This window comes from Guptibacillus hwajinpoensis (assembly GCF_005144865.1).
Lineage (GTDB): Bacteria > Bacillota > Bacilli > Bacillales > Guptibacillaceae > Guptibacillus > Guptibacillus hwajinpoensis_A.
This window is the reverse complement of record NZ_SWFM01000008.1, coordinates 1-57,671: the sequence shown is the minus strand read 5'-3', so window position 1 is coordinate 57,671 and position 57,671 is coordinate 1. Positions and strand designations below refer to the sequence as shown.

The 57,671-nt window shown below is 39.4% G+C and carries 50 protein-coding genes, 4 tRNA genes and 2 pseudogenes (1 of these 56 running past the window's edge); 14 read left to right on the top strand and 42 right to left on the bottom strand.

Going from position 1 to position 57,671, the window contains the following annotated elements; translation table 11 throughout:
• Positions 1-2,628, bottom strand: partial view of a type I restriction endonuclease subunit R gene (locus tag FBF83_RS18665; protein ID WP_136948665.1) — the 5' portion only. The gene continues 525 nt to the left of window position 1, outside the view; 2,628 of the gene's 3,153 nt are visible here — the first part of the coding sequence; it begins with the start codon at positions 2,626-2,628; the stop codon falls past the left edge of the window.
• Positions 2,629-3,261: 633 nt separating this feature from the next.
• Positions 3,262-4,806, bottom strand: a pseudogene (locus tag FBF83_RS18660) (N-6 DNA methylase); the annotation flags it as partial.
• A gap of 446 nt (positions 4,807-5,252) precedes the next feature.
• Here FBF83_RS18660 and FBF83_RS18655 point away from each other — a divergent pair.
• The 6 genes from FBF83_RS18655 (at position 5,253) to FBF83_RS18635 (ending at position 11,069) form a co-directional block, all read left to right on the top strand.
• Positions 5,253-5,981: a hypothetical protein gene (locus FBF83_RS18655; RefSeq protein WP_136948663.1), complete on the top strand. Its 729-nt coding sequence runs from the start codon at positions 5,253-5,255 to the stop codon at positions 5,979-5,981.
• 180 nt (positions 5,982-6,161) lie between these two features.
• Complete coding sequence (radC, locus tag FBF83_RS18650; protein ID WP_240688150.1) at positions 6,162-6,770, top strand: RadC family protein; 609 nt, start codon at positions 6,162-6,164, stop codon at positions 6,768-6,770.
• A 1,336-nt stretch (positions 6,771-8,106) separates the two neighbouring features.
• Complete coding sequence (locus FBF83_RS18645) at positions 8,107-8,688, top strand: helix-turn-helix domain-containing protein (protein ID WP_136948661.1); 582 nt, start codon at positions 8,107-8,109, stop codon at positions 8,686-8,688.
• A complete protein-coding gene (locus FBF83_RS21010; protein WP_169525633.1) occupies positions 8,681-8,845 on the top strand; it encodes a hypothetical protein in 165 nt (54 codons plus the stop codon). The genes FBF83_RS18645 and FBF83_RS21010 overlap by 8 nt, the downstream gene beginning before the upstream one ends.
• 61 nt (positions 8,846-8,906) lie before the next feature.
• Positions 8,907-9,281 carry a hypothetical protein gene (locus tag FBF83_RS18640; protein WP_136948660.1) on the top strand — a complete coding sequence of 125 codons (375 nt, stop codon included), beginning with the start codon at positions 8,907-8,909 and terminating at the stop codon, positions 9,279-9,281.
• A gap of 57 nt (positions 9,282-9,338) precedes the next feature.
• Positions 9,339-11,069, top strand: coding sequence for a recombinase family protein (locus tag FBF83_RS18635; RefSeq protein ID WP_136948659.1), 1,731 nt, complete (start codon positions 9,339-9,341; stop codon positions 11,067-11,069).
• Here the strand turns inward: FBF83_RS18635 and rlmH are convergent.
• From rlmH to FBF83_RS18490, 27 genes are all read right to left on the bottom strand, one after another.
• Positions 11,004-11,483 (bottom strand): 23S rRNA (pseudouridine(1915)-N(3))-methyltransferase RlmH, encoded by a 480-nt coding sequence (gene rlmH / locus FBF83_RS18630; RefSeq protein WP_136948658.1) that lies wholly within the window; start codon positions 11,481-11,483, stop codon positions 11,004-11,006. The genes FBF83_RS18635 and rlmH overlap by 66 nt on opposite strands.
• 109 nt (positions 11,484-11,592) lie before the next feature.
• Complete coding sequence (locus FBF83_RS18625) at positions 11,593-11,757, bottom strand: CxxH/CxxC protein (protein ID WP_136948657.1); 165 nt, start codon at positions 11,755-11,757, stop codon at positions 11,593-11,595.
• Positions 11,758-11,840: 83 nt separating this feature from the next.
• A complete protein-coding gene (locus tag FBF83_RS18620) occupies positions 11,841-13,049 on the bottom strand; it encodes a S1C family serine protease (RefSeq protein ID WP_136948656.1) in 1,209 nt (402 codons plus the stop codon).
• Positions 13,050-13,143: 94 nt separating this feature from the next.
• Positions 13,144-13,938: an MBL fold metallo-hydrolase gene (locus tag FBF83_RS18615; protein ID WP_136948655.1), complete on the bottom strand. Its 795-nt coding sequence runs from the start codon at positions 13,936-13,938 to the stop codon at positions 13,144-13,146.
• 24 nt (positions 13,939-13,962) lie between these two features.
• Entirely contained in the window at positions 13,963-14,862 is a 900-nt protein-coding gene (locus FBF83_RS18610) for a two-component system regulatory protein YycI (RefSeq protein ID WP_136948654.1), read from the bottom strand.
• Positions 14,849-16,231, bottom strand: a complete 1,383-nt coding sequence (locus FBF83_RS18605) for a YycH family regulatory protein (protein WP_136948653.1) — start codon at positions 16,229-16,231, stop codon at positions 14,849-14,851. Before FBF83_RS18605 ends, FBF83_RS18610 begins: the two co-directional genes overlap by 14 nt.
• Positions 16,228-18,030 carry a cell wall metabolism sensor histidine kinase WalK gene (gene walK, locus FBF83_RS18600; protein WP_136948652.1) on the bottom strand — a complete coding sequence of 601 codons (1,803 nt, stop codon included), beginning with the start codon at positions 18,028-18,030 and terminating at the stop codon, positions 16,228-16,230. Before walK ends, FBF83_RS18605 begins: the two co-directional genes overlap by 4 nt.
• Before the next feature lie 7 nt (positions 18,031-18,037).
• Positions 18,038-18,745, bottom strand: coding sequence for a response regulator YycF (gene yycF, locus FBF83_RS18595; protein ID WP_136948651.1), 708 nt, complete (start codon positions 18,743-18,745; stop codon positions 18,038-18,040).
• 659 nt (positions 18,746-19,404) lie between these two features.
• Complete coding sequence (locus FBF83_RS18585) at positions 19,405-20,805, bottom strand: M23 family metallopeptidase (protein ID WP_136948649.1); 1,401 nt, start codon at positions 20,803-20,805, stop codon at positions 19,405-19,407.
• 226 nt (positions 20,806-21,031) lie between these two features.
• Positions 21,032-21,104: transfer RNA gene (locus FBF83_RS18580), tRNA-Phe, on the bottom strand.
• A gap of 4 nt (positions 21,105-21,108) precedes the next feature.
• Positions 21,109-21,184 (bottom strand) — tRNA-Asp (locus FBF83_RS18575).
• A 132-nt stretch (positions 21,185-21,316) separates the two neighbouring features.
• Positions 21,317-21,393 (bottom strand) — tRNA-Met (locus tag FBF83_RS18570).
• 180 nt (positions 21,394-21,573) lie between these two features.
• Positions 21,574-21,649, bottom strand: a tRNA-Lys gene (locus tag FBF83_RS18565).
• Positions 21,650-21,767: 118 nt separating this feature from the next.
• A complete protein-coding gene (locus FBF83_RS18560; protein ID WP_136948648.1) occupies positions 21,768-22,205 on the bottom strand; it encodes a PilZ domain-containing protein in 438 nt (145 codons plus the stop codon).
• Positions 22,206-22,329: 124 nt separating this feature from the next.
• The gene (locus tag FBF83_RS18555; protein ID WP_136948647.1) at positions 22,330-23,616 is read right to left on the bottom strand and encodes an adenylosuccinate synthase; all 1,287 of its coding nucleotides are present in this window, start codon (positions 23,614-23,616) and stop codon (positions 22,330-22,332) included.
• A 473-nt stretch (positions 23,617-24,089) separates the two neighbouring features.
• Positions 24,090-25,451, bottom strand: a complete 1,362-nt coding sequence (dnaB, locus tag FBF83_RS18550) for a replicative DNA helicase (RefSeq protein WP_136948646.1) — start codon at positions 25,449-25,451, stop codon at positions 24,090-24,092.
• 48 nt (positions 25,452-25,499) lie between these two features.
• Positions 25,500-25,943: a 50S ribosomal protein L9 gene (gene rplI, locus FBF83_RS18545; protein WP_136948645.1), complete on the bottom strand. Its 444-nt coding sequence runs from the start codon at positions 25,941-25,943 to the stop codon at positions 25,500-25,502.
• A complete protein-coding gene (locus FBF83_RS18540; RefSeq protein WP_136948644.1) occupies positions 25,940-27,916 on the bottom strand; it encodes a DHH family phosphoesterase in 1,977 nt (658 codons plus the stop codon). The genes rplI and FBF83_RS18540 overlap by 4 nt, the downstream gene beginning before the upstream one ends.
• Before the next feature lie 15 nt (positions 27,917-27,931).
• Positions 27,932-28,858, bottom strand: coding sequence for a YybS family protein (locus FBF83_RS18535; RefSeq protein ID WP_136948643.1), 927 nt, complete (start codon positions 28,856-28,858; stop codon positions 27,932-27,934).
• A gap of 580 nt (positions 28,859-29,438) precedes the next feature.
• The gene (locus FBF83_RS18530) at positions 29,439-29,738 is read right to left on the bottom strand and encodes an HPr family phosphocarrier protein (RefSeq protein WP_136948642.1); all 300 of its coding nucleotides are present in this window, start codon (positions 29,736-29,738) and stop codon (positions 29,439-29,441) included.
• Positions 29,739-29,909: 171 nt separating this feature from the next.
• On the bottom strand, positions 29,910-30,146 hold the full coding sequence (gene rpsR, locus FBF83_RS18525) for a 30S ribosomal protein S18 (RefSeq protein WP_048311135.1): 237 nt from the start codon (positions 30,144-30,146) through the stop codon (positions 29,910-29,912).
• A gap of 63 nt (positions 30,147-30,209) precedes the next feature.
• The gene (gene ssb / locus FBF83_RS18520; RefSeq protein ID WP_048311134.1) at positions 30,210-30,722 is read right to left on the bottom strand and encodes a single-stranded DNA-binding protein; all 513 of its coding nucleotides are present in this window, start codon (positions 30,720-30,722) and stop codon (positions 30,210-30,212) included.
• A gap of 26 nt (positions 30,723-30,748) precedes the next feature.
• On the bottom strand, positions 30,749-31,045 hold the full coding sequence (gene rpsF, locus FBF83_RS18515) for a 30S ribosomal protein S6 (protein WP_136948641.1): 297 nt from the start codon (positions 31,043-31,045) through the stop codon (positions 30,749-30,751).
• A gap of 372 nt (positions 31,046-31,417) precedes the next feature.
• Positions 31,418-32,518, bottom strand: coding sequence for a redox-regulated ATPase YchF (gene ychF, locus FBF83_RS18505; protein WP_136948639.1), 1,101 nt, complete (start codon positions 32,516-32,518; stop codon positions 31,418-31,420).
• Positions 32,519-32,712: 194 nt separating this feature from the next.
• Positions 32,713-32,910: a DUF951 domain-containing protein gene (locus FBF83_RS18500; protein ID WP_136948638.1), complete on the bottom strand. Its 198-nt coding sequence runs from the start codon at positions 32,908-32,910 to the stop codon at positions 32,713-32,715.
• A gap of 13 nt (positions 32,911-32,923) precedes the next feature.
• Entirely contained in the window at positions 32,924-33,802 is an 879-nt protein-coding gene (locus FBF83_RS18495; RefSeq protein WP_136948637.1) for a mechanosensitive ion channel family protein, read from the bottom strand.
• A 25-nt stretch (positions 33,803-33,827) separates the two neighbouring features.
• The gene (locus FBF83_RS18490; protein ID WP_136948636.1) at positions 33,828-34,850 is read right to left on the bottom strand and encodes a hypothetical protein; all 1,023 of its coding nucleotides are present in this window, start codon (positions 34,848-34,850) and stop codon (positions 33,828-33,830) included.
• 130 nt (positions 34,851-34,980) lie between these two features.
• Here FBF83_RS18490 and yyaC point away from each other — a divergent pair, with 130 nt between their 5' ends.
• A complete protein-coding gene (gene yyaC / locus FBF83_RS18485; protein ID WP_136948635.1) occupies positions 34,981-35,610 on the top strand; it encodes a spore protease YyaC in 630 nt (209 codons plus the stop codon).
• 60 nt (positions 35,611-35,670) lie between these two features.
• Here the strand turns inward: yyaC and FBF83_RS18480 are convergent, their stop codons facing one another.
• The 13 genes and pseudogenes from FBF83_RS18480 to rpmH all read right to left on the bottom strand — a co-directional run bounded on the left by FBF83_RS18480 (position 35,671) and on the right by rpmH (position 47,119).
• Positions 35,671-36,384 carry a DUF554 domain-containing protein gene (locus FBF83_RS18480; RefSeq protein WP_136948634.1) on the bottom strand — a complete coding sequence of 238 codons (714 nt, stop codon included), beginning with the start codon at positions 36,382-36,384 and terminating at the stop codon, positions 35,671-35,673.
• Positions 36,385-36,395: 11 nt separating this feature from the next.
• Positions 36,396-37,550 (bottom strand): annotated as a pseudogene (locus FBF83_RS18475) (aminotransferase class V-fold PLP-dependent enzyme); the annotation flags it as partial.
• A 53-nt stretch (positions 37,551-37,603) separates the two neighbouring features.
• Complete coding sequence (locus FBF83_RS18470; RefSeq protein WP_136948632.1) at positions 37,604-38,449, bottom strand: ParB/RepB/Spo0J family partition protein; 846 nt, start codon at positions 38,447-38,449, stop codon at positions 37,604-37,606.
• Positions 38,442-39,203 (bottom strand): ParA family protein, encoded by a 762-nt coding sequence (locus tag FBF83_RS18465; protein ID WP_136948631.1) that lies wholly within the window; start codon positions 39,201-39,203, stop codon positions 38,442-38,444. Before FBF83_RS18465 ends, FBF83_RS18470 begins: the two co-directional genes overlap by 8 nt.
• A gap of 162 nt (positions 39,204-39,365) precedes the next feature.
• The gene (gene noc / locus FBF83_RS18460) at positions 39,366-40,205 is read right to left on the bottom strand and encodes a nucleoid occlusion protein (RefSeq protein ID WP_136948630.1); all 840 of its coding nucleotides are present in this window, start codon (positions 40,203-40,205) and stop codon (positions 39,366-39,368) included.
• Positions 40,206-40,324: 119 nt separating this feature from the next.
• On the bottom strand, positions 40,325-41,038 hold the full coding sequence (rsmG, locus tag FBF83_RS18455) for a 16S rRNA (guanine(527)-N(7))-methyltransferase RsmG (RefSeq protein WP_136948629.1): 714 nt from the start codon (positions 41,036-41,038) through the stop codon (positions 40,325-40,327).
• Positions 41,039-41,057: 19 nt separating this feature from the next.
• Positions 41,058-42,941 carry a tRNA uridine-5-carboxymethylaminomethyl(34) synthesis enzyme MnmG gene (mnmG, locus tag FBF83_RS18450; protein ID WP_136948628.1) on the bottom strand — a complete coding sequence of 628 codons (1,884 nt, stop codon included), beginning with the start codon at positions 42,939-42,941 and terminating at the stop codon, positions 41,058-41,060.
• Positions 42,942-42,965: 24 nt separating this feature from the next.
• Positions 42,966-44,342, bottom strand: a complete 1,377-nt coding sequence (gene mnmE, locus FBF83_RS18445; RefSeq protein WP_136948627.1) for a tRNA uridine-5-carboxymethylaminomethyl(34) synthesis GTPase MnmE — start codon at positions 44,340-44,342, stop codon at positions 42,966-42,968.
• A 528-nt stretch (positions 44,343-44,870) separates the two neighbouring features.
• Positions 44,871-45,491, bottom strand: coding sequence for an RNA-binding cell elongation regulator Jag/EloR (jag, locus tag FBF83_RS18440; RefSeq protein ID WP_136948626.1), 621 nt, complete (start codon positions 45,489-45,491; stop codon positions 44,871-44,873).
• Entirely contained in the window at positions 45,488-46,255 is a 768-nt protein-coding gene (gene spoIIIJ / locus FBF83_RS18435) for a YidC family membrane integrase SpoIIIJ (protein ID WP_136948625.1), read from the bottom strand. The genes jag and spoIIIJ overlap by 4 nt, the downstream gene beginning before the upstream one ends.
• A gap of 59 nt (positions 46,256-46,314) precedes the next feature.
• Complete coding sequence (gene yidD / locus FBF83_RS18430) at positions 46,315-46,536, bottom strand: membrane protein insertion efficiency factor YidD (protein ID WP_136948624.1); 222 nt, start codon at positions 46,534-46,536, stop codon at positions 46,315-46,317.
• A complete protein-coding gene (gene rnpA, locus FBF83_RS18425) occupies positions 46,533-46,907 on the bottom strand; it encodes a ribonuclease P protein component (RefSeq protein ID WP_136948623.1) in 375 nt (124 codons plus the stop codon). The genes yidD and rnpA overlap by 4 nt, the downstream gene beginning before the upstream one ends.
• Before the next feature lie 77 nt (positions 46,908-46,984).
• Positions 46,985-47,119 carry a 50S ribosomal protein L34 gene (rpmH, locus tag FBF83_RS18420; RefSeq protein WP_048311109.1) on the bottom strand — a complete coding sequence of 45 codons (135 nt, stop codon included), beginning with the start codon at positions 47,117-47,119 and terminating at the stop codon, positions 46,985-46,987.
• 639 nt (positions 47,120-47,758) lie between these two features.
• Here rpmH and dnaA point away from each other — a divergent pair.
• The 7 genes from dnaA to gyrA all read left to right on the top strand — a co-directional run bounded on the left by dnaA (position 47,759) and on the right by gyrA (position 57,243).
• Complete coding sequence (gene dnaA / locus FBF83_RS18415; RefSeq protein WP_136948622.1) at positions 47,759-49,111, top strand: chromosomal replication initiator protein DnaA; 1,353 nt, start codon at positions 47,759-47,761, stop codon at positions 49,109-49,111.
• A 196-nt stretch (positions 49,112-49,307) separates the two neighbouring features.
• Positions 49,308-50,450 carry a DNA polymerase III subunit beta gene (gene dnaN / locus FBF83_RS18410; protein WP_136948621.1) on the top strand — a complete coding sequence of 381 codons (1,143 nt, stop codon included), beginning with the start codon at positions 49,308-49,310 and terminating at the stop codon, positions 50,448-50,450.
• A gap of 438 nt (positions 50,451-50,888) precedes the next feature.
• Complete coding sequence (gene yaaA / locus FBF83_RS18405; RefSeq protein WP_136948620.1) at positions 50,889-51,101, top strand: S4 domain-containing protein YaaA; 213 nt, start codon at positions 50,889-50,891, stop codon at positions 51,099-51,101.
• A gap of 14 nt (positions 51,102-51,115) precedes the next feature.
• Entirely contained in the window at positions 51,116-52,234 is a 1,119-nt protein-coding gene (gene recF, locus FBF83_RS18400) for a DNA replication/repair protein RecF (protein WP_136948619.1), read from the top strand.
• A 9-nt stretch (positions 52,235-52,243) separates the two neighbouring features.
• Complete coding sequence (gene remB / locus FBF83_RS18395) at positions 52,244-52,522, top strand: extracellular matrix regulator RemB (RefSeq protein ID WP_136948618.1); 279 nt, start codon at positions 52,244-52,246, stop codon at positions 52,520-52,522.
• Between the two features lie 70 nt (positions 52,523-52,592).
• A complete protein-coding gene (gyrB, locus tag FBF83_RS18390; protein ID WP_136948617.1) occupies positions 52,593-54,527 on the top strand; it encodes a DNA topoisomerase (ATP-hydrolyzing) subunit B in 1,935 nt (644 codons plus the stop codon).
• Between the two features lie 157 nt (positions 54,528-54,684).
• Positions 54,685-57,243 carry a DNA gyrase subunit A gene (gene gyrA / locus FBF83_RS18385; protein ID WP_136948616.1) on the top strand — a complete coding sequence of 853 codons (2,559 nt, stop codon included), beginning with the start codon at positions 54,685-54,687 and terminating at the stop codon, positions 57,241-57,243.
• Positions 57,244-57,671 lie beyond the last annotated feature (428 nt).

The window sequence follows — 57,671 nt, the reverse complement described above, 5'->3', positions numbered from 1 at the left end:
TATTTCTTTTAAAAATTCTTCTGAAAGTACAGAGAGATCGGGCTTTTCTATGCCAGACGCCTCAAAAATATCTACTACCTTATCCGAATAGAGTGCACTATCAACGATGTTTTTAATGACAGAATCATAATTTGTTTCGCTTCCATCATCTACAAGATTAAACTTTGTAAGTCTAGCTTTTACGGTTTGAAAAAATGCTATTTCCTCTGCATTATCTAAAGTAACTTTATGCGGTTTAGATAGTGCATACGCCTTACTAAGTAAAGTAACTTCCTTGATGAATCGGGTCTTTCCATTTTCAAGACCAATAATAAAGTCTTCAGCTCGTAGAATCGTAGATAATTTATCTTTGGTTTGCGAAGAAAAGAAAACTTGATAATCAAAACCAAAAAACATTTGACGTACTACTTCAAGCTTCTCAATGAGGAAATCAACCGCTTTTTGTTGAGTTTCAGCAGGCATTCCTTTTCCGCCACTTTCGGCATAGAATCCTAATGCGTTCTTCAGGCTAGTTCCTATACCTATATAGTCAACAATTAGCCCTCCTGGTTTATCTTTAAACACTCTATTCACACGTGCAATAGCCTGCATTAAATTGTGATCTCTCATAGGCTTATCGACATACATCGTATGCAATGAAGGAGCATCAAAACCTGTCAACCACATATCTCTAACGATTACAATCTTTAAAGGATCATTTTCATCTCTCATACGTTGAGCTAGTGATTTTCGTTGCTGTTTTGTGGTACGGTGCTTTTGCATACTGACATCTTCTGAGCTAGAAACTGTCATAACAACTTTAATAACACCTTTATCTAAATCTTCATTATGCCATTCTGGCCTTAGTTTAATAATTTCTGAGTATAATTTAACTGCAATTTTTCTACTCATAGCAACTACCATAGCTTTGCCATCAAATACTTTCTGCCTACTTTCATAGTGATCAATAATATCCTTTGCAAGGTTTGCAAGACGGTCTTTGTTTCCAACAATTGCTTCTAATTTTGCCCACTTTAACTTAGCTTTCTGAGCTTCATCTAAACCGCTATTAGTAGACAGTTTATCATCAAATTGTTCAATTAATTTTTTTCCTTCATCTGTGAGATTAACCTTTGCAAGTCTACTTTCATAAAATATAGGCACAGTAATCTTGTCCTCAACTGCCTGAGCTATATCATAGATATCAATATAATTTCCGAAAACAGCAGGTGTATTGACATCATTTTTCTCTACTGGCGTTCCAGTGAACCCAATATACGTTGCATTAGGCAACGCATCTCGCATATATTTAGCGAAACCATATGCAAGACGGTGACCTATTATATTTTTGTTTTCATCTTTAATTTCTCTCAACTTTGCATCAAATCCATATTGTGTTCGATGTGCTTCGTCAGCTATTACTACAATGTTGTTTCTAGTTGAGAGAGTTTCATAATCAGATAAACCATCCTCTGGCATGAATTTATGAATTGTGGTAAAGATAATTCCACCTGATGAAACCTTAAGTAGTTCTTTGAGATGTTCACAATCCTCAGCTTGCTGAGGTGGTTGTCTCAAGATATCAGAGTTCCCTACAAAAGTGTCAAAAAGCTGTTCATCAAGATCGTTTCGATCTGTAATCACCACAATAGTGGGGTTGTTAAGTTTCTGTACAAGCTTTCCCGTATAAAAAACCATTGATAAAGATTTTCCAGCCCCTTGAGTATGCCAAACAACCCCAGCCTTTTTGCTTCCATCAATATCTGCTGCTTCTAATGTTGTTTTCACTCCTTTATTCACAGCATAATACTGATGATAAGCTGCAACCTTCTTGATCGTTTCAGTTCTCGTTTCTTTTGTATCCTTATTCTCACTCTTCGATCTCTCAAAAGTAATAAAATTCTTAATATAGTCCAATAGTGTTTCCTTATTTAACATCCCACGTATGAGCGTAGTTAATTCATCATCATACTTTGATGCTTCATTTAATCCATCCTTTGTTTTCCAAGCGGAAAAACGAGAAAACGTAGCAGTAAGAGATCCTACTTTAGCCTCTAGTCCGTCAGAAATAATACAAACTGTGTTGTAAGTAAATAAAGATGGAATAGTAGACTTGTAAGTTTGAATTTGGTCATATGCCTTTCTAACAGTTGCATTTTGATCTGAAGGATTCTTTAATTCAATTAATACAAGGGGTATTCCGTTTATAAATAAAATTACATCAGGACGTTTATTAATATTGTTTTCAATAATTGTAAATTGATTAGCTACTAAGAAATCATTGTTTAAGGGGTCATCAAAGTCACATACCTTTATACTATCACCAACAATTTCATCTTCTTTCCGATATTCAACTGGTATACCATTAACAAGCAAGTTATGGAAATTTTCATTGTCTGAGATTAATTTCAAATTATTATATCGATGTAGCTTGGTAACAGCTTCGTCGATAACATAAGAAGGTATGTTAGGATTCAAACTATACAAAGCGTTATGAACTCTGCCCAAAAGTAACACATCTGAATAACTTCTTCGCTCGGCATCTATTGAGTCAGGGCCGATATCTGGCCCCGACAAATAGTTATAACCTATATCAATTAATTCATCTATTGCCATTACTTCTATCTCGGATTCACACAGCTTTGGCATAACTTATATCCCCTCTTTCAAAAAATATTATCTTCCTGTGAAATATTCGTTTAATTTAACTGAAGTACCTCGTATCGAATCCTGTAATTCTTTTAATAAGGTAATCTGTATCATCATCTCATCATATATTGAGGAAATCCTTTTTTGCACATGGAAATCTGGAATTTCTACTTCTAATTTCAGAAAATCATTAGGTGGTGCTGTTCGTCTACGCTCATGTGTTCCAATAGATATATTCCAATACCATTTCTTCATATAACTGCTCTTTAGTATGTGACCAATAGTCATCGGTTCAAACTCTGGTTTTATATTGAACACAGAGTATGCAGGAGATGTTATACCTTCATCAACAATCCAGCATTGATCAATTGCACCAGCCCATAATAAATAAGGGTTATATACGATATCCGATTTTTTCACAATTTTGTATTTACTAGTATCCTCTGTGGCAACGCGTTTAGAAAAGCGTTCTCTTTGCAATACAAGCCCTGCATTTTCAGTACAAGTCAAAATTTCAGGCTCTTCTCTTTCACCTAACACACTGGATGATTCGACCAATATATCATTTAATGTCAATTTAATTGTATTATTTTTATCAACCTTTGATAATTCATTTGTAACCATAAGTTTAAACTCTCTTGAGGCATCCTCGATTTGACTAACTTTGTTTTGAATTTCCTGTATTCCTGAATGTGCCATATTAATTGATTCGACCTTATCTTTACGGTCAGTATCCTCTTCACTAACTCCAATGTAATGGCCTGGGTAAAGGGAATAATCATTATCTCTTATAGTTTCAGTGTTGACAGACTTACAATACCCAGGGATATCTTGATATTCATCTGTATTTCTTAACCAATTCTTAAAAGTGTTGCTTATTTCATTTATATTTTCAGAGGTTAATTTCCTATGAGTCCTACTAGTATCAGTGTATATTCTAGAAGCATCAATGAATAAAGTTTCATTATTTCGTTCACTTTTATCTTTTGAAAGAATCCATAGGCTGACAGGAGCAGGTGTAGAGTAGAATAGTTTCCCTGGCAGTAATACAATACACTCTACGAGACCATCTTCTACCATACCTTTACGAATATTTTTTTCAGCATTTAATTGAGAAGCTAGTGACTTAGTAGCCAGTAAAAAACCAGCTTTACCTCTTGGAGATAGATGCTGAATAAAGTGTTGAATCCAAGCATAATTCGCATTTGAAGTAGGAGGTTTTCCATAAATCCATCTACTATCATTTGATAGTAATTCACCAGACCAATCCTTATCATTAAAAGGTGGGTTTGTAATTATGAAATCAGCCTTGAGGTCTGGATGAGCATCTTTAACGAAAGACCCCTCATTATTCCATTTAACATTAGAGCTATCTATTCCACGTATTGCCAGATTCATCTTACATAACCGCCAAGTTGTTTGGTTACTTTCTTGTCCATGGATTGATATAAGATCCGTCGGATTGAATGGTACTTTTTTATCATTAAATTTATAATAGCGGTCACTATGAGCAAGAATAAACTTCTCACTCTGTACAAACATTCCTCCACTACCACAACAAGGATCAAACACTCTACCTTCATAAGGTTCTAGCATTTCAACTAAAAGACGTACCAGGTTTGAAGGAGTGTAGAATTGTCCACCCTTTTTCCCTTCTGCTAAGGCAAATTGACCTAAGAAATATTCATAAACAGAACCTAATACATCTTTAGTTTTTGAAATACTATCTCCCAGTGCAATAGTACCTATAAGATCAATTAATCCTCCAAGAGATTGTTTATCTAATTTTTCTTTGGCATATTCTTTTGGAAGAACTCCTTTTAATGAAGGGTTATCTTTTTCAATTGCTTCCATTGCTTCATCGACATCTTTACCAATTGATGAGAGTTTAGCTCTACCTTGTAAATACTCCCACCGTGCTTGAGGAGGAACGTAAAATACATTTTCTGCTCTATATTCATTCATGTCTTCAGGATCTGCGCCTTCATATTCTCCTTGTCCTTCTTTTAACTTGTTATATAGTTCTGTAAAGCTATCAGAGATGTACTTCAAAAATATTAGTCCAAGTGCAATATGTTTATACTCTGCAGCATCCATGTTTTTTCTAAGTTTATTTGCAGAACTAAAAAGGATTTGTTCGACTGGTTCGTTTTGTTTTTGATTAATCTTTTTTGCCATTTATTTCTCTCCCAACAGTTTGTTCTCTCAGTATTTAAATCAGTGGAACCACATAATAATGGACGGGATTAACTCCAAGCTAAATATGCATTCAACTGACAAGAAAAACCCTATTACTATAATACTATTATTTCTACTTTAATGCAGGAAGACCTCTCATCTCACAAAAATATCCAGGTCCTGACCACCTTAAATTTTAACCACAACCCTCAATTGTAATATTATGTAAATTCATTGCAAAATCCAAAAAAATCAATTTTATCAACCCTTAATATTAAACTAGATTGAATGTTTTCTCAACGTTCCGAGCCCACCCCCTCATTTAATACATAGCTGAAAGGAAGTGAGATGAATGAAAGGAAAAATGCAGTGGAAATTTTCTGTTCAGGAGAAAAGGTGAGAGACGATTTGCGGTTAAGATTAAATTAATAGGGAGGATTTATACAATGATTGTTAAGCCAGATGTACGCTCCTTAAGAAGCAGAGATCGTAAAGTAAATATTCTTTCCATTCTAAATTCATCAATACTTGGAACTAAAGAAAGAATGAATTTGTTACAGCAATTTTTTAGAGAAATGATGGTAGAGAATCAGGATTACGGAATTGTTGAGGGCTACCAAAAACCCACGTTACTGAAGCCAGGTGCAGAAAAACTGTGTGACATCTTCGGCTTTTCTAAACAAGTTGACATAATTAACCGTATTGAAATCTGGGATAAGGGAATCTTTGCTTATGAAGTGAAGGTGACTCTTCTCAGCAAAGAAAGTGGGTTTATGGAAGCAGAAGGATTAGGAAGTTGCAACAACAAGGAAAAAGCATACGTTGACCAAGACCCATTCACACTAGTTAATACAATTCTAAAGACGGCGACGAAAAGAGCACTAATTGATGCTGTACTTTCAGCGACAAGAACTAGTGGGGTATTTACACAAGATATTGAAGAGTTCCCTAAGTGCACTTCTCAAAATAAAGGAGGTGATGAGCCAGTTACGGATAAGCAGCTGAAAATGATATTCAAAACAGTATATCAGTTGAAAATGCATCCAGAAGTCGCAAAAGAAATGATGCAAATGATGTTTCATGTAGATCACAGCACCAAGCTCACAAAACACCAAGCATCTTCTTTCATCCAAGACTTATTACTGTTGAAATCTACGAATAGCTTAAACAAATGAGGCTCTTTGAGTGCACTAAGCATTCTAAGGGCTATTTTTATGCACAAAAAAAGATGAGCTCAATGAACGAACTCATCAACAATCGACGTTAATTACATTATACAGATTAAATTAATATCCAACAAATCGGAGAGACACTCGTCTCTCCTTTTTTATTTCAATTAAATGGAGGAATTAATTATGATAAACCAATTTGATAAGCTTACCTTTAAATTGTTGCTTGCTACTAGTATTCGTGAAAAAGAAGACAGCTATATTGTCAGTGAGATTTTCAAACGCTTCCCGTCTATTCAGGAAATATTGGATGTTACTGAGGAAGAACTTCTTTCCATTAAAGGAATTGGCAGAGTAAAAGCTCATCAAATTATTGCTGCCTTAAAGTTAGCAAGGTTGAATCCAAGTACAACTGAAGAACGATTTACTATCAGGAGTCCACAAGATGCCTTCACCTATTTGAAAGACATGCAGTACCTAACACGTGAAGAATTTGTTTGCCTTGGCCTGAACACAAAGAATGAAATATTATTTAGACAAACAATCTTTGCAGGCTCCCTTAACGCATCTATCGTGCATCCTCGTGAAACCTTCTTGCCCTTAATACGAAGAAGCTGTGCTAGTGCCATCGTTGCACACAATCATCCATCGGGGCAGCCTGAGCCATCTAAAGAAGACATAGAAGTTACAAAACGCCTTAGGGAGGTAGGAAAGGTTGTGGGTATTGAGGTCCTTGATCACATCATAATTGGCCATGAGAAGTTCATCAGCCTAAAGGAAAAAGGATATTTGTAAGACTAAATGGGGGCTAGCCAGTTGCGGTTAGCCCTTTATTAAACAGAACTAAAGGTTCTGGTATTTTGATATATTACACCTACATACCTGAAATTAATTTTAAAATGGCTCTTGAACCCTTATCCTATAGGGTTTCCGCCTTTCAAGCCACTTTATTACCAAACATCTTATGTGAGCCTCTCGCGGTGTGTGATACACTCTAAAACAAAGAAACTACCATTATTAAGAGACTTTGAGTGATCTCGTCTACAAATACTCACGGACGAAACCACTGTTCTTTTACATCGTGTACAGTCTAGTAGAAGAACAATCACATCTACCCTTACTTCTTCTGTTAAGTACCCATGTACTTCCAAATCCTTCTTCTCTTCTCCACATACACTCAACTTTGCACTGTAGACTACCTTGCCTTCCCCACTGGTGTTCAGCTCCTCATTTGCTACTCTTGCTGATTTAACTCCATGTTGTATTTGAAGAAATTAGGAATTGTGTAGTCTTCCTTCTATGTTTTGAAATCTTACTGCTTAACCGATTCACACTAGTTAGTAAGATTGTAAAGGAGGCGCCGAAACCTACTTTGTGTTAGAGAGCTTGTACTTAGATGCAGAAAAGCAAGTTCACAGTTCCGTAGTAGATATCGGGTGCGGCATCAGCTTTTCTTTAGTAGTCGGCAGTTGGTGACTGATAGTAGTTAGGCTGCTTAAGTGAGTTACTTTAGAGTTATATTTCCTGTTTCATGGGAAACGGCTCTGAGTGCACACTTCTCCCTGTGCAAATGTATAGACTACTCTACTTCTACACAAGGAGAAGCCATTGATGAGTATTCCCCGTTCCCTTTTGATTGGGTATCCGTATCATCGTGTTCATACTGACCATCTTTCTTTAATTCCCCATACAAAGGAGGAAATAAGAAAGATAAACGCTTTCCAGGTACTTCAGGCGCCCCACCTGCTTAGCCAACAATGTTGGATCTATGCGTTTCTCCGCTCGCTTAATTTTTCCACTATTAATGGAAAACTGAACCCCCACAACTTCTTTTTGTACGTAGAGTACAGAGGCATCGTTGCATTTATCCTCCTGACGTTTCAGACACAAGTATGAATTCATGTCTGCACCGAATGAACTTTATGACGTTGGCTTCATCTCACCTTACCAGTTTTTTGAATACGCTGGTGTCAGGCCGTTCCAGCTACACAATATTCACTTAATATATTTTTATCCTTCTAGAATGCCAAAGTCAACAACTTTTTATCTATTTATATAATTTATGAGCAAATAATTTTTCTAATTAGAAAATACATGCTATATTTAACTTATCGAAAGGAGAGTGCAAACTATGTACAACAGACAAGCCTATCAAACCAGCGAACAAGATCTAGAAGAACTAGCTGGAAAAGAAAGCGTAAATGAACGGATTGAGTGGATACGAAAAACAGCTTCAGTAATGAACGGAGGAGTTTACACTATTTCCAAAGTAGCAAACGACATCGGGGTAGGTCCTTCAGTTCTTACCAAACTAGAGTCTGGTTTTACTAAAAATCCAAATCTTGATTTACTCCAGAATTTGAGCAAATACTTCAATGTACCTATTAATGTTTTCTTTAATGAATACTATAGTTCTCCTACTCCATTCACAATATTTGGACAGAATCATTCGAGTTTAGATGCGGGTCCACTTTTCAGGGAGGCTTATCAAGTTAATCTGGCTTACACCATTTCTTCCTTAAATAGTGAGAATCCTGAACCCTTGGAAGACGTGGCAACAACCCTCCACTTAACACCATTGGAAATAGAGGAGTTTATGAAAGAGATTGAGTTTTTCGTTGATAAATTAAAAGCAAGAAAAGAGAAATGGGATTCCCAGCTAACAGCTTTGAAAAAGTTATCAAATAATGAGGAGGAAATCCCTTATGATTAACAATAATTCAACCTTAAAAGGTATTAATTGTAACGAAAGGAGACAGGGGAACCTACCAAATAATGAAGAGGCTTTTTTGGATAGAGTTGCGCTTTTGATGTCAAAAGCATTGTATGACTGGGAACATTCGAAGGTAGCAAAGGAAAAGGACGGATAGCTATTTCCTATTATCCCCAGGTTGTGCTTTGTCAAAAAAACAAAATACAGGAGGAATTAAAGTGGATATAACACTACAATTACCCAATTGGAGAACTTACGATTTAGGTTGTTGGGATACTTTGGAGGATTACCTTTGCTTTATGGTTAAAGCGATGCAGTATGCTCAAGGTAACGATAAAGAAATATTGTTACAGAAAATTGATGAACTCCATCATTACCTTGAAAGAACTTTAGGAAGAAGAGATCACACCTTGGTGATGCTTCAACTGAATTACTCTGATGTTTACCGCCAGCTCGTCCAAAAGCGATGGAGAATGTCATATCTTGATGATAAAGTACCGTATGATGTTGACGGTACTCTTACAGAAGAAGAACTTCCAAATGGATCCAAAGCACTTTACAGAAAGTTAGAGAATCGTCCTGCACCATTTTAAAAGATTACGAAGAGGCATTTTTGCCTCTTCCATTTTTATATACGAGGAGGAATTCAGATGGAAAAGTTATTGCAAGCAGTAATGTATGCCCGTGTTAGTACAGAAGAACAGGCTACAGAAGGTTATAGTATTAAAGCGCAGAAGGACTTATTAAACACTTTTGCAGAGAAACATAACCTAACGATCATATCGGAGTATATTGATGAAGGAAAAAGTGGGAAAAGCATAAATGGCCGCCCTCAAATGATTCAGTTATTAGAGGATGCCAAACAAAAAAAGTTTGAAGCAGTAATTGTATATAAGCTGGACAGATTAGCTAGGAAAACACGGGATTCACTCGAAATTGTGGAAACCTTAGGAATTCATGGGGTGCAGCTCATTAGCTTGTCAGAAAACATAGACACCACGACTCCACATGGAAAGATGTTTTATACTGTATTAAGCTCATTGGCTGAAATGGAGAGAGAACAGATTGTGGGTAGGGTGAAAATGGGGATGACTCAAAGAGCTAAAGAAGGAAAATGGAATGGCGGACAATGTTTTGGATATGACGCTAAAGAAAAGAAGCTAATGGTAAATGAAGATGAAGCCAAAATTGTAAAAGAAATATTTGCTTACGCTGATCAAGGGTTCGGTTACAAAAAGATTGTTGGTATTCTGAATCGTAAAGGGTACAACACTAAGAGAGGAAATGTGTTCTCTATAGGAACATTGAAAGGGATATTGGATAATCCAGTATATATTGGAAAAGTGCGCTTTAACCAATATGAGAACTGGGCTGAGAAAAGACGTTCGGGTAAAAATAATGCTGCCATAATAGTTGATGGGGAACACGATCCAATCATCCCACAAGATCTATGGGAGAGAGTACAGCAAAAGCGCTCTGTTCGTTCTTATAAACCTGTCCAATCAGACCATCCTTATATTCTGACAAAACTAATCCGCTGTCCCCAATGTGGTGCAGGGATGGTGGCTGGAAAATCCAAGGGACCAAATAAAACTTATCGATATTATAAATGTGGTACATTTCATAATAAAGGAGCGTCAGAATGCTCTGCTAATAGCATTAATGCAGATGTTGCAGAACGCCAGGTTCTTCAAGAGTTCAAACGTATTGTGACAGAGTCACAAACCCTCCAGCGACTAGTTCAAAAAATGAATAAGGAAAGAGAGCACGCAAAAGCACCTCTATTGGAAGAAAAGAAACGCCTGGAAGCATCTATAAATAAAAGCGAAAAGTATATTGCTAATATAACTGACAGCTTAATGAAAGACCCTGAACTACTGCCTATGTTCACTGAAAAATTAAAAGAACAGCAACAAGCTAAACTTTCCTACCAACATCACCTAGAAGACATCGAAGAAAAGCTAACAAATACATCAAGTAAACCAATAGACTTGATGGCGTTGCTTTACTTTGTAAGAAATCTCGATAGCATTTTAGAGCAGGCTGACAGTGAAGAAAAGAAAGAACTCCTTCGGATGATCATAAAAGAGATAGAGATCACACCTACGGCTGCCTCTCGAAGAGAAGGGAGACAAATAAACAAGATACATCTTCACTTCGATTTCACGCCAGCTGGTGTAAAAAAAAAGACAAAAGACCTTGTAAGGAAGCTCGGAAGCTATGCTCCTGATAAGAAGGTTGATTTATCAATCTTAGACAAAAATCCAACGGACAAAGAGATAAGGGACACATTGAAGTCCCTTTCTATTTTACCCTCACTTATGATACGGTTCACCTCTATTAATTTTAAAAGCCCTATAAACTTGCTCAACAAGCACTAAGCGCATTAATTGATGAGGAAAAGTCATTTTAGAAAAAGAGAGTGTATCATTTGCTCTTTTAAGTACATCTTCACTTAATCCAAGCGAGCCACCAATTACAAATGCCACTTTGCTTTTTCCATAGGTAGCAAGCTGATCCAAATCGTGAGCAAGCTGTTCAGATGTTTTCATCTTTCCATTAATTGCGAGAGCGATCACATGTGCATCAGATGAGATTTTACTTAGAATGCGATCTCCCTCCGCCTTTTTAACTTGAGTCATTTCAGTTTCACTTAAATTCTCGGGCGCCTTTTCATCTGCTACTTCGATTACTTCGATCTTGGCAAACGGACCTAATCGTTTTGTGTACTCAGCAATACCTTGTTTTAAATATTTCTCTTTCAGTTTTCCTACCGTTACGATACTTATGTTCATTACTTATCCCCACTTGTTCGCTTTTTCGTAAATCCACAGAAAATAAACAGGTTATCCACAGATTTTATCCACATATACACAATTTTCATCCACATGTCGTGACCGAATATTAGTTCGACACTATATATGTTGCAGGATTATTGCAGTATTCACAGGTTGTGGACAAACCGTTCATATCTTCTTGTACCTTTTCTAGTACTGGAAAATGACCTGTTTCATCGACGGCTACATCGAGCGCTAGCTCAACATGATCTTCACAACAAAGTAATTTCATATGATCCCTCCTTGTTCACTAGTTATCCACTGTGCATAAGTTTTTATCAAAAGGAAACAGGAGAGTTCCCCCTCCTGTTGTTTTTAAGAGCTCTGTTGTTCTGCAAGTGTTAGATCCACTTCTTGTTTTGTTCCTTCGCGATAAATTGTAAGTTTAACTTTAGCTCCAATTTTCTTCTTGGTATAAAGAAATTTTCGAAGTTCAATCGAGTTTTTAATTTGCTTACCATCCATTGCAGTAATAACATCAAGTTCTTTCAAACCAGCTTGATCTGCAGATGAAGTTGGAAAAACGCTCATCACTACAACGCCATAATCAACATCCTTTGGAAGCTTAAGCGATTCACTCCAATGATAGGTCGGTATTTCAGACAGTGATTTAGTGCCAATGCCAATCTCTGGTCTTCTTACTTCGCCATAGGACTCTAGGTCATTTATGATGGGGGCAGCCATATTAATTGGGATTGAAAAACCAATACCTTCAACACTGGATTGCGCAATTTTCATTGAGTTAATACCAATTAACTGTCCGGAAATATTAATCAGTGCTCCACCGCTATTTCCTGGATTAATTGATGCATCTGTCTGAATTACGTCAGCATTCCAATCAATCGTTCCATTTTGATCAGTATCAACAGGGAATGAACGCTCCGGATTACTGATAATTCCCTGTGTGACTGTTCCTTCAAGGAAACCAAGTGGATTTCCGATTGCAATCGCAGGTTCACCAGGCTTCAACGTATCCGAATCACCAAACTCTGCAACCGTTGTAACCGATTCTGAGGGGATTTTAAGTACGGCAAGGTCCATAAGAGGGTCAGTGCCTACAAGCTCCGCAGGAACGCGTTTCTCGGCGTTTAAACTAACCTCAATCTGTCCAGCACCTTCGACAACGTGATTATTTGTAACAACGAAGGCTTGCTTACCTTCTTTTTTATAAATAACACCCGAACCAGCACCGGCCTCACCATAATCTTCAGCCCAGAAATCTGTCTTTTGTAAATTAATAACCCCAACGACAGCTTTACCTACATTCTCAACAGCAGATGTAATATCATTCGTCACATCAATACTTATGTCTTGCGTCGTAGCACCCTGGTTCCCTACACCGCTCTCTTCCTCAGGTTCAGGAGCAACTTCAGGAACGACTCCAAAGTCTGATAGAGCTGGAACTGTGAAAAGAATTAACAATGCGCCAAGAACAGCCCCTAAAAGCCCAGCTGTAAACGCACCACCACGATTACCTTTCTGCTTCTTTGGTTGATTATAATCGTCGCCATCATAATAGCCCAATTTCTTCACCTTTCCTTTCAAATAAAAAGGAGACCTGTGCGACAGCTGAAAAGTTGCTTGAAAAAAATAGACACAAAGAGCCTAACAATAGCAGTTATAACGTTGTGACGAGCGTTGGATTCATAGGATCAGTATCGTATAAATCAATTTTATCTCCTATCAAAAACCCATTTTGTTCAAGCGTTTGTTGGACAGACAGTCTTGCCAGGTCTTTCATGTTATTATCTTTACTTAAATGGGCTAAATAAATACGCTTCGTTTGATCACCTATAACATCTGCTAACGCAGCTCCAGCATCTTCATTTGAAACATGACCCATGTCTCCAAGAATTCTTCGTTTCACATTCCATGGATAACGGCCCATCATAAGCATATTAATATCGTGATTGGACTCAAAAACCATCATGTCAGAATCACGAATTGTACCTTTTATTCGATCACTAACATAGCCTAGATCTGTTGCAATGCTCAGCTTCTTTCCTTCGTGATGAAACACATAGAACATTGGCTCTGCAGCATCGTGTGAGACACCAAAAGATTCAACATCAAGATCCGAAAATGTTTTAACGGTTTCCATATCGAAATGAAATTTCTGATCAACAGGAATTTCACCAATAAGACCACTCATTGCATCCCAAGTCTTTGCATTTGCATAGATCGGTAGCTTATATCGCCTCGCAAATATACCTAAACCCTTAATATGATCACTATGTTCATGGGTCACAAGCAACCCATCTAGATCTTTAGGATCTAGATGGGCTTTTGCAAACAATTCTTCTAATTTCTTACCACTTAAGCCAGCATCAATAAGAAGCTTATGCTTCTTTGTACCGACGTAAATAGCATTACCAGTGCTTCCGCTTGCAAGCACGCTAAATTCAAGAGACATACTACATTCCTCTCCTACTAACTACTAATCGCCTTTGGTTGACTGAGGTGATGAAGAATCCGGGTCAAACGTTTTGTCGTTACTTTCATCTTCCTCTTCGTTATCACTCTCAGTATTTTCTTCCGAGTCACTAAAAACAGTTTTCTCGATCGCATTTACATAATAATACCGCTCAGGTTTATCATTCTTTTTATTCTCCACAACAACTCGCCAAGTTGGCACGAATACAAAAGTATCCCTCTCGTCTTCACTTGTCACTGTATAATAGCCAATAGAGACATCTTGGACTTTATCATAAGCGACAATATCTTGTTGACTAACTAAGAGACCAATCGTTTCAGAGACGGGATCAATCTTACGCTCTTTCACTATTTCCTTCAAGTTCAAGTAAGTCTGAGTGTAGGATACGATTTTATCATCTTCTAACGTCACAACGACCATACCAGAATCTTGACTGTAGAGTGGTTTATCTTCATGAGTTTCTACAAAGTAAACAATATTAGGATCATTGGAATCTTTTCTAAAATATTGATACTTTCCACCTTCGTATACATACGTTTCTAGAAAAATAGAATATGCTGAAGGTGCATCTGGATCACTAATTAGATATGGCTTTTTAAGCGTGGAAATGAGCTTTCGACCATTAATCGTAATATCCTGACTTGTATTCTCTTCGAGTGTTTTTTCCTCTTTGTCTGTAAAGTAATGAACATTCCCACTAATAAAAGCCATTTTCTTAGACTGAAGAGAAGGATCATTATCATACGTTACATTTAAGTCTTTTAGCTGTTCATCAAGCGTAACTTGATTCTGCATCTCAAGACCACTTATATCTGTCTGCTTTTTATATAAGTCACTTGCAAGAAAGATATTAAACACAAGGAAGGTTAGAATTAGTATCGTTTTCGTTCTATTCCAGTCCAAATGCTACCCCTCCTTGTTCATTGCTTAGTGATTGAATAGGAGTCCACGCTTGGTTTAATTTAATATACCACTGTGGAACGAGAGAGAATTCTTGGGATTGGTTAAGAGAACGATCAATTGTAAAACCGATTGTGATGTTTGTAATTTCACTCTGCTTAAAACTCTCCTCACTCAAGAGAGATAGCACCTCATCATAACCTGGTAACGGACGCTCATCTATTGGATTAGCGTATTGAATATTCTTTAGCATTCGCGTATACGTACTCACTTCGTTGTTCTTAACAACCACATTAATTTCATCAAGATCTTCAGAAGAAGAACTGAAAACAGGGTAACCTTCTGTATTTAAGCGAAATGTCATTTGATCTGTTTCAGTCTTAGAGGAGGAAGCCCATTCACTTAGTAAATAATCCTCTTCGCTAAAATCATTGATGCGAAAACCGAAGTGTTTATTAATAAACCCATAAGCATTTAAAATCGGCGCCTCATTATCAACATAGCGTCCAGTCGTAGACGGTAGGTTTTTGAAAACCATGTACTTATTTTCAAGAAATGTTAAATCACGACTACCATCTGTGTAGACAGTCTTAATATTAAACGAGCTCTTTTCAACACGATCTTGCTCTGGGAAGAGAGCTTCTATAAAGTTCTGTTCATTCGCTAATTCGTCCGTGCTTACCTCATAGGTTGGTATCACTTGTGTCTGAATAGGGATGTAGAAAACAGGCAAATCTTCTTTCACTTGAAAAGCCTTTGCTCTTATGACTTGTTCTTCAGTTAACGCATTCTTTATATCAGAAGTAGCAAAGTTATCTTCGTACCACTTCTCCATTCCACTAGATACTTCAACTGCTGCACGCATACCAAGCTCTCTTGACGTATTCAAGAATATAATCTCATTGTTTTTACCTGTTGCAACTGAAGGGATAATAATCCGATCAAACTTCTCAAGTGGGATATCGGCTTTTGGAACACTAATTAGCTTCTTCAAGACATTATTCGATAGTAGAGTTGGAAAAATAAGCTCCACACTATTATCCATTTCACGTACACTCTTAAGATTGTTTTCCATCGTTAAGGATTTGATTTTTGTTCCAGAGATGAAAGTTGTGTAGAATGGGCTAATCGTTTCAGAATTGAAAGAAGTAAAATGTTGATTGTTCTTATGATATACGATTTGGTTCGGCTTAACGACTTGATTAATGTCAACGTCTTCCACACCTACTGGACTTGCTTCCTTTGGATCGGTTTCTTTCTGATAGTCTGGTTCAAACGTCCAAATTTGCCACGTTAGGAACAAACTCGTAACCACCAGAATATTTAACAAAACCGCTTTAAAATTCTCTATTCGCTTCTTCGTAATTCTCATTTGTCCCCGACCTCCCTTATGCGTTTATAAGGGAGCGTAAAGTAGATTGTCGTACCTTGTCCCCATTTACTCTCTGCCCATATATCACCGTGGTGAGCGTGAATCATCTCTTTTGCAATGGCTAGGCCTAGCCCAGTGCCTCCGAGCTCTCTAGAACGGGCTTTATCCACGCGATAAAAGCGATCAAATATTTTTGAAAGATTGTTTTTAGGAATTCCAACACCTTGATCACTAATGCTAATCCTAATCTTCTTCCCGATCGTCCAACATCTGGCCGTGATTGTACCTCCTTCTGGAGAATACTTGATTGCATTAGAAATAATGTTATCTAGCACCTGTGTCATTTTGTCTTGATCTACTTTTGTATAGATCGCAACACGAGGAAGCTGTCTAACAATCTCAATATTTTCACGTTTAGACATTTCAAAACGATCAAGGACATGATCGAACATCTCTACAAAATCCACCTCAGTAAACTGTAAGCGATATTCTTTTTTGTCCATTTTTGATAGCTGCAATAAGTCATTGACCAAGCGAATCATTCGCTCCGTCTCGTTCTGAGCAACACCAAGGAAACGAGGAGCAATCTCTGGGTCTTGAAGCGCTCCCTCTTGAAGAGCCTCAAGATAGCTTCTCATCGTCGTAAGAGGTGTACGTAGCTCATGCGATACATTCACAACGAACTCGCGACGCTCTTGTTCAAGCTGCTCCTGCTCAGTAATATCATGTAGCACGGCTATTAAACCATTAATAGGCCCGTCCTCTTTATGGATGATCGAAAAGTTAACACGCATGATAAATGTTTGATGATCATTGCTTAAATCTAGAATCATAGAATCAGGTCCATTATAAACATCATCCCACGTCTTATCTTCAGAGAATTGTAGGATTTGATTTAAAGAAGTACCAAGAACCGTTTCACGTGAAACGCTCATCATTTCTTCAGCACGATCGTTCATTAGGATGATCATACCTTCTCGATCCGTTGCTATAACACCATCTGTCATATAAGCAAGTACAGAAGTTAGCTTGCGCCGCTCTCCTTCAGTAATCGAATTTGCTTCCTGTAGCCTTCGGGTTAAATCATTAAAAGCAAGGGCAAGCTGACCTATTTCATCCTCACCGTACACTTTTACTTTACGTGTGAAGTCTCCACGTGCCATAACAAGAGCTTGTTTTCTCATGTCTGATATTGGACGTGTAATCGTACGCGATATGATTATGCCAAGCAATCCAGTTAGTACTAGCGCAATAAGAGCAGATTGCGCTAAAAGATTGTTCACTTGATTAGCCTGTTCAAATACCTGTTTCATGTCGGCTTGAATGTAAACAGCACCTACAATCGAATTTGTTTCCCCTTTAATTGGGAGGCTATAGGCAAAAAAGCGATCTCCGTCTTTATCGATAAAAATATTATTTTCTGATACTCCGTTAAGAGCACTATTAACAAACGTATTTGTAGAGCGAGACCCCTCAACGCCTTCATCATTAAGGGTTCCAACAATTTGACCTAAGGAGTTCACTACGTGAATTTGACGAATTTCATCTTGTCTAAAATTCTCAATTAAATCATTGATTGTATTTTCTTCTTCATCACTTTTACTATTCACTTGACCGGAAGCACTATCAGCAAGTAGCTCAGCTCGATCCATAACGGATGTGATGTAATTCGTTTGAAACTGCTCTTCAAGCTTTTCATTAAAATAAACTGAGATAAACTGAATAGCAATAAGAATCAGTAAAACGTATACGATGGCAAACTTAAAATGAATGGACTTAAAAAAACCAACCTTCCCCATTTAAGCCTTACTGCTCCTGTTCCGGTTCACGCATGTAATAACCTACACCACGTCTTGTAATAATCCACGTCGGATGGCTTGGGTTATCCTCAACCTTCTCGCGCAGTCTACGAACCGTCACATCTACCGTTCTCACGTCACCAAAGTAGTCATATCCCCAGACCGTTTGAAGAAGGTGTTCGCGTGTCATTACCTGACCTATGTGTTTGGATAAGTAATGAAGTAATTCAAACTCTCTATGTGTAAGCTCAATTGATTCTTCTCTCTTCGTAACTAAATACGCATCCGGATGAATCGTCAATGCTCCTACTTTAATCAATGAATTCGTTGTTGATTCCTTCTCAGGCTCTTGCTGGCGACGTCTTAAATTTGCCTTAACGCGTGCAATAAGCTCACGCGTGCTAAAAGGTTTAGTTACATAATCATCTGCACCAAGTTCAAGTCCAAGAACTTTATCGATTTCAGAATCCTTTGCTGTTAGCATAATAATAGGCATCTCATACTTCTTTCGAACTTCACGGCAAACCTCCATACCATCACGCTGAGGAAGCATAATATCAAGAAGAATCATATCGGGTTTCTCTTCTTCTACTTTCGCAATCGCTTCATCACCATCATAAGCACAAACAACCGTAAAGCCTTCCTTCTCAAGATTAAATTGCAGTATATCTGCAATTGGTTTTTCATCATCTACAACAAGGATTTTCTTGTCCATTTAAAACGCTCCTTCTTTGATATGACAATATCAGTTAAACGTTGAAATTAATCATGCATCTTTCAGTCTATTTTATCATATTATGTAGGTTTTATTTATGATCTTCCCATACAGTCGTTCCCTTAACTTATAAAGCAAAAACTTTTTGGTTGAGATTGTCTCAATAAGTGCAGTGGTTGATTTCCGCTTCAATCAGCAAAGTTTGGCTTCTGTCCAAAACCTTTTTCAACACAAAAAGGATCTTTTTTATAAGAGTGAGTGAATTTCCGCTCCAGGATGCTCGCTTTCCGCGGGGCGGGCGGTGAGCCTCCTCGTCGCTAACGCTCCTGTGGGGTCTCACCTGTCCCGCTAGTCCCGCAGGAGTCGATCATCCTTACGCTCCAATTAGCTAAGTCTGGTTATTAAAACAAAATTCTTTCAAAGTAAAATTTTTTAGAAAAACCTAAAAGTGAAGCTACATTTTTTACTAACAATAAGGTTATGTTAGATCATATTGTTTATTTCTCGATTTTTGGCTCATTCGAGTGAAACCTCAGTTTCACTCGCCTTTCAGCTCGCTGAAAGGGTCACCACGGCGCGTAAATGAACCAAAAATCAACACTGTTCTTTAACATAGCCAAAATAAAAGAAAACCTTCAGTGTGAACTGAAGGTTATGTGCTATAGGTATTTCATTGGGTTTTGGAGTTTTCCATTTTTATAAACTTCGAAGTGAAGGTGAATACCTGTTGAATTACCTGTTGTACCCATTACTCCGATTTTATCTCCTTTTTGGACTGTATCTCCAACCGAAACAGACATGGATGAAAGGTGCGAATACGTCGTCTTAAGACCATTGTTATGGCTTATTGTAATTTGATTACCATAACCACTTCTTGTTCCTGCAGCTGTGACCGTTCCATTGTCTACTGTACGGATCGTTTTGTTAGATACTCCTGCAATATCAATCCCTTTATGGAAAGAGCCCCAGCGCTCGCCCTGCTTACTTGTAATTGTTCCGCCAACAGCAGGCCATCCAAAAAATCCTGAACCTTTAGAAGTAACTTCCTTCGTACCAACTAATACCACTTCAGTAATAGGTTCGTTCATTACTTCTTCCTCAATGACGTCCTTATCAACAACTTTTCCATTCTCACGTTTCACTTCGTACGTAACAGACTTCGTTCCCACTTCTCCTTGCTGTGTTACTTTCTTCTTCCCTTTTTCAAGGGAATCGCTTTTCTTGGTTTTCGTCTCATAATCAATCTCTTCATCTTCATCTAATTCGATTATTTCAGTTACCGTTACAAAGTCTTGCTCTTTCAATACTTGAAGCTGATCACCTTGTGTTATATCTTCTTCTTTCGAAAGATCATTTCTTTTCAACAGATCTTCCTCTTCCATATCGTACTTATGAGCTAGATCTTTCAAAGACTCGTCCTCTTCTACTTCATGTTCCACTTCTTCTTCAAATCCATTAACAAGTCTAGAGACACCATTATCCTCCGTGATCACATCCTCAGGACTTGAATCTACCTTCTCAATCTTTAAGTTTTCCTCGTATTCTAATGAATCCGCAGGGTGACGCTCTTCACCTGTCGCCAACAAGTTTTTCGTCGTTCTTTCGATTTCTTGAACTGTTTTCTCAGATAGAAATGGCTTTGCATAACTCCATAAAGCATCTTTTGCTTGTTTCTCGCTAGCAAAAATGCCAACCTTCTTATCATCAAATGATAGCTCATATCCTTCAGCAACGAACGTTAATTCTTCGTCTAAACGATCAAGAGCTTCCTCATTATCATAGGAGGATTGAAATTGGGTGGTTGCTACGACTTCCACATCATTTTCAACGGTTAGCGCTATCCCTTTAACGTTCTGATCTTTCTTTAATTTATCTATATTTTCATTTAACGTTTCTTCCTGATCGACTGTACCAATATCTTCACCATCTATATAAACGTGATAAACAGGCTTCATTAAATTATGCACCGAAGCCCCAGCTGGTTCTATCCATAAAAGCGTGCTAACGCTCGTTAAGATAATTGATAGTTGAAAGAGACGACGGACTTTAAATCTTCGCATACTGCTTCCTCCTGAAATAGCTAAAACGCACTTTTTAAACTCACTTTTTGCACTTTATCATAGAACCAAAGCTACACGGGTACAAATACTCAACTTGTAACAAAAATGTAGTCTTTTTGTCACGATCATGGCAGACCATGGTAAGAAATTGGAATGTTCTTCATCCCGTGGTATTCTGATACAACAAAAAAGCATATTTCCCGAAGGAAATATGCTTTATCGTAAGTGGCTCCGGACGGAATCGAACCGCCGACACGTGGATTTTCAGTCCACTGCTCTACCGACTGAGCTACAGAGCCAATATGGCGGTCTCGACGGGAATCGAACCCGCGATCTCCTGCGTGACAGGCAGGCATGTTAACCGCTACACCACGAGACCAGTATGTAAGTGTATTTCGCTCACTAACGTTAGAAAGGAATGATATCTAGCTGTGAGTTTAGGTTGCCCCTAAAGGGACCCCGATTAAAATTTAACGAAGAAGATTATTCGACGTAGCTAAATTTTTTAAATTGGTTGCGGGGGCAGGATTTGAACCTGCGACCTTTGGGTTATGAGCCCAACGAGCTACCGAACTGCTCCACCCCGCGACAATGTGAATGAATTCATGCTGTGCCTGCTTCTTTAATGCAGTGCACTGTTTCTTCCTCTACAAGGTTATGCTTTGATGCGTATCCGTCGAAACAACTCGTTGTTGTTTCAATGATGTAACGCTCGTTGCTCCACCCCGCGACAATGTGAATGAATTCATCTTCTTCTTTGAAAGAAAATGGTGAGCCATGAAGGACTCGAACCTTCGACCCTCTGATTAAAAGTCAGATGCTCTACCAACTGAGCTAATGGCTCGTCATATATGTCTTGTAACGACGACAAGACTTATCTTATCACTGCTTTTCGGAAAAAGCAAGGTTTGTTTTAAATAAAATAAAAAAACAAGTGAGAGATAAACGAAGCTGATGTTAATTTACCCCTCTGCCTGTTTTTTTAGCCGCTCTTTCATCATTTCTCGAATTTCTTGCTTGCGTCGATGACGTTTAATTGCAAAGCGATTTACTTCTTGAAAGATAAGGGAAGATTCTTTATCTGTTTTAAGATAAAATTTCACACCGAAAAAATGGCTAGCTCTTGTATTAGGATCATTAGGATCGTTTGGCTTCCCCCAAACAACTTCACCCTTAATGTGAAAGGGCTCGTCGTTCAGTTTTATCGCAAATTCCATATCTGTATGCATCGGTACTTCCAGGTCAACAGAAAATCCAAGGCCTTCTAGTCCAATATCATGAATATAAATTTTGTGATTGAATTCCAATTCAACTGGTGACGATTTTTCTACGACTCTCATCCTTGCAGCAAGTGGCACATCGAGCTGTTGACGAAAGACCTGTCTTTTATTCCGACTCATACAAACACCTCATCAAAGCATAACATTTTGATAGTCCAAGTTTACCACAAACCGTACTTTTCTGCAGAATTTTCCAACATCAATTCAATAAAAAAAACGGCAGGTAATTACCTGCCGTTTCGTATTAAGCAAATACGCCACGAATCATATTTGTTTGGTTGCGGTCTGGTCCAACTGAGAAGATGGATAATGGAATTCCAGACAGTTGTGACACACGCTCGATGTAATGACGAGCGTTCGGAGGGAGATCTCCTAAATTCTTAACCCCAGTAATATCTTCTTTCCAGCCTGGCATTTCTTCATAAACAGGCTCACACTGTGCGAGGACTTTCAGACTTGCTGGGAACTCCTCAATGATTTCACCTTTGTATTTGTACGCAGTACAAATCTTAAGGGTTTCAATGCCTGTTAGAACGTCAATTGAATTCAGGGAAAGATCAGTAATCCCACTCACGCGACGAGCATGACGTACAACTACACTGTCAAACCAGCCTACGCGACGTGGACGTCCAGTCGTTGTTCCATATTCGTTACCAACTTCACGGATTTGATCTCCAACTTCATCGTGAAGCTCTGTAGGAAATGGACCATCACCAACACGTGTTGTATAAGCCTTAGAAACGCCTACCACGTGATTGATTTTACTTGGACCAACTCCAGATCCAATTGTAACGCCACCTGCGATAGGATTAGACGAAGTAACATAAGGATATGTTCCTTGATCGATATCAAGCATAACACCTTGTGCGCCTTCAAAGAGTACACGACGCCCTTCATCAATTGCATCATTTAGTACAACAGATGTATCCACCACATACTTTGCGATCTGTTGGCCGTACTCGAAGTATTCCTCAAGAATATCTTCTTTCTTGAAACCTTCTACTTCGTACATCTTCTCAAGTAGACGGTTTTTATCAGCAAGGTTACGCTCAAGTTTTTCTTCAAATACTTCTCGATCAAGTAAATCACAAATACGGATACCGACTCTAGCTGCTTTATCCATATAAGCAGGGCCGATTCCTTTTTTCGTTGTACCGATTTTGTTAGCGCCTTTGTATTCTTCTTCAACAATATCTAGTTTTAAGTGATAAGGAAGAATAACGTGAGCACGATTGCTAATTCTCAAGTTATCTGTGCTTACATTGCGTTCATGTAAATAAGCCAATTCTTCGAGAACGGCTTTTGGATCAACGACCATTCCGTTTCCAATTACACAAATTTTATCATCATAGAAAATTCCAGACGGAATCAAGTGAAGTTTGTATTTAGTGTCATTAAAGACAATTGTATGTCCAGCATTATTTCCACCTTGGTAACGAGCAACAACTTCTGCATTTTCAGAAAGATAATCAGTAATCTTACCTTTACCTTCATCGCCCCACTGTGTACCTACCACAACTACTGATGGCATTTGAGCACCTCCAGATGCTTCCTTCGAATAAATTCGGTGAAGCACGCTTGTTTTTTAAAAAACCCAGAGTAAGTGTACCAATTCGATCCCCTTAAGTCAACAAACCCGAACAATAATATATATAAATATAAATACGTTCGTTATTTTGGGGGTCGTTTTATTAAAATAGTGCATTAATACCTTTTTTAAAAGGCTCTTTTTGTATAATTTGTTGCTATAAGAGTAGAGGTTGATTTGCGCTCCAAGATGCTTGCTTTCCTTGGTGCGGGCGGTGAGCCTCCTCGTCGCTTACGCGCTCCTGTGGGGTCTCACCTGTCCCGCTAGTTCCGCAGGAGTAAAGGACCTTCCGCTCCAATCAGCTAAGTGGTGTTCTCTCTGGAAAAATCTTTTAAAAAAGAGCATTTAGAAAAGAGCATTCTAAAATGGGCTCTTCTCAGTATAGCCAACAAAAAAAGCCTCAAACTGAGGCTTTTTTAAGCACCTGGAGGCATGTCACTTTCGTCATGACGCCTCTCCAAATTAACAAACTTATTATATTCCTTAACGAAGGCAAGCTCAACCGTCCCTACTGGACCATTACGCTGCTTCGCAATAATTATTTCAATAATGTTTTTATTCTCTGATTCTTTATCGTAATAATCATCTCGGTACAAGAATGCCACGATATCAGCATCCTGCTCGATACTTCCAGATTCACGTATGTCAGACATCATCGGCCGTTTGTCCTGTCTTGACTCAACCCCACGCGAGAGCTGTGAAAGAGAAATGAGAGGTACTTCAAGCTCACGTGCAATCCCTTTTAAAGACCTTGATATTTCGGAAACTTCCTGTTGTCTGTTCTCCCCAGATCCGTTTCCTCGGATAAGTTGCATATAGTCAATAAGAATCATGCCAAGACCTTTTTCTTGCTTTAAACGTCTACACTTAGCACGAATATCACCCACTCGAATACCAGGTGTATCATCAATATAAATACCTGCATTCGAGAGACTACCCATAGCCATCGTTAGCTTCTGCCAGTCATCTCCTGTCAATCCACCTGTACGTAGACGTTGGGCATCAATGTTCCCTTCAGCACAAAGCATACGCATAACAAGCTGTTCTGCACCCATCTCAAGACTAAAGATCGCAACGTTCTCATCCGTCTTCGTAGCGACGTTTTGAGCAATGTTAAGGGCAAAAGCCGTTTTACCTACTGATGGTCGTGCCGCTACGATGATCAAGTCATTTCGCTGGAAGCCTGCCGTCATACGATCAAGCTCAGAAAAGCCTGTTGGGATACCTGTGATATCTTCCGTACTGTTCTGTAGCAATTCAATATTATCATAGGCAGTTACAAGAACATCTTTAATGGAAATAAATGCACCTGTGTTCTTGCGCTGAGAAACCTCCATAATGGATTTCTCGGCTTCTGAAAGAAGATTCTCGATCTCATTCTCTTTCGCATATCCATCAGAAGCGATATCGGTTGCTGCACGTATCAAACGTCTTAATATTGATTTCTCTTCAACAATTTTTGAATAATACTCGACATTGGCAGCCGTTGGTACTGAATTAGCTAGATCACTTAGATATGACACCCCGCCAATTTCCTCGAGAAGTTTGCGATCCTGGAGTTCTGACGTCACAGTGACCAGATCAACAGGCTCGCCTTTCTCAGAGAGTTCAATCATCACAGAGAAGATCTTCTGATGGGCAGCACGATAAAAGTCATCTGGCTGAAGGACTTCCGTTGCTGTAGTAAGGGCATCTATTTCTAAGAAAACAGCACCAATTACTGCCTGTTCAGCTTCAATATTCTGAGGTGGCGTACGATCAGCAAATAGATCACTCATGTTGTTTTCCCCCTGAGTATTTCGCTATTTTCCACCCGTGATTACCTACTATTGCTCTACCACATGTACTTTAACTGTTGCTGTTACATCATGGTGCAATTTAATCGGTACATCTGTGTAACCAAGGGAACGGATTGGTTCATCAAGTTCAATTTTACGCTTATCTACTTTGATGTCCTTCTTTTTAAGCTCTTCAGCAATGTTCTTGCTTGTAATAGAGCCGAAAAGACGACCACCTTCACCAGATTTTGTTTGAAGTTCTACTTCAAGACTTTCAATCGTTTCTTTAAGCGCATTTGCTTCATCAAGCTCTTGCTGAGCTTTTTTATCATCGCTCTTCTGTTTCGCCTTCAATGTCTTCATATTTGCATTATTAGCTTCAACAGCAAGATTATTCTTTAGCAGGTGATTTCGTGCATAGCCGTCCGCTACATTCTTCACTTCACCTTTTTTGCCTTTACCTTTTACATCTTCTAAGAAAATCACTTTCATGATTCTTCTTCTCCCCCTTCTAAATAATCATCGATCGTTTCTTTAAGTAAAGTTTCAGCTTCTTCAATGGAACCCGAATCAATTTGTGTTGCTGCATTTGTTAAATGCCCACCACCATTGAGACCTTCCATGATAATCTGTACATTCACTTCTCCAAGAGACCTTGCACTAATGCTGATTTTACCATCAGTTCGCTTGGAAATAACAAATGATGCAATAACGCCGCTCATAGATAACAATGTGTCTGCAGCTTGCGCAATTAGAACCTGATCGTAAGTTTGGTCTTTCTCGCCTAGCGCAATCGCAATTCCGTTACGATAAATATGGGCTTTTTCAATTATTCTTGCTCGACGAATATACTGCTCTATATCTTCACGAAGGAACTCCTGTACAAGAACGGTATCTGCACCGTGCGCCCTTAAATAGGAAGCCGCGTCAAACGTCCTTGAGCCTGTCCTAAGCGTGAAGCTTTTTGTATCAACAATAATACCAGCCAATAAAGCTGTCGCTTCCATAATGTCCATTTTAAGCCGTTTCGGTTGATATTCAAAGAGTTCAGTAACAAGTTCTGCAGTAGATGATGCATAGGGCTCCATGTATACAAGAACCGGATCCTTAATAAATTCTTCTCCACGCCTATGGTGATCAATTACGACCACGTGATCAAGCTTTTGTAGAAGTCGTTCCTCCATAACAAGTGAAGGTTTATGCGTATCAACAACCACGAGAAGAGTGTTAGGAGTACAACTTTCAATGGCATCCTCAGGATCGATGAAACGAGCCCATAGCTGCTCATTCCCCTCAATTTCCTCCATTAATCGTGATACACCACTCGTTTTTTGATTTTGATCGTAAACAATAGAACCTTCCTTGCCATTTGCCTGAGCTACTTTCAAAATACCAATCGATGCACCAATGGAATCCATATCAGGGTTTTTGTGCCCCATTATAATAACCTGATCACTATCGAGTACAAGTTCCCTTAAAGCATGAGAGATAACTCGCGCTCTAACTCTTGTACGCTTTTCGATTGGATTTGTTTTCCCGCCATAGAACTTCACCTTACCGGTTGTTTGCTTAATTGCAACCTGGTCGCCACCTCGTCCAAGTGCTAGGTCTAGACTAGACTGTGCAAGTTGGCCTAGTTCAGTAAGCGTACTATGACCACTTCCAATACCGATACTTAGCGTAATTGAAATATTTTCTTTTGAAGTTGCCTCACGAACTTCGTCAAGAATTGAAAATTTATTTTTCTCAAGTTCATGAAGAATTTTTTGATTTAGAACAGCGAAGAATTTCTCTGAGGAACTACGTTTCAAGAAAACCCCCTGCTCATCTGCCCAATTATTTAGAATGGACGTTACTGAGCTATTAAGATTACTTCGCACTTGGTCACCAAGTCCTTGCGTCACCTCTTCATAATTATCAAGGTAAATAATGCCAACTACCGTTTTTTCCTCATTGTAAAGGCGCTGAATCTCAACTTTTTCACTCACATCAAAGAAATAAAGAAGTCGCTCTTCCTGTTTAAAATAAGTCTTGTACTTACGATCATTAATCGTTAGTATTTCTTCGTTTGCTTCTGATTTAACAAACGGGATAATTTTCTCGGAAATATCATTCAAAGAATGCCCAATCAACTGTTCTTTCTCAATCATAGTTGGTAAAAATGGGTTGGTCCACTCAATGTGATATTCCTCATCATACAGCAGGATCCCTATCGGCATTTCCATAAGGGCTTCGTCCCCTACCTTTTTAACACGATGAGAAAGGGTCGAGACATAGTCTCGAAGGGCGTCCTGAAAAGTAGACTCAGCCCTAACAGCTGTATAAACAAGAAGCGTCATGACCAATACGCTCCCGATACCAAGTATCCAATTGTAATAGGTGATGATGCCGATAAACAGGATGGAAATGACGAACAAGGCTACCACATGATAACCATGCCACCGTTTCGTTAAAAACTTTGGCATATTTTCAGCTCCTACCTATGATTTCATTCTTCTACGCAATTCAAAACCGAGATCAATAATCCCAATGATAACAACAAATGTTGTTAATGCGAAACCAAGAAGAGTTAATAGAATTGGCACAACAAGTGGCCAACCTTTCTGATGACTAAAAAAGTAAATAACAGCAAGGCCCTGAACAAAAATCAGAGCATTTAAAATAGAATAGACATTAATGGCTGCAACAAAAGCAGTAGATCCTTCTTCTAATCCAACCATCATTAGAATGGTAACAACTAAATAATACCATAAAAAACTCTTCGGAAATGCCCATTCTCGGATTGGTTTAAATACCGGTGGCTTAAAGCCTCCAACCCTCTTCAATACCGGAACAGAAATGAGTTGAGAAATAAGGGCAATCGCAACGCCAAGCATAACAAGAGCAGTAGGAATAAGATAGCGAATCACTCCAACTTGTTCCAATAATTGGTCGAACCGGTTACTATCTTGACCGAGTACGTTGGATAGTGATTCAGCTTGACGAATAGATTGATTAAGCATTTCCACAGCAAGGTCAGCTGGGTTCTGGCCGATTAGTAAAATACTAGAGATAAAAACAAGAACAAGACTAATTACGTAAGCTACACTACTACCAATTAAAACAGCCAGTGCTGATTTATGGCTATAGTAAAGATAGCCCGCTGTTAAGCCTCCAAGACCAAAAGTAAGTGAAGCAATAAGAGATGGAATACCTGCAATCAAAAAACCAAGAACAATCGTAACGCCCCACATCACAAATCCACTACCAGGTCCATTTCGTACCATCATTAAAATAAACGGTACAGGCAACGTCCACAAAGTTAGCGAACCAAGAAGCGGTACATAAGTCGTAATAAGAAATAACACACCAAAAACAGCAGCAAGCGCTGCACCTTCAACTAACTGCTTAACAGTTTGATTCTTCAATAGTCTACTCCTTTTTTGTAAAGCGTAAGTGGCCGGTTAGGCTCGACAAGCACTGGAGGCATTATCTATGAACACGCTTTTTGTGTTCATTGATTATGGTGAAGTGATCGAGAGCCTGGCCACTGCAGCTGGATCTCACGTAAAGCGGAGCGGGCCTGTTAAAATCCGCAGGATGTTGGAGCCCATGAGACTGAGACGTTTTTTGTCTCATTCGATTGGGTGAAACAGCCGAAGGATTTGGCCCGCGCAGCTGGTTCATGTAAAGCGTAAGTGGGCGATAAGGTCCGACAAGCGCTGGAGGCCTTGCATTTGAACACGTTCTTTGTGTTCGGATGAAAGGCTGAAGCGACTCGAGGACCTGCCCACTGAAGCTGGATCATGTAAAGCGTAAGTGGCCGGTTAGACCCATATGAGAACTTCTAAAACTCACATACTTAAAAAATTAATATTATAGGAAATTAAAAACGGGTCGAAATCCCCTTACTACATTGTAAGAATTTCTGCCCGTTTCAGCAAATTTTTCATTTATTAGAATAGTGTGCAATAAAAATAGGCTGTTTAACGAACAGCCTCATACTTTCTACATTAAAGATAATGTTTTCTCAGTAACACTGTCCATTTCTTTCGTAAGCCAATCAGCTAACTGAATAGATGCTGTTTCCGCGTCTTCACCATCAGTAATCATAAGAATAGAATCATTTTCTTTCACTGTAAGATTGAATGTAATAACGCTTGTTAAATTCTTACCATTAATACTGTGACCATTTCGATAGAGTGCTACATTACTCTTAAAAGATTTAGCTTCTTTCACAAAAGAGATGAGAGAATTCATATTAAGCTTACCCGTTAGCGTAATTGAAGTAGTTTCAACGTTGTTCATTATCCTGACATCCTCCTTACAGATTTCCTGTAAAGAACATATACCCTACCTTGAAGTGATCGTAAACCATTTATTGTGAAATACTATTGTACAGAGGCACATAAGTCATCTCTCATTATGATAAACAAGTATGCAAAAAAGCAGCAGGACGAATCCCGCTGCTTTTAAAGCTTACTCACCAAGTACGTATGGTAGTAAAGCCATTTGACGAGCACGTTTAACCGCACGAGTCAATTGACGTTGATATTTAGCGCTAGTACCTGTTACACGACGTGGAAGAATTTTTCCACGCTCAGATACGAAACGCTTAAGAAGATCTGTATCTTTATAGTCGATGTAAGTGATTTTGTTTACTGTGAAGAAACAAACCTTTTTACGACGACCTCTGCGTCCACCTGGTCTTGCCATGGGTAGTTACCTCCTTTGCATTTAAAATTCGTTCTCTGTTTTCACCGCTCGAAACAGAGTGTATTAGAACGGCAAGTCATCATCTGAAATGTCGATCGGCTTGCCATCGCTTGCAAACGGGTCATCTCCAAAATTGGAATGATCACGGTTGTTATCACGATTTTGGTTCTGATTCCCGTAACCGCCGGTTTCTCTGTTTTGGTTGCCGCCACCGTAGTTGCTACTGTTGCTGCTTCCGCCACCGCCCTGGTTTGCACCTTTAGGCTCGAGAAATTGGACGCTTTCAGCCATCACTTCTGTCACAAACACACGCTGTCCCTGGCTATTATCATAAGAGCGAGTCTGAACTCGTCCATCTACACCAGCAAGGCTGCCTTTTTTCAAGAAATTGGCTGCATTTTCTGCCTGTCTGCGCCATACAACAATGTTGATGAAATCAGCTTCGCGGTCTCCCTGCTGATTCGTAAACGGGCGATTCACAGCAAGTGTGAAGTTCGCAACCGCTACGCCACTAGGGGTATAACGCAATTCAGGGTCTTTTGTTAAACGTCCAACTAATACGACGCGATTCAGCATCAGAACCCCTCCTATTTATAAAACAATTACTTTTTAGCTTCTTCTAGGTTGATCGTCATGAAACGAAGAACATCGTCGTTGATTTTCATCAAACGGCTGAATTCATCAATCGCTTCAGTATTACTGTTAATGTTAAGAAGCATGTAGATCCCGCTGTTGAAATTCTCGATTTCATAAGCAAGACGCTTCTTACCCATTTCTTTAGTTTCATTAATTTCCGCACCATTGTTAGTAAGGATTCCGTTGAAACGCTCGACAAGAGCTTTCTGTGCATCCTCTTCAATGTTTGGACGGATAATGTACATAATTTCGTAGTTACGCATTCCGTTCACCTCCTTTTGGTCTAACGGCTCTTAATTGGAATTAAGAGCAAGGAGTAAGTATACAAAGATAATTACTCACAGCTTTAGATTATACCAAATTAATTCTTTATTAGCAAGTCCACGTTTCATTTGGACTTTTTTCTTAGAAAACAATACTGTAGGCTGATTGATTTCCGCTCCAGGATGCTCGCTGTCCGCGGGGCGAGCCCTGTGCCTCCTCGGTGCAAAAGAACATTGCGCCTGTGGGGTCTCACCTGTCCCGCTCATCCCGCAGGAGTCGAGCACCTTCCGCTACAATCAACTATAATGGGTGGTTTCTTATATAAAACCTCTTTCAGGTACAACAATCTATTACAAGAAGAGCCTATATTTTTAAACGTTAAAACGGAAATGGATAACGTCTCCGTCTTTTACGATGTACTCTTTTCCTTCAAGACGAACTTTTCCTTTTTCTTTCGCGATAGCCATTGTCCCAGCTTCAACTAGGTCATCGTAAGCTACGATTTCTGCACGGATAAATCCGCGCTCAAAGTCAGTGTGGATAATTCCAGCAGCTTGAGGTGCTTTCATACCAAGACGGAATGTCCACGCGCGAACTTCTTGCTCACCAGCTGTGAAATAAGTAGCTAGACCTAGAAGATCGTAAGAAGCGCGAATTAATTTGTTTAATCCAGGCTCTGAAATACCGATATCTTCAAGAAATGCTTCTTTCTCTTCGCCATCAAGTTCTGCAAGTTCAGACTCGATCTTCGCACAAACAACAATAACTTCTGCGCCTTCTTTCGCAGCATATTCACGAACTTTAGCAACATATTCGTTGTCAGTCGGATCGAGAAGATCATCTTCGTCAACGTTTGCTACATAAAGAACGGGCTTTTTCGTCAACAGGTGATATCCGTAAACAATTTTTTCTTCTTCTTCAGTTAGCTCTACGCTTCGCGCTGGCTGTTCTTCTTCGAACGCTTCCTTAAGCTTTGTGAGTACATTAAACTCAGCTAGCGCTTCTTTATCTTTTTGCTTCGCCATTTTTTGAACGCGAGCAATACGCTTTTCCACTGATTCAAGGTCTGCAAGAACAAGTTCAAGGTTAATCGTTTCAATATCTGAAATTGGATCTACTTTACCAGAAACGTGTGTAATATTCTCATCGTCGAAACAGCGAACAACTTGAGAGATAGCGTCTACTTGACGGATGTGGGAAAGAAATTTATTACCAAGTCCCTCTCCTTTACTAGCGCCTTTTACAATTCCAGCGATATCAGTAAATTCAAATGCAGTTGGAATAGTTTTCTTTGGATTAACAAGCTCAGTTAACTTCTGAAGACGCTCATCGGGAACTTCAACAATTCCAACGTTCGGATCAATCGTACAGAAAGGATAGTTAGCTGATTCTGCTCCAGCTTGTGTAATTGCGTTAAATAAAGTTGACTTCCCAACATTAGGAAGCCCTACAATACCGGTGGTTAATGCCATCTCGGTCACTCCTTCAATGTATCTGCCTCTTAAGGCGTTATTTTTATAAAAGATGGCTTTAATTAGCCATTGATAGACTGTCTAAATAAACATCGTAAACAAAGGACATACCTTTTCCAATTATAGAGATGCAAGCGTAAAAAAACAAGCGTCTACCTTTTGTTCCCAATGAAAAAGACCGCCTCAGAGGACGGTCAAGATTCAGCGTGTTCAAGAACCTTCTTCAGTTTTCTAGAAAACTCTTTACGAGGAAGCATGACACTATGTTCACACCCAAGGCATTTAATACGAATATCTGCACCCATTCGAATCACCTTCCAGCGATTCTCCCCACACGGATGAGCCTTTTTCATTTCCACAACGTCATTTAAACCAAATTCTTTATCAGACATAAGGATTCCCCCTTTATGCTTTTTCTTTCTCTTTCACTTCACCTTGTTCATCACGCTGGTACATGACAACACGCGGGAATGGTATTTCAATACCACTTTCATCAAGTCGTTGTTTTACTGCTTTACGAATTTCTCGACCGATTACCCAATGCTCCATTGGTTGTACTTCAGAGATGATACGTAGAACTACTTCTGATGCTCCAAGATCCTGAACACCAAGATACTCTGGCTTTACAATCATCGCATCGAACTTCTCATACAACTCGTCCATTAATTCAATAATCACTTCTTCAGCTTCTTGAATTTGCTCTTCGTAGGCAATGCTCACGTCTACAACAGCAATACTATTATGGATCGAGTAGTTCGTCACTTGATTTATATTACCATTCGGTAAAATATGGAGTTCTCCTGTCCAACTTTTAATCTTCGTAACACGTAAACCGATCTCTTCCACGAATCCCTCAACACCTGAAATACGAACATAATCACCTACTGAGAATTGCTTTTCAAAAATGATAAAGAACCCTGTGATGATATCCCGAACAAGGTTCTGTGCCCCAAAACCAACTGCTAGACCAACGACCCCAGCACCGGCAATCAAAGTGGTAACATCAACTTCGAACTCACTTAAGATCATGACAAGTGCAATGAAGTAAACAACGTATGTTAGGATATTTTCGATTAATCGAATGAGTGTGGCTTCTCTTCGTTCTGATAAGCGAAGCGGACTTCTTAAACGAATAGCAAAGACGTGACCTAGTGCTGATTTTGCAATTCGAAGAAACAACCACGTCCCTACTAGAATTCCAATAATCCTAATTGTTTTGAGTAACAATTCAGCCCATAGGTCTCGATTGGATAAATAGTTGTATATAGGCTCAAACCAATCCACCCATTATCCCTCCCAGTTTTTAGTGCTATGATAACAAATCATACCTTTTTAGAACTGGGAAAATCAAGATGGATGCTAAAATATAAAGATTAAGCACCCCATACAGAGGGTATAAAAAAGCAACTAACGTTGAAAAGCCAAATGTAGTAAATGGAAGCATAATGATTACTATAATAAAGGCGACCATCCATAATGGAAGGCCGAGCATATCACGAAACCGAGATGTAAGACCAAATACACCACTGACAGCAGTTGTATAGATTGCTGACCAAAGCAGCACAGACATAATCAGAATCATATAGTAAGGATAGCTTTTTAAGATAGCAAACAGCGGAATTTCATATAAAAGCAAATCATGTGCAACTTGAATTAATGATTGATTATATAGAAACGAAACTCCTCCCAAAATTAAACCACTACCGAGACTTGCGATCCAGATCTCTCCTTTTCGTTTAATTTGATGACCAACCGCTGAAAGCACTGCTACGAGAGGCAGTATATTAAGAGCTGTAAAGGTAAAAGCTGCTGGCCAGTTGGACTGTTTTGTCCATTCAAATAGCAGTGCTTTGGGGCTCGAATAAATAAACAGAGAAAGCACCGCAAGCAATAGAAGAATGAGTAGAGGAAGAATAATCGCGTTCATGGATAACATGCCATTTATGTCCCAAAAGAAAAGAATAACAACAAGAATGGCGAGAATCCCGATTCCCAACCAATATGGCAGATGAACCACTTCCATCGTTGCCCCACCGCCAGCAAACATCACAATTGTTGTTGTAAATAAATAAAGTATGATAAGTAAATCATAGACACCTGTGAGTTTTTTACCTACTAAACGTTCAAGTATTGGAAGGTAATGAGTGGATTTTGTTTCATAACTTATTTTCATAATGACATAGCAACAGATGCTAAACATGATTGTAAATAATATAATAGCCAGTACGCTTTCGTGACCAAAAAATTGCCAGAGTTCCCTTCCCGAAGCATAGCCCGCACCAATCATTGTTCCTAATATGAGAAACAGCCATTTCAACCCACCGCTCCACATGGCATTCCCTCCTTCGCCAACTCATTTATACGTTTGAAGTGAAATTACAATTTGTAAAATACACAGCTTTATGTATAGATCACATCAGAATTCCGTATACTGTTACTACTATTACAAAGGAGAGAATCCTATGAATCTTCGAGACAAGTTTTTTCAAAAAAAGCCTGCTGCGTATCGAATCCATCATGAGGATACTCTTGCTATTAAAACACTTAGTGAGAGGCTTTCAGTTCTATTACCAGCACGAAGAATGGATTCAATTGTGATTGTTTGTATCGGTACGGATCGATCAACTGGAGATGCACTCGGACCGCTAATCGGAACAAAACTGCAGCAGCTGCAACCAAAGGCAACTGTATATGGTACGCTCGAGTCACCTGTTCATGCCGTAAATTTAAATGATGTGATGACGTCGATTAACCAACTGCATACGAAACCATTTATTATTGGAATTGATGCTTGTCTTGGAAGACTACATTCGGTTGGCATTATTACTGCTGGTGAAGGACCTGTTAAACCTGGTGCGGGTGTAAAGAAAGAGCTTCCTGAAGTAGGAGACATTCACTTAACTGGTATTGTTAATGTTAGTGGTTTTATGGAGTATTTCGTACTACAGAACACAAGATTAAATCTTGTTATGAAGATGGCCGATGTGATGGCAACTGGGCTCTACCATTCCATTGAATCGTATGGATTAGAAAAAGTTTCAGAAAAGAACAGAATAAGCAACTGGGGTGACGATCTCCTTCAACTCCCATAAAGAATGCCCCTTCCACGGCACTGGAAGGGGCATTCTTTATATTAGAACTCAAAAAACTTATTAAAAGATAGTCGGTATAAGATAAACACATGTAACAAGAAGAGCTGCTATTAACAGGGATGGTAGAAAGTTGGCTACTCTAATCTTTATAATACCTAGTAAGTTAAGCCCAATAGCAAGAATCATAATGCCACCTGCTGAAGTTACTTCTGCAATAAAAGCATCAAGAAGAATTTGTGGGACAAACTGATTAATCTGGGATGCAAATAAAGCAATGATCCCCTGGTAAATCATAACGGGTATTGCTGAAAACAAAACACCATATCCAAGTGTCGCCGTAAACATAATAGCTGTAAAGCCATCAATAAGAGACTTAGTAAAAAGAATAGAATGATCATTACGGAGTCCGCTATCAAGCGCACCTAATATCGCCATTGCACCTACAACATATACCAGAGTAGCTGTTACAAAGCCTTGAGCAACGCTTCCTTCAGATGCAGCTCCAGTTTTTCTTTCAATCCACTTGCCCATTTGATTGAGCTTCCCTTCAAGATTCCAGTATTCACCAAGCAATCCTCCAAGTACGAGACTACCAATTACAATAAGGAACTGTTCACTTTTCATTGCCATCTGTAGTCCTATAACGGCCACAACGAGCGCTAATCCCTGCATGATTGTTGTTTTCATGCGATCTGGTATTCTACTACTTATCGTTCCAATTAATGTGCCTACTACTATCGCTGCGCCATTTACGACCGTTCCTAAGAACACCATGTTACCTCTCCTTAACCAAAGTACCCATCTACAATTTCCTCAATCGCTTGGATTACCTTGCGAATCTCTTCTTCAGTATTATAAGGCCCTACACTTAACCTTACTGTACCATGACTACTTGTCCCAATTGTTTCATGTCCAAGAGGGGTACAATGAAGACCTGCGCGAACCGCTATTTCATAATGTTGATCAAGAATAATTGCGATTTCCTGGCTATCAATTCCTTCAATTGTGAAAGGAACAACGCCTAGTCTGTCAGTTGTTGGACCATATACGTGAACAAATTGAATCTTTTCTAAACCTTGAATAAGTATTTCCGTTAACCGCTTTTCGTGTGCTCTTATAGTATCAAGTCCCATCGCTTTTACAGCAGTTAGACCCGCTAACAACCCAGCAATTCCAGGAGTATTCAATGTCCCACTTTCAAGTCGCTCTGGAAGAGAGTCTGGCTGATCAATCATTTCTGAGCTGCTCCCAGTACCTCCATGATGAATTGGTGTTAACTCGATACCTTGTCCTACAATTAGCACGCCAGTTCCCTGAGGACCAAGTAACCCTTTATGACCAGGGAATGCGAGTAGATCAATGTTCATTTGATTCATGTGGATAGGTAGAATACCAGCTGTTTGTGCTGCGTCTACGAGAAAAGGAATGCCTTTTTCTCGTGCCAATTCACCAATTAATTCAATTGGAACGATTTTTCCAGTTAAATTCGAACCGTGTGAAACAGCAATTAGTTTCGTGTGAGGTGTTATCTTCTTCCGGAAAGCTTCTAAATCAAAGGCTTCCGTTTTACCTGTATTGAAGTAATCAACTTCAATTCCTTTTGTTTTTTTAAGATATTCAAGTGGGCGTCGAACCGAATTGTGTTCATATGAAGTTGTTAGTACATGATCCCCTTTTTCAAATTGGAAACCTTTAATGGCCTGATTTAATGCAACAGTTGCATTCGATGTGAAACAAACACGATCTGAATGATCAAAACCAAAAAAGCTGGCCATTTCTTGCCTCGTACGATCAATAACGCTGCTTGCTCGCATAGACAACGCATGGCCACCTCGACCTGGATTGGCGGCATATTCTGTTATGACCTCAGTCATTGCCTGAATAACTTCAACTGGCTTCGGAAAAGATGATGCAGCTTGATCAAGATAAATCACATTAACACCCCAATTTACTCTTTATAAAAAGCATAAACTGAGCTCAGTTTATGCTTTTGTTAATTATCTTCTTTTTCCAGCACTTCTAGAATACGATTTAAATCCTCTTCTGAAAAGAATTCAATCTCAATCTTGCCTTTTTTCTTTGATTTTTTAATTGATACTGACGTTCCAAATCGCTCCCGAAGACTATTTTCCTTCGCTTTCAAAAATGGATCTGGTTTATTATCTTTTTTTGTTTCACGTGAAACGTTTTGATTTAATTGAGTAATTAATTGTTCTAACTGCCTAACGTTCAACTTCTCTTTCAATACTCGATCAGCAAGAGCTTTCCTAGCTTCCTTCTTCTTTAAACCGAGTATGGCACGACCATGTCCCATTGTCAGCTTACCTTCTGATATGTACTCTTGTACCTCATCTGGAAGCTGTAGTAAACGAAGGAAGTTAGCAAGATGGGAACGACTTTTACCAAGTCGGCTAGATAGTTCCTCCTGGGTAACGTCTGTTTCCTTCATCAATTTCTGATAGGCAATTGCCTCTTCAATTGGATTTAAGTTCTCACGCTGAAGGTTTTCAATGAGCGCAATTTCCATCATCTTTCTATCGGTTAGTTCTTTTACAACAGCTGGAACTGTTTTTAATCCTGCTTCTAAAGAAGCTCTGTATCGGCGTTCCCCTACTACAATTTCATACCCTTTAATACTCTGTCTTACAATCAATGGCTGAAGCACACCGAATGTTTTAATTGAAGTACTTAATTCTTCTATCGCTTCAGCGTTAAAAACTTTTCGCGGTTGGTAGGGGTTAGGACGTAATTCTTTTACCGGAATTTCTTTGACTGACTCGTCCTCTTTCTGAGAAGGGAAAAATGCATTGATTCCCTTTCCTAATCCGCGATTAGTCATTGCCTAACACTTCCTTTGCAAGTTCTAAATATACTTCTGCTCCTCGAGATTTTGGATCATATACGATAATTGGCTTCCCATGGCTTGGTGCCTCGCCTAATCGCACATTACGTGGAATAATCGATCGATATACTTTCTCCTGAAAATACTTTTTCACTTCCTCAATTACCTGAATGCCAAGATTCGTTCTAGCATCAAGCATCGTGAGAAGAACTCCTTCAATTTCCAAGTCCGTGTTTAAATGTTTTTGAACTAGACGCACGGTATTAAGCAACTGGCTCAAACCTTCTAGTGCATAGTATTCACATTGAACAGGAATAAGCACTGCATTAGCAGCAGTGAGAGAATTGATTGTTAACAATCCTAGGGAAGGAGGACAATCGATTATAATATAGTCAAAGTTTTTTTCCACTTTCATGAGAGCCCTTTTTAATCTTACTTCCCGGGAAATGGTTGGGACAAGCTCAATTTCTGCACCAGCAAGTTGGATCGTTGATGGAATAACATAGAGATTTTCTACAATAGTCTGCTGAATAATCTCTTCTGCATCTCGATCATCGACTAGAATATTATAGACACAATGTTCAATATCCCCTTTTTCTATTCCTACACCGCTAGTTGCGTTTCCCTGCGGATCAATATCAACGAGCAATACTTTTTTTCCAAGATAAGCGAGACATGCACTTACGTTTACAGACGTTGTTGTCTTCCCAACACCGCCTTTTTGATTCGCTACAGCAATGATATTCGCCAAGATGTCACCCACTCTCTTAAACAGCCATTCTTTCTCTCATTTTATCATGTTTAAAAATAATTGGATGTTCTTTTATTAAATTTTCCATATTCTGCATCACTCTATCTCAACCTACTATTTAATGATTAAATACAAAAAAAACTCATCCGAAATGGATGAGTTTCACTTCTTTTTGGGGATGCGAATAGTGAATTGATAATATTCGTCATGATCTTCTTCATCTGTATCAATCAACAAACCGGTTTCAGTTACCATATCAAGAGATTGACGAATCGTATTCACAGCTAAACGCATATCCTTACTAACTGATTTCTTTCTAGGCTTCGGTTTTGGCGCAGTGCCTTCAAGCATACGAACAACACGTTCTTCAGTCTGCTTAACATTCCATTGTCTTTCAAGCACTTCTGCAAGTAATTTCACTTGATTCTCTGGATTTTTAAGCGGTATTAAAGCTCGAGCATGTCGCTCTGTAATTTGCTTCTGAAGGAGAGCTTGTTGCACAGGTTCAGGTAGCTTTAAAAGTCTGAGCTTATTCGCAATGGTAGATTGTCCCTTACCAAGACGTTGAGCAAGGCTTTCTTGAGTTAAATCGTGAAGTTCAATAAGCTGTGCATAAGCCATGGCTTCCTCAACTGCAGTTAACTCTTCCCGTTGAAGGTTTTCTATAAGGGCAATCGATGCCGTTTGTGAATCATTAAATTCCTTGATAATTGCAGGGATTCTTTCCCATCCAAGCTTCTTTACAGCTCTCCAACGTCGTTCCCCGGCAATAATCTCGTACTTACCATCGCGCTCTCTCACCACAATTGGCTGAATTATACCATGGGTTTTAATTGTTTGAGATAGTTCAGCAATTCTCTCATCTATAAAAACTGTTCGAGGCTGGAAACGGTTCGGAATAATTTCCTCAACAAGAAGTTGTTTCACCTCTTCTTGTTCTGCTTCCATCGTCTCGTTTTTCTCATCGTTCAAACCGAAAAGACGTGAAAACGTATGCTTCATCGCCTAACACCACCTTTAATCGATTCCTTAACTGATTCGCTGCTCTAAAACGAAAATCCTTCTGTCATAGCGAGCGTTCCATGTGAAACAATCATCCGTTCAAATGCAGTCCATTTCTATTATAAAGGATTTTTATTTGGTGTGCCTGGCTTTCTTGGATATTTCTTTGGAGTTGTTTTGACTTTTTTAATCGTTACGATGTTTCGCTCACTTTTTTCACCTGGAAGAGTGAGCGTATCAAGTTTCTCTACTTCTCCCCCAAGCATCTTGATTGCCTGCTTGCCTGTATCGAGTTCTTCTTCGACATTAGGACCTTTTAAAGCAACGAAATAGCCATTCTGTTTAACTAGAGGCAGACATAACTCACCAAGAACCGACATACGTGCTACCGCTCTAGCTGTCACAACATCATACGATTCACGATGAGATTTGTTTTTACCAAATAATTCTGCACGATCGTGAAAAAAGGACACATTTTCTAAGTTTAGTTCTGAAGAAAGATGTTCTAAAAAGCCTATTCGTTTGTTAAGCGAATCGACAATGGTGATCTTCAAATGTGGAAAGCAAATTTTAATCGGGAGACTCGGAAACCCGGCTCCAGCTCCTACATCGCAAATATGATAATTAGAAGAGAAATCAAATGAGAACGCAGCCATGATGGAATCGAAGAAATGCTTTTCATACACTTCTTCTTTTTCTGTAATGGCAGTCAGATTCATTTTCTCGTTCCATTCAACTAAAACTTCGTAGTATGTTTGAAATTGTTGAAGCTGCAGGGGAGAAAGAGAGATCCCTTTCTCCAATAGCAACTCCTGAAACTGTTGTTCGTTCATAGCCCCTCCGCTTTAAACATTATTTTGCAATTTTTGCGATCTTACCTTGTTCAATATATACAAGCAGAATAGAAACGTCCGCAGGGTTCACTCCTGAGACACGAGATGCTTGACCGATGGAAAGTGGACGAACTTCATCAAGCTTCTGCTTTGCTTCAGTTGCAAGTCCACCAATCGCATGATAATCAATGCCATCAGGAATTTTCTTCTCATCCATTCTCTTCATGCGCTCAACTTGTTGAAGGCTTTTGTTAATATAGCCACTGTATTTAATCTGAATTTCAACTTGTTCAGCCACATCTTCTGGAATGTCAAAGTCAGCAGGTGCAAGTTGATGAATCTCCTGATACGTTACTTCCGGTCTCTTTAAGAGATTAGCCGCGTGCATCGCTTCTTTCAATTCAGTACTATTCTCTGGAAGAACAGCATTTACCTTTTCGCTCGGTTTGATGACAATCTTCTCAAGACGCTTCATTTCTTGCTCAATCATTTCTTTCTTAGCAAGAAAACGATCATAGCGTTCTTTCGGAATCATACCAATCTCGTAACCAAGCTCAGTTAATCTTAAGTCTGCATTATCATGACGAAGTAGCAAACGATATTCTGCACGTGATGTTAATAGACGATACGGCTCATTCGTTCCTTTTGTAACAAGGTCATCAATCATGACACCAATGTATCCTTGAGAGCGATCAAGTATCACCGCTTCACGCTCCTGTGCATTCCTTGCAGCGTTAATACCAGACATAATGCCTTGACCAGCAGCTTCTTCATAACCTGAAGTCCCGTTTAACTGTCCTGCAGTAAAGAGATTTTTCACTGTTTTCGTTTCAAGCGAAGGCCACAATTGAGTAGGCACAACAACGTCATATTCAATTGCATAACCTGCACGCATCATTTCAACGTTTTCAAGACCAGGTACTGTTTTAAGAATTTGTTGCTGCAAGTCTTCAGGAAGACTTGTTGAAAGCCCCTGCACATAGACTTCCTTCGTATTTCGTCCTTCTGGTTCAAGGAAGATCTGATGACGCGGCTTATCATTAAAGCGAACAATCTTATCTTCAATCGATGGGCAGTAACGTGGCCCTGTCCCTTCAATCATGCCTGAATACATAGGAGAGCGATGAAGGTTATCATTAATGAGCTTATGCGTTTCTTCCCCGGTATACGTTAACCAGCACGGAAGCTGATCTGTAATGAAATCTGTTGTTTCATATGAGAAAGCACGAGGCTTTTCATCACCTGGTTGTATTTCAGTTTTGCTATAATCGATCGATTTATTGTTCACACGTGGCGGTGTACCTGTCTTAAAACGAACCATTTCAAAACCTAGCTCTTCCAAGTGGTGAGACAGGTTAACAGAAGGCTGCATGTTATTCGGTCCACTTTCATATGAAAGATCTCCTATAATAACGCGACCGCGCATGAATGTTCCCGTAGTGAGTACTACAGATTTCGCTTCGAATTCTGCACCAGTTTTCGTAATAACTCCTTTGCAGACACCATCTTCTACAATTAGTTTCTCAACCATTCCCTGCAAAAGCGTGAGGTTGTCTTGTTCTTCAATGGTTTTCTTCATTTCACTTTGATACAGGACTTTATCAGCCTGTGCACGCAGTGCGCGTACAGCAGGACCTTTACCTGTATTTAACATTCGCATTTGAATATGCGTTTTATCTATATTTCTTCCCATTGCTCCACCAAGTGCATCGATTTCCCGCACAACAATTCCTTTTGCAGGACCTCCCACACTTGGATTACATGGCATAAATGCAACAGAGTCCAGGTTAAGGGTGAGCATGAGTGTTTTAGCACCCATTCTAGCTGAAGCGAGACCCGCTTCTACACCGGCATGACCTGCTCCGACAACAATAACATCATAAGAATCGGCTTTGTAACCCATTGCCGTATTCCTCCTTTAATCTACTTATTTCCCAAGACAGAACTGCGAGAATAACTGATCAATTAAGCTATCTGAAACAGTATCACCAATGATTTCTCCTAGAAGCTCCCATGTTCTTGTAATATCAATTTGTACCATATCAACTGGCATGCCTGCTTCTACAGCACCTAATGCATCTTCAAGTGTCTTACGTGACTGTTCAAGCAACGCAATGTGTCTAGAATTTGATACGTACGTTAAATCCTGTGATTCCACTGAACCAGCAAAGAAAAGCTCAGAAATAGACTTCTCGAGCTCATCAACTCCCTGTTCGTTCTTTAGTGAAGTTGTAATCATCGGATGTTCTTCTGCTAACTCTTTCACTTTTGATAAATCAAGTTTCTCATCAAGGTCGGTTTTATTTACAATGACAATAACATCCATACCTTCAACAGCTTCGAATAGCTTTTTATCTTCATCGGTTAGCTCATCGTTATAGTTAAGAACAAGTAAGATGAGATCCGCTTGTTTTAATCGTTCACGCGATCGCTCAACACCAATTCGTTCGACAAGATCCTCAGTTTCACGAATACCGGCTGTATCAACGAGTCTGAGCGGCACGCCTCTTACGTTAACATATTCCTCGATAACGTCGCGGGTCGTACCAGGTACATCTGTCACGATGGCTTTGTTTTCATGAACAAGACTATTTAGCAAAGAAGACTTCCCAACGTTCGGTCGTCCCACAATAACAGTAGAAAGCCCTTCACGAAGGATCTTACCCTGCCTTGCGGTGACCAGAATGTTTTTAATTTCTTCTTCTACTTCTTTTAACTGATTCGTTAACAAATCCTGCGTCATTTCTTCTGCGTCATATTCCGGGTAATCAATATTAACCTCTACATGCGCTACCGTTTCTAGCAATTGTTGTCTAAGTTTAGCAATAAGGGTCGAAAGTCTACCTTCCATTTGATTCAATGCTACATTCATCGCTCGATCGGTTTTGGCTCGAATGAGATCAATTACTGCCTCAGCCTGCGATAAATCAATTCTACCGTTCAGAAATGCTCTTTTTGTAAACTCACCAGGCTCTGCAAGACGAGCTCCACTTCTTAACACTAGTTCAAGCACCCTATTAACTGAAACAAGACCACCATGACAGTTAATTTCAACAATGTCTTCTCTGGTAAATGTTCGTGGACCTCTCATGAGTGAAACCATAACTTCTTCAGCTACCTCATCTGTATCCGGATCGATAAGGTGACCATAATGAATAGTGTGAGAATCCACTGAGTTCAGTGCTTTTTTCCCTTTGTACAATCGATCGGCAATTTCCACCGCTTCAGAACCGCTTAGACGGACAATCGCAATCGCACCTTCTCCCATTGGAGTCGATATCGCGGCAATTGTTTCATATTCCAATTGTATTCACCTCTCTTATTTAAACAAATCGTGTTCTATCTATTAACAACTTTCTTATATAATAAAGAGTGCTAGTATTAGTTTAACCAATTATCCACAGTGGATAACTCTATTCACTAACGTGACAGACTAATCCACAATACCTTTTAGTGTAACCCATTTTCATCAAAAAAGAAATAAGTATGCCCAGCGGAAAATGAACCTTCCCTGTCTAAAAAACGAGGCTCATTTCGTAGACATTGTTGCGATAAGAGTGGGGTAATTTCCGCTCCAGGATGCTCGCTTTCCGCCGGTCCGGCGGTGAGCCTCCTCGTCGCTACGCTCCTGTGGGGTCTCACCTGTCCCGCTAGTCCCGCAGGAGTCGAGCACCTTCCGCTCCAATTAGCTAAGTGTGGTTTTCTATACAAAAATTCTTTCAAAAGCAACAATCCTTTAGAAAACAGCCTTTAGAAAAGAGACTAAAAGAAAGAGTAATCACATCTTCTTTTCCTCAAAAAAACCTCCGGGCACATGCCCGAAGGTTTAACGTTATTTATTACGTGGAACGATTACCACACGGCGATGTGGATCATTTCCATCAGAGTGAGTAGATATCCCCTTCTTGTCTTTCAAATAAAGATGGATAACTTTTCGTTCAAGCGACGGCATCGGTTCTAGCTGTATGTCCCTTTTCGTAACCATCGCTTTGTCCGCCAGACGATCAGCGAGTTTTTTCAACGTCTCTTCTCGTCTTTCTCGGTAGTTCTCTGCATCGAGAACGACACGAACAAATCGGTCAGAAAATCGGTTCGCGGCAAGATTCGTTAAATATTGCAGTGAATTAAGAGTTTGACCACGTTTCCCTATCAAAATCGCTATTTTCTCTCCAGAAAGTGTAAAGTAAAGGTCTCGATCTTCCCTTTTACCTTCAATTTCTGCTTCAACTCCCATGTTGCTGATGACTTCTTGTAAAAAAGTACTTGTTTGCTCCATGATGTCTAGTTTTTTAGTTACTTTGATGCGGGCGGGCTTTCCTCCAAAACCTAAAAATCCTTTTTTAGGTTCATCTAGCACTTCAATATCAACATTTTCTTGAACAGTTCCGATTTGATTCAGCGCATCTTTCATGGCTTCTTCAATCGTTTTTCCCGTTACCGTAACGCTTCTCACTTCTTCGCTCCCCCCGTATCCGTATCAGCGGTTTTTGTGGCAGGTTTCGTAATAAAGTAAGTTTGTACAATCATAAAGATGTTACCGACTACCCAGTAGAGCGCAAGTGCTGCAGGGAAGTTGATAGCAAATACAATAATCATAATTGGCATAACATATAGGAGCATTTTCATTTGAGGCTGCATAGCTCCGCCGCTACCCATCATAATTTTTTGCTGAATAAATGTTGTTAGACCTGCAGTCAGTGCCAGGATAATATCTGGAGATCCAAGGCTAAACCATAGGAAATTATGTGTTTCAATTGCTTGAGTACGCATAATAGCATGATAAAAACCTAACAAGATCGGCATTTGAACTAGAATTGGTAAACAACCAGCAAGCGGGTTAACTCCATTTTGTTGAAAGAGCTGCATTGTCTCTTGCTGAAGTTGCTGCTGCGTCTTCTGGTCTTTACTGCTGTATTTTTCCTTAAGTTTCTGCATTTGTGGCTGCAGTTCCTGCATTGCTTTCGAACTTTTTGTCTGTTTAATCATTAATGGAAGTAATAGAAGTCGAATTAAGATTGTAACAATCATAATTGACAGTCCGTAATTCCCATCACCTGTTAAATCCGCAAAATATGTTAAAGTCGCGGAAAGTGGATACACAATATATACACTCCAGAATCCAGTGCTTTCTGCATCAATTGGTTCGTTTACATTACAGCCTGAAAGCACCGCAATGAGACCAATTAATAGAAATGCGAGGGTTACTTTTTTCCTCACGCTTCATCCTCCTTGCAATCATATCTCAACAACTATATATGTAAGTAAAAACAATGCCACTATTTCTTTCTATCTGGCACAGGATCAAATCCTCCAGGATGAAATGGATGGCATTTCGAAATTCTTCTAACCGTCAACCATGACCCTTTGAAAAAACCATGTTTTTGATATGATTCGAAACTGTAATGAGAACAAGATGGGTAAAAACGACACGATGGAGGGGTTAAAGGAGAAATGAACCTCTGGTAAATGCGAATCAGCATCATTGCCAGCTTCTTCATTTAACATCCCTTCCTTTTCCAACGTGTTTTATACCCTTTAAAACACGAGCCCGGTTGAGCACATGAATTAAACTGCCTTTTACTTCTTCAAAAGTCATATCAGATGTAGGTTTTCGAGCAATAACGACAAAATCATAAGGAAACTTGATTTGATCAGATAGCTGATGAAAGGATTCGCGAACGAGTCGCTTAACACGATTTCTCGTCACAGCATTTCCAATTCGCTTACTTACTGAAAGACCAAGTCTAAATTGAGGTTGATCATTTCGCTTTAAAACATACACAACAAATTGTCTATTTGCAGTTGAGCTTCCGTTTTTAAATACGTTCTGAAACTCAGAATTCTTTTTAATCCGGTAGTTGCTATTCAATCCGCACACTCCCAGTGTTACTTGGATAAGCACATTATAAACCTTATCTTAAAAAAAGACCACTGATGATCAGTGGTCTATGCAGACAATACTTTTCTACCTTTACGGCGACGACGAGCTAGAACTTTACGTCCGTTAGCTGAGCTCATACGTGCACGAAAACCGTGAACTTTTTTACGTTTACGTGTGTTTGGTTGAAACGTTCTTTTCATTCTATTACACCTCCCTGAGGATAAACTGTATAAAGACAGTCCAAGTAATTATAAGAAAGAAGGGTACTGATTGTCAAGTTTCTTCGCAAATTCACTTTAGCAACTTTGGCTTTCGAAGTTTCTCTCTGATCTACCACCAGACTACTAGAATCTGAACAACCATTGAATAACCATAACTCCAAAAATCGCGTGTGGATAACTTTTTTCGACATTATTCAGTTATGCACATCACTTATCGACAGGTTCTACACAAAATCTAGTGCTGTGGACAGATCGAGTCCACAAGATATGCGCTCTGTGGATAACTTCCCCAAAACCATTGCAATAAAGCCGTTCATTTGTTATGATATTTGTGTTTTAACTCGTGAATAAGAATATACGTGTTATTAAAAGTCCACAGTCTGTGGATAAATATGTGGACAGTTATTCAGGGGTGTTTATGCCTATGTCCACAACCCTGTGAACTCAGTCGATAATTCGACTTTCTTCTATATTATATGACCCACTTCGATTTTGTGGACAGTATAATTATTAGTGAATATTCAAACGGCTATACAAAGGTTGTACGTTGGCATATGAGAGGAATTTCGTCAGCGGATACAGCCTGTTTTTATTTTGGGAACAAAAGGAGGGACTTCGTTGGATAACATCACGGATCTCTGGCAGCAGGCCTTATCAGAAATCGAAAAAAAATTAAGTAAACCCAGTTTTGAAACGTGGTTGAAATCAACTTCAGCTAACAGAATGGAAGGCGACACCATTATCATTACTGCACCCAACGAGTTCGCGCGAGACTGGCTCGAGTCCAGATATTCAAGCTTAATCACCGAGACACTCCTGGAACTAACAGGTAGTGAACTAAGAGCAAAGTTTATAATTCCGCAGAATCAGTCAGATACTGACCTTGATATTGAACAGTCTATGAAGAAAAAACCTAAGGCTAATCCTTCGCAGGAAGAGCATCCGCAAAGCGTACTTAACTCTAAATATACGTTTGACACCTTTGTTATTGGTTCGGGAAACCGTTTTGCGCATGCCGCTTCACTTGCAGTGGCCGAGGCTCCAGCAAAAGCCTATAATCCTCTCTTTATTTATGGAGGAGTAGGACTTGGAAAAACTCACTTAATGCATGCGATTGGCCACTATGTTATTGAGCATAATCCGAATGCAAAAGTAGTCTATTTATCATCTGAAAAATTCACGAATGAGTTTATTAACTCGATTCGCGACAATAAAACCGTCAATTTCCGCAATAAATATCGAAATGTAGACGTGCTATTAATCGATGATATTCAATTCCTAGCTGGAAAAGAACAAACTCAAGAGGAGTTTTTCCATACATTTAATGCTCTTCATGAAGAAAGTAAGCAGATTGTCATCTCGAGTGATCGACCACCGAAGGAAATTCCAACATTGGAAGATCGTTTACGCTCACGTTTCGAATGGGGTTTAATTACGGACATCACGCCTCCTGATCTTGAAACAAGAATTGCGATCCTTCGGAAGAAGGCCAAAGCTGAGGGATTAGACATACCAAATGAGGTTATGCTGTACATTGCTAATCAGATTGATACGAATATAAGAGAGCTTGAAGGTGCACTAATCCGAGTTGTCGCTTATTCTTCTTTGATCAATCAAGATATGAATGCAGATCTTGCAGCAGAAGCATTGAAAAACATTATCCCTTCTTCTAAACCGAGAGTCATTACCATCCATGATATTCAAACTGTTATTGGTGATCACTATTCTGTAAAGCTTGAGGATTTTGCTGCTAAGAAAAGGACTAAATCTGTAGCATTCCCTCGACAGATTGCGATGTACCTTTCAAGAGAGCTTACAGATTTCTCACTTCCTAAGATTGGGGAAGAGTTTGGGGGACGAGATCATACGACCGTTATTCATGCTCATGAGAAAATCTCAAAATTGGTTGATTCTGATCAAGAGCTCCAGAAAAAAGTACAAGATATTGTGGAACAACTTAAAAATGGTTAATCTTCTTTTTGTGGATATTAGTTAATAGAGTGTGTACAATTATCAATAGTTACTAACACACTATCCACAGGTGGATAACTACAGCATCATGGGTTCGTGAACACTTATCCACACATTCACAGCCCCTACTAGTAAGACTACGACTTTTTTTAAGTAATAAATATATTATTAGGGTCATTTATTTAGGAGGTTAATTATGCGTTTCACGATTGAAAGAGACCATCTTGTTTCAAGCGTATCTGATGTAATGAAAGCTGTATCTTCAAGAACAACAATTCCAATATTGACGGGTATTAAAATTGTTGCGAGTGATGAAGGGGTAACTCTTACAGGCAGTGATTCTGACATTTCAATCGAATGTTTCATTCCCTCAGAGGAAAATGATAAACAAATCGTTGAAATTTCTAAGATGGGAAGTATTGTCCTTCAAGCTCGCTTCTTCTCAGATATTGTAAAGAAATTACCTGGTGATCAGGTTGAAGTAGAAGTGTTTGATAGTTTAACAACTAGAATTCGTTCTGGTTCTTCAGAATTCAATCTAAACGGATTAGATCCTGAAGAATATCCTCGTCTACCAGAAGTAGAAGCACAGGAAGGTTTTCAAATCCAAGCAGATCTTCTTAAAAACATTATTAGACAAACTGTTTTTGCTGTTTCTACTTCAGAAACTCGACCGGTGTTAACAGGTGTAAACTGGAAGCTTGAAGATGGCGAACTAAACTGTACTGCTACAGATAGTCACAGACTTGCGCTTCGAACTGTTAAGGTTGAACCGAATAATAACGAGCTTTCATTTTCCAATGTTGTGATTCCTGGTAAAAGCTTAAGTGAACTATCTAAGATCATTGATGACAATGAAGAGCTTGTGGATATTACGGTGACGGAGAATCAAATTCTCTTTAAATCAAAGCACATCTTATTCTTTTCAAGACTTCTTGACGGAAATTATCCTGATACAAGCCGTTTGATTCCAAATGATAGTAAAACAAACGTTACGGTTTCAGCTAAAGAACTTTTACAAGCAATTGATCGTGCGTCAGTTCTTGCTCGTGAAGGAAGAAACAATGTAGTTAAACTTGCAAGCATTGAAGATTCTACTTTGGAAATTTCATCGAATTCACCTGAAATCGGGAAAGTTATTGAACAAGTTCAATCCCATTCATTTGATGGGGAAGAGCTCAAAATCTCATTCAGTGCGAAATATATGATGGACGCGTTAAGATCAATGGATTCTAACGAGGTAAATATTAGCTTCACTGGAGCCATGCGACCATTCCTAATTAAACCAATTGAAGGTGCTGCAATTATGCAGTTGATTTTACCGGTCCGCACTTATTAAAATTTACTAGGCTTTAAAAACGAATAATATTAAGCTGCTGAGGAGTTTACTTCCAGCGGCTTTCTCTTTTTCAGAGGCTGTCTTCGTAGCCAATGTTACTTTTAAAGTAGTGGTTGATTTCCGCTCCAGGATGCTCGCTTTCCGCGGGGCGGGCGGTGAGCATACTCGGCACGCTTAGGGCGCGCCTGTGGGGTCTCACCTGTCCCGCTTATCCCGCAGGAGTCGAGCACCTTCCGCTCCAATCAACTAATTGTGGTTTTTCTACAAAACCTCTTTCAAAAACAACAATCTTTTAGAAAAGAGGCTTTTCGTAAAGCTTTTGAAACTTTTCGTCCGATTACTCATGCGTTTTACGAAAAAAAGAGGTATAATAAACTATTGTCATCCTTCAGATTCAATTTAGATAACTTGAATAGAAGGAGAATGAGGTGAACGAGAATGAATGAAATCAAATTAATAAAAGAATACATTACTCTTGGACAGCTTCTTCAAGAAGCTGGAGTGATTAATACAGGCGGTATGGCAAAGTGGTTTCTGTCAGAGTACGAGGTCTATGTAAACGGAGAATTGGAAGACCGACGTGGCAGGAAATTATTTAACCAGGATGAAATTATGATTCCTGGAGTCGGGGAGTTTGTTGTATCTAGCTGAATGGGGGTTTCCCGTTGCATCTAAACACATTAAAAGTTACCAATTATCGAAATTACGGTAAACAGGAACTACAGTTTGAAAATAACGTCAACGTTTTTCTTGGGGAAAATGCCCAGGGCAAAACAAACATCATGGAAGCCATCTATGTACTTGCTATGGCCAGATCCCATCGTACGCCACGAGATAAAGAATTAATCAATTGGGACGAGGAATATGCTAAAATAGAAGGTAGAATAGAAAAGCGAAACGGTCCCCTTTCCCTCCAACTGGTTATTTCCCATAAAGGTAAAAAAGCCAAGTTAAATCAATTGGAACAACAGAAGCTCAGTAATTACATCGGTGCATTAAATGTTGTCATGTTCGCGCCAGAGGATCTCAACCTTGTTAAAGGGAATCCGGGTGTGCGTCGACGGTTTATTGATATTGAAATTGGCCAGGTACAACCAGTCTATCTGTATTATCTTGGCCGATATTTGAAGCTTCTACAGCAAAGAAATAGTCTGTTGAAAACTCTTCGTTATCAAAAAACACCGGATTATGTGATGTTAGACATTTTGACCGAACAATTGATTGAAGCAGCAGCGAATATCTATATACGCAGAGTTCGATTCGTTCAACTCCTTCAGAAATGGGCTGAACCGATTCATTATGGGATCAGTAGAGGACTCGAAAAACTCGAGATCCATTATAATCCTACAGTTGAGGTATCAGAACCAACAGATTTGTCGAAAATAGTAGATGGATATAAGCAAAAGTTTGATAAAATTAAAGAGAAAGAAGTTGAGCGTGGCGTGACGCTTGCGGGTCCCCATCGTGATGATTTGTCGTTTTTTGTAAACGGGAAAGATGTTCAGACGTATGGATCGCAAGGACAACAGCGTACAACTGCTTTATCGCTTAAGCTAGCTGAGATTGAATTGATTCATAGTGAAGTAGGCGAATACCCATTGCTTCTACTCGATGACGTACTGTCAGAATTAGATGATTACAGACAGTCGCATCTTTTAAATACAATTCAAGGGAAAGTTCAAACCTTTGTTACAACAACGAGCGTTGAAGGGATTAATCATGAAACACTTGAGAAAGCAACAACCTTTCAAGTGCAGGCTGGTCTAATCGAAAAGGTGAAATGAGGTGAAGTGGTGTTTATACACTTAGGAGAGGACGTTGTCGTTCAATCGAGAGATGTCGTCGGCATATTTGATTGGCAGGTTATGGAGGAAGCAGAAATTACGAGTGAATTTTTGTATCGCCATCAGAAAGACAAGCTAGTTGAAGATATCGGCGGTGACTTAACCAAATCGATCGTTATTACTACTGACACGGTTTATTTGTCCCCTTTATCTTCACTTACACTGAAAAGACGAGCTTATACAGTATCAGACAGTGTTGAAACAACGATAAATGGAGAATCATCTTAAAAACCAGAATGGCTGTCATGCAGCAAACTGGATTGAGTCTATCTTTGATAGAGAAATGTAGGTGAACATTATGACATTAGAACAACAGTCTAATAAAGAAAGAGAAAGCTATGATGAAAGTCAGATTCAGGTCCTTGAAGGTCTGGAGGCTGTTAGGAAGCGTCCGGGAATGTACATCGGTTCTACGAGTAGCCGCGGACTGCATCATCTAGTCTGGGAAATTGTCGATAACAGTATTGATGAAGCATTAGCAGGTTACTGTTCACAGATTACCGTAAGTATTGAGAAGGACAACAGCATTACCGTTGAAGATAACGGACGTGGGATCCCAGTTGGTATTCAAGAGAAAATGGGTCGTCCTGCAGTAGAGGTTATTATGACCGTACTGCATGCAGGTGGTAAGTTCGGTGGCGGAGGGTATAAAGTATCCGGCGGACTGCACGGAGTTGGTGCCTCAGTCGTTAACGCCCTCTCTTCTAAATTAGAAATTACAGTTGAACGTGAAGGGAACGTTTACTACCAGAGCTATACGCGCGGTGTACCTGATGAAGACCTTAAAGTCGTTGGAGAAAGTGACGTTACGGGAACAACAATACACTTCATTCCCGATACTGAGATTTTCACAGAGACCATTGAATATGAATTCGATATCCTTGCACACCGTTTAAGAGAACTTGCTTTCTTAAACAGAGGCATTAAAATTGTTGCGCAGGATAAGCGTCCAGAAGAGAAAAAACGGAATGAATACCATTACGAAGGCGGTATTAAATCATACGTTGAGCATCTGAATAGAACTCGTGAAGCGCTGCATGAAGAACCAATTTTTGTAGAAGGCGAACGAGAAGGTATTTCTGTAGAAATCGCCGTTCAGTACAACGATGGATTCGCTAGTAATATCTATTCATTTGCGAATAACATTAATACACACGAAGGCGGAAGCCATGAGTATGGTTTCAAAACAGCTCTTACGCGCGTTATTAATGATTATGCTAGAAAGAATAGCCTTTTCCGTGAAAGTGACCCTAACTTAACCGGTGATGATGTGCGAGAAGGACTAACGGCTATCATTTCAATTAAGCATCCAGATCCACAGTTTGAGGGTCAGACAAAGACGAAGCTTGGAAATGCAGAAGCTCGTACAATTACAGAATCAATCTTTGGTGAAAAGTTCTCTATGTTCCTTTTCGAGAATCCACTAGTTGCTAAACAAATTGTCGAAAAAGGTCTTATGGCTTCCCGAGCAAGAGCTGCAGCGAAGAAAGCACGTGAACTTACAAGAAGAAAAGGTGCTCTTGAAGTAAGTGCCCTTCCTGGTAAGTTAGCAGACTGCTCATCTAAAGATGCGTCTATTTCAGAACTTTATATCGTTGAGGGTGACTCAGCCGGTGGTTCTGCAAAGCAAGGACGAGATCGTCATTTCCAGGCCATTCTGCCATTGAAAGGTAAAATCCTGAATGTCGAAAAAGCTCGCCTTGATAAAATTCTTTCAAACAATGAAATCCGCGCGATTATCACTGCACTTGGAACAGGTATCGGTGAGGATTTTGATTTATCAAAAGCGCGCTACCATAAGCTAATTATCATGACAGATGCTGACGTTGATGGTGCCCATATTAGAACATTACTTCTAACATTCTTCTATCGTTATATGCGCCCATTGATTGAGAATGGCTATGTTTATATTGCTCAGCCGCCTCTTTATAAGATCTCACAAGGTAAAAAAGTGACGTACGCTTATAATGATCGTGAGCTTGATATTATACTTGCAGATATTCCGAAAAACCCTAAACCAGGTATCCAGCGATACAAAGGTCTGGGTGAGATGAATCCGACTCAGCTATGGGAAACCACAATGGATCCTGAGTCGCGTACAGTGCTGCAGGTCGAACTGCAGGACGCCATTGAAGCAGATGAAGTTTTTGATATGTTAATGGGAGATCGAGTAGAACCGAGACGTAACTTTATTCAAGACAACGCCCATTACGTCAAGAACCTTGATGTTTAAGTATAAGTGTTAAGGGGGGCAATCCCCCTTTTCTGCTGTTAATGGGTGAAAAGTCGATGGTGCTAGATTGGATGTTTCCTTCTAGAATAGGTTCATTCATATAACCCAACGATTTATTGTTAAGAGATGAACAAGAGTATAATTGGAGGTTTTCCGTATGTCTGATATGGAAAGATCGAGAGTTAAAGAGATAAATATTAGTCAGGAAATGCGCACCTCCTTCATGGACTATGCGATGAGCGTTATTGTGAGTCGTGCCCTTCCTGATGTGCGAGATGGTCTAAAACCTGTACACCGTCGTATTTTGTATGCCATGAATGATCTAGGAATGACTTCTGATAAAGCATATAAGAAGTCTGCACGTATTGTCGGCGAAGTTATTGGTAAGTATCACCCCCACGGTGATTCTGCCGTTTACGATACGATGGTGCGCATGGCTCAGGACTTCAGCTATCGCAATATGTTGATAGATGGACACGGTAACTTTGGTTCTATTGATGGTGACTCAGCAGCTGCGATGCGTTATACAGAAGCAAGGATGTCAAAAATCGCAATGGAAATGGTGCGAGACATCAATAAAGACACTATTGATTACCAAGATAACTATGACGGTTCTGAAAGAGAACCAATCGTGCTTCCTGCAAGGTTCCCGAACCTGCTTGTAAATGGTGCATCAGGAATTGCGGTAGGAATGGCAACTAATATCCCTCCTCACAATCTAGGAGAAGTTATTGAAGGTCTTCTAGAGTTAAGTGTGAATCCTGACATTACAATTCCAGAATTGATGGAGTTTATCCCAGGACCTGATTTCCCAACTGCAGCTGAAATCCTTGGACGTGAAGGAATCCGCAAAGCTTATACCACTGGACGAGGATCAATCATCCAACGTGCAAAAGCTGAGATTGAAGAACATAGCAACGGTAAGAAAACAATTATTGTATCTGAACTTCCCTACCAAGTTAACAAAGCACGTCTCGTTGAAAAAATTGCAGAGCTTGTTCGCGATAAAAAAATCGAGGGAATCACTGATCTTCGTGATGAATCTGACCGTAATGGTATGCGTGTAGTCATTGAAGTTCGTAAAGATGCGAATGCAAATGTTCTATTAAATAACTTATATAAGCAGACTGCCCTCCAAACGAGCTTTGGAATTAACACTCTTGCTCTAGTAGACGGACAACCTAAAGTGCTAACGCTCAAAGAGTGCCTTGAACATTATCTTGAGCATCAGAAGGTTGTTATTAGAAGAAGAACGCAGTTTGAACTTAATAAAGCAGAAGCAAGAGCACATATATTAGAAGGTTTACGAATTGCACTTGATCATTTAGATGAAGTAATTAAACTAATCAGAGCATCAGAAACAACAGATATTGCTAGAGAAGGACTCATGACGAAATTCTCTCTTAGTTACGATCAATCTCAGGCCATTCTTGATATGCGTCTTCAGCGCCTTACAGGACTTGAGCGGGATAAGATTGAATCGGAATATCAGGAGTTAATGAAGCGAATTGCTGAATTGAAAGCTATTCTTGCTGATGATGAGAAAGTTCTTGAAATCATTCGCGAAGAGTTGACTGAAGTGAAGGAAAGATTCGCTGATAAGCGTCGTACTGAGATTACTGTTGGCTTCGACATGATTGAAGACGAAGATCTGATTCCAAAGCAGAATATTGTTATTACTCTAACGCACAAAGGTTATATTAAGCGTCTTCCTATTGATACGTATCGGAGCCAAAAGCGCGGTGGTCGTGGTATACAGGGGATGGGTACGAATGACGGTGACTTTGTGGAACATTTGTTTACCACACTCACGCATAATACAATTCTCTTCTTTACGAATAAAGGAAAAGTATACAGACTTAAAGGCTATGAAGTTCCAGAGTTGAGCCGTACCGCAAAGGGAATTCCGATTATTAATCTTCTTCAAATTGAAAAAGACGAATACATTACTGCTATTATTCCAATAGAAGAGTTCGTTGATGACTGGTTCGTTTTCTTTGCAACTAAACAAGGTGTTGTAAAGCGGTCACCACTATCTGCATTTGCAAACATTCGTAAAGGCGGCTTAATTGCAATCAACTTCAAAGAAGATGATGAGTTAATGGGCGTTCGTCTTACGAATGGATCAAAAGAACTTATTATGGGAACAAAACAGGGGATGGCAATTCGATTCCACGAAGAAGATGTCCGATCTATGGGTCGAACGGCTACTGGCGTTAAGGGTATCTCTCTTCAAGAGAACGATCAGGTTGTAGGAGTTGGTATTCTAGACGAAGGCCAGGATGTGCTGATCGTCACTGATAAAGGATTCGGTAAACGTACACCTATCGAAGAGTATCGCGTCCAAACTAGAGGCGGTAAAGGAATCAAGACATGTAATCTCACAGAGCGTAACGGCATACTAACAGCGCTTAAGACGGTTACTCTTGAAGAAGAGTGTATGATTATCACAGAAAGCGGAGTTATTATCCGTATTGATGTACAGGATATTTCACAAACCGGGCGTAACACGCAGGGTGTGAGATTAATACGGATAGGTGAAGGTGACTCCGTTGCCACTGTAGCGAAAGTAGAAATCAATGAAGAGGGAATTGAAGGCGAAGATATTGATGAAGATGCAGTTACTGAAGAGTTAGGTGCAGAAGAGATCATTGATGTTGAAGCTGAAGAAACCCCTGATGAAGATGAGAATAGCGATTCAAATAATGAAGAATAAGACTGTTTGAAAAAGAAGAGGAAAAATCCTCTTCTTTTTTTGTTTTCCTATTGCAAGTGGGTACACAGAATGGTAAGATGTAATTCCGTCGCTTTGACGGTGTCTCCAAAACTTTCTTGAATTGGTTTTAAAAAACTAATTAAAAAGTGTTGACGAGACAACAGCATACATGATATATTATTTAAGTCGCCGTTACGAAATGGCTGACTCGCAAAAAAGAATTTAAAAAGTTGTTGACGGAAACTGAGTTAATATGGTATATTAATAAAGTCGCTGAAAACGACATTGAAAGAAACGAATCGATCTTTGAAAACTGAACGAAACGCCATGTAAGTAGTTGTTTCTACGGAAACAAAACATTGTTTTAAAAGCTAGATTAAGCTTTCTATCGGAGAGTTTGATCCTGGCTCAGGACGAACGCTGGCGGC

Bases quoted from the DNA above. Each gene is read 5' to 3' on its own strand.
- FBF83_RS18655 (WP_136948663.1), top strand. From the start codon at position 5,253: ATGATTGTTAAGCCAGATGTACGCTCCTTAAGAAGCAGAGATCGTAAA.
- radC (WP_240688150.1), top strand. From the start codon at position 6,162: ATGATAAACCAATTTGATAAGCTTACCTTTAAATTGTTGCTTGCTACT.
- FBF83_RS18645 (WP_136948661.1), top strand. From the start codon at position 8,107: ATGTACAACAGACAAGCCTATCAAACCAGCGAACAAGATCTAGAAGAA.
- FBF83_RS21010 (WP_169525633.1), top strand. From the start codon at position 8,681: ATGATTAACAATAATTCAACCTTAAAAGGTATTAATTGTAACGAAAGG.
- FBF83_RS18635 (WP_136948659.1), top strand. From the start codon at position 9,339: ATGGAAAAGTTATTGCAAGCAGTAATGTATGCCCGTGTTAGTACAGAA.
- rlmH (WP_136948658.1), bottom strand. From the start codon at position 11,483: ATGAACATAAGTATCGTAACGGTAGGAAAACTGAAAGAGAAATATTTA.
- FBF83_RS18625 (WP_136948657.1), bottom strand. From the start codon at position 11,757: ATGAAATTACTTTGTTGTGAAGATCATGTTGAGCTAGCGCTCGATGTA.
- FBF83_RS18615 (WP_136948655.1), bottom strand. From the start codon at position 13,938: ATGTCTCTTGAATTTAGCGTGCTTGCAAGCGGAAGCACTGGTAATGCT.
- FBF83_RS18605 (WP_136948653.1), bottom strand. From the start codon at position 16,231: ATGAGAATTACGAAGAAGCGAATAGAGAATTTTAAAGCGGTTTTGTTA.
- walK (WP_136948652.1), bottom strand. From the start codon at position 18,030: ATGGGGAAGGTTGGTTTTTTTAAGTCCATTCATTTTAAGTTTGCCATC.
- yycF (WP_136948651.1), bottom strand. From the start codon at position 18,745: ATGGACAAGAAAATCCTTGTTGTAGATGATGAAAAACCAATTGCAGAT.
- FBF83_RS18585 (WP_136948649.1), bottom strand. From the start codon at position 20,805: ATGCGAAGATTTAAAGTCCGTCGTCTCTTTCAACTATCAATTATCTTA.
- FBF83_RS18560 (WP_136948648.1), bottom strand. From the start codon at position 22,205: ATGAGTCGGAATAAAAGACAGGTCTTTCGTCAACAGCTCGATGTGCCA.
- FBF83_RS18555 (WP_136948647.1), bottom strand. From the start codon at position 23,616: ATGCCATCAGTAGTTGTGGTAGGTACACAGTGGGGCGATGAAGGTAAA.
- dnaB (WP_136948646.1), bottom strand. From the start codon at position 25,451: ATGAGTGATCTATTTGCTGATCGTACGCCACCTCAGAATATTGAAGCT.
- rplI (WP_136948645.1), bottom strand. From the start codon at position 25,943: ATGAAAGTGATTTTCTTAGAAGATGTAAAAGGTAAAGGCAAAAAAGGT.
- FBF83_RS18540 (WP_136948644.1), bottom strand. From the start codon at position 27,916: ATGCCAAAGTTTTTAACGAAACGGTGGCATGGTTATCATGTGGTAGCC.
- FBF83_RS18530 (WP_136948642.1), bottom strand. From the start codon at position 29,738: ATGAACAACGTTGAAACTACTTCAATTACGCTAACGGGTAAGCTTAAT.
- rpsR (WP_048311135.1), bottom strand. From the start codon at position 30,146: ATGGCAAGACCAGGTGGACGCAGAGGTCGTCGTAAAAAGGTTTGTTTC.
- ssb (WP_048311134.1), bottom strand. From the start codon at position 30,722: ATGCTGAATCGCGTCGTATTAGTTGGACGTTTAACAAAAGACCCTGAA.
- rpsF (WP_136948641.1), bottom strand. From the start codon at position 31,045: ATGCGTAACTACGAAATTATGTACATTATCCGTCCAAACATTGAAGAG.
- ychF (WP_136948639.1), bottom strand. From the start codon at position 32,518: ATGGCATTAACCACCGGTATTGTAGGGCTTCCTAATGTTGGGAAGTCA.
- FBF83_RS18500 (WP_136948638.1), bottom strand. From the start codon at position 32,910: ATGTCTGATAAAGAATTTGGTTTAAATGACGTTGTGGAAATGAAAAAG.
- FBF83_RS18490 (WP_136948636.1), bottom strand. From the start codon at position 34,850: ATGTGGAGCGGTGGGTTGAAATGGCTGTTTCTCATATTAGGAACAATG.
- yyaC (WP_136948635.1), top strand. From the start codon at position 34,981: ATGAATCTTCGAGACAAGTTTTTTCAAAAAAAGCCTGCTGCGTATCGA.
- FBF83_RS18480 (WP_136948634.1), bottom strand. From the start codon at position 36,384: ATGGTGTTCTTAGGAACGGTCGTAAATGGCGCAGCGATAGTAGTAGGC.
- FBF83_RS18470 (WP_136948632.1), bottom strand. From the start codon at position 38,449: ATGACTAATCGCGGATTAGGAAAGGGAATCAATGCATTTTTCCCTTCT.
- noc (WP_136948630.1), bottom strand. From the start codon at position 40,205: ATGAAGCATACGTTTTCACGTCTTTTCGGTTTGAACGATGAGAAAAAC.
- rsmG (WP_136948629.1), bottom strand. From the start codon at position 41,038: ATGAACGAACAACAGTTTCAGGAGTTGCTATTGGAGAAAGGGATCTCT.
- mnmG (WP_136948628.1), bottom strand. From the start codon at position 42,941: ATGGGTTACAAAGCCGATTCTTATGATGTTATTGTTGTCGGAGCAGGT.
- yidD (WP_136948624.1), bottom strand. From the start codon at position 46,536: ATGAAGAAGCTGGCAATGATGCTGATTCGCATTTACCAGAGGTTCATT.
- rpmH (WP_048311109.1), bottom strand. From the start codon at position 47,119: ATGAAAAGAACGTTTCAACCAAACACACGTAAACGTAAAAAAGTTCAC.
- dnaN (WP_136948621.1), top strand. From the start codon at position 49,308: ATGCGTTTCACGATTGAAAGAGACCATCTTGTTTCAAGCGTATCTGAT.
- yaaA (WP_136948620.1), top strand. From the start codon at position 50,889: ATGAATGAAATCAAATTAATAAAAGAATACATTACTCTTGGACAGCTT.
- gyrB (WP_136948617.1), top strand. From the start codon at position 52,593: ATGACATTAGAACAACAGTCTAATAAAGAAAGAGAAAGCTATGATGAA.
- gyrA (WP_136948616.1), top strand. From the start codon at position 54,685: ATGTCTGATATGGAAAGATCGAGAGTTAAAGAGATAAATATTAGTCAG.